This window comes from Streptomyces coffeae (genome assembly GCF_016741875.1).
In the GTDB taxonomy this organism is placed as follows: Bacteria; Actinomycetota; Actinomycetes; order Streptomycetales; family Streptomycetaceae; genus Streptomyces; species Streptomyces coffeae.
This window is the reverse complement of the sequence record NZ_JAERRF010000028.1, coordinates 1-57671: the sequence shown is the minus strand read 5'-3', so window position 1 is coordinate 57671 and position 57671 is coordinate 1. Positions and strand designations below refer to the sequence as shown.

The following is a 57671-nucleotide window of genomic DNA, read 5'->3' as shown; positions in this document are numbered from 1 at the left end:
ATCCACCCGGACCTCGGAGGGGAACCAGTGGGCCAGCTGGGCGGGCTCGGTCAGCGCCCGCCAGACCTTCTCCGGGGGATGGGCGATCCGCCGCTCCAGCCGCAGGGCGGAGCGGCCGCCGCCGTCCTGGCTGCTGAGTGTGTCCTTCATGGCTCTTCTCCCTCGGAGGCGTCTGGGGCGTCTGGTACGTCGGGGACCTGGCGGGCGTGGCGGGCGCCGGGGGCATCGGCGCCGTCGGGCAGGCTGTCGAGGTGCCGTTCGAGCGCGTCCAGACGGTCGGTCCACAGCCGCCGGTACGGCGCCAGCCAGGCGTCGATCTCGGCCAGCGGCTCGGGGCACAGCTCGTACCACCGGCGCTGGGCGTCCCGGCGGACCCGCACCAGACCGGCTTCGCGGAGCACCCGCAGATGCTTGGAGGTGCCCGGCTGGGTCAGCCCCAGCCGCTCGGTCAGCTCACCGACCAGACGGGGCCGCTCCAGCAGGAGGTCCAGAATCTGCCGTCGGCTCGGCTCCGCGAGCACGTCGAACGGTATGGCCATATCTCGAACATACCTCGGCGGCTATATAACCGCAATGGAATACAGGCGCGGCGCGTCAGACTTCCTCGGCCGCCGTACTGCGCCGGTTCCAGGCGCGCGGCGCCCGCCAGCCGAACCGCATCGCCAGCAGCCGGACGATGAACGCCGTGGTGGCGGCGAGCGCGCTGGTGGCCCCCGTCAGCGCGTCGTAGTGGATGAGCAGCGCCGCGATGGACGCGCCCACAATGGCCGGGACGGCGTACAGATCGCGGTCCCAGCGCAGCAGCGAGGGCACCTCATGGGCCAGCACATCGCGCAGCACTCCGCCGCCGACCGCCGTGACCAGACCGAGGGTGACGGACGAGGTGAGCCCCAGTCCGTGGTCATGCGCCTTCATGGTGCCCATCACACAGAACAGCCCGAGCCCGGCGGCGTCGAAGACGCCCACCGCCCCCGTGATCCGCTCGACCTCCGGGTGGAGGAAGAAGACGATCAGGGTGGCGATGAGCGGGGTGAAGAAGTAACCGAGGTCGGTGAAGGCGATGGGCGGCACCGCGCCGATCACCAGGTCCCGGAACACCCCGCCGCCCAGCGCCGTGGCCTCCGCGAGCACCGCCATGCCGAAGACATCGAAGTTCTTCCGTACACCCAGCAGGGCGCCGGATATCGCGAAGAAGAAGATTCCGACCAGCTCGAACACATGCTGGACGGAGGGGGTGAACCATTCGATGAGCACGCGACATTCTTACCTTCCGGTGCGACCGGCCGGTGTGCCCGAGGCCACCACCCCCCGCCCCGTCTCAGCTGTCGGTCTTCTTCGTCACCTTCCGTGCCGTCTCGGCCGCGGCCTTCTGCCGGGGCACCTGGTCGGACGCGTCGGGTGCGTCGGGTGCGTTCTCGGGGTGGTGGCAGGCCACCTGGTGCCCGGTCCTCAGCGCCACCAGCGGCGGCTCCTGCCGCTTGCACACCTCGGTCGCCTTCCAGCAGCGGGTGTGGAAGCGGCAGCCGGACGGCGGGGAGATCGGCGAGGGAACGTCGCCCTTGAGCAGGATCCGCTCCCGCTTGGCCCGCCGCTTGGGGTCGGGCACCGGCACCGCGGAGAGCAGCGCCTTGGTGTACGGGTGCATGGGGGTCTCGTAGAGCGCCTTGCGATCCGCCAGCTCGACGATCTTCCCCAGGTACATCACCGCGATCCGGTCCGAGACATGCCGGATCACCGACAGGTCATGGGCGATGATCACGTAGGTGAGGCCCAGTTCGTCCTGAAGGTCGTCCAGCAGGTTGACCACCTGCGCCTGGATGGAGACGTCCAGTGCGGAGACCGGCTCGTCGGCCACCACCAGCTTGGGCTTGAGGGCCAGCGCCCGGGCGATGCCGATGCGCTGCCGCTGACCGCCGGAGAACTCGTGCGGATAGCGGTTGTAGTGCTCGGGGTTGAGCCCGACCAGCTCCAGCAGCCGCTGCACCTCCGCCTTGGTGCCGCCCTCCGGTGTGACGCCCTGGAGCCGGAAGGGGGCGCCGACGATCGCGCCCACCGTGTGCCGGGGGTTCAGCGAGGAGTACGGGTCCTGGAAGATCATCTGGACGTCACGGCGCATCGGGCGCATCGCGGCGGTGCCCAGATGTGTGATGTCCCGGCCCTCGAACTCGATCTTCCCGGAGGTGGGTTCCAGCAGCCGGGTGACCAGCCGTCCCATGGTGGACTTGCCGCAGCCGGACTCGCCCACCACGCCCAGGGTCTCCCCCGGCCGTACGTCGAAGTCGAGTCCGTCGACCGCCTGCACCGCACCGGTCTGCCGTTGCAGCAGCCCCTTCTTGATGGGGAAGTGCTTGACCAGCCTCGACACCTTGAGCAGGGGCTCGGGCGTCGCGGTCGCCTGCTCCGGGTCGGTCATCTTCGGATCCTTGTCGTCCGTCACAGCTTCGGCGCAATCTCTTCGGTCCAGATCCGCGTGCGGTCCTCCTGCGCCATGTGGCAGGCGCTGAAGTGCTCCTCGCTCCCGGCCACCTGCACCAACTCCGGCCGCTCGGTGCGGGTGATCCCGTCCCGGGGCACATCGGCGTACGGGCAGCGCGGGTGGAAGGCACAGCCGGAGGGCACGTTGATCAGGCTGGGCGGGGAGCCCTTGACCGGGATCAGCCGGTCGGTCTGGTCGCGGTCGATCCGGGGCATCGAGCCCAGCAGCCCCCAGGTGTACGGATGCTGGGGCTCGTAGAAGACCTTCTCGGCCGGACCACGCTCGACACAGCGGCCGCCGTACATCACCAGCAGGTCGTCGGCGAGTTCGGCGACGACGCCCAGGTCATGGGTGATGATGATGACCGCCGAGCCGAACTCCTTCTGGAGGTCCCGGATCAGATCCAGGATCTGTGCCTGGACGGTCACGTCCAGGGCGGTGGTCGGCTCGTCCGCGATCAGCAGCTCGGGGTTGTTGACCAGCGACATCGCGATCATCGCGCGCTGGCGCATCCCGCCGGAGAACTCATGCGGATAGCTGTCCACCCGTTTGTCCGGCTGCGGGATGCCCACCCGGTCCAGCAGTTCGATCGCGCGCTTGCGGGCCACGTCCTTGGTGACCTCGTGGTGGACCCGGTACGCCTCCACGATCTGTTTGCCGATCGTGTAGTAGGGGTGCAGCGCGGATAGCGGATCCTGGAAGATCATCGACATCTCGCGGCCGCGCAGTTTGCGCACCTCGTCCGGGTCGGCGCCCAGCAGCTCCTGGCCGTTGAGCCAGATCTCCCCGGAGATGCGCGCCTTGCGGCGGCCGTACTGCCCGGCGGTGTGCAGCCCCATGATGCCGAGCGAGGTGACGGACTTGCCGGAGCCGGACTCGCCCACGATGCCGAGCGTCCGGCCCTTCTCCAGCCGGAAGCTGAGCCCGTCCACGGACTTGACCAGACCGTCGTCGGTCGGGAAGTGGACCCGCAGATCGCGTACTTCGAGGAAGGCGGTGGGGGCGGGCGAACCGGCCGCCGCCACCTCCCCGACGGCGGTCCCGGGGGCCGCCACCGCGCCGGTCTCCGGCGTCCCGGATTTGTTCAAGTCGGTCATCCGAGCCTCACTCGCGGGTCGATGACGGCGTACAGCAGGTCCACGACGAGGTTGGCGACCACGATGCACAGCGCGGCGATCAGGGTCACGCCGAGGATCACCGGGAGGTCCTTGTCGCTGATCGCGTTCACCGCGAGCCGGCCGAGGCCGGGCAGGTTGTAGGTGGTCTCGGTGAGGACCGCGCCGCCGAGCAGCGCGCCGAGGTCCAGGCCGAGCAGGGTGAGGATGGGCGTCCAGGTGGAGCGCATGGCGTGCCGCCCGATGACCACCCGTTCCCGCAGGCCCTTGGCGCGCGCGGTACGGATGTAGTCCTCGCCCATGATCTCCAGCATGGTGGCCCGGGTGAGCCGGGCGTACATCGCGGCGTAGAGGAAGGCGAGCGTGATCCAGGGCAGGATCAGGCTCTCGAACCACATGCCGGGGTTGTCGCCGAGCCCCTTGTAGTCCACGTCCACCCACTTCAGCTGGTAGCTGAAGATCGCGAGCGAGAGCAGACCGGTGAAGTAGATCGGCAGCGAGACACCGGCCAGGGCGACGGTCATCGCCGAGCGGTCCCACAGGGTGCCCCGGCGCAGCGCGGAGACCACACCGGTGGCCACACCGCCGACGACCCACAGCAGACAGGCCCCCGCGGCGAGCGAGAGGGTGACCGGCATGGCGTCGGTCAGCTGCGGCCACACCGCCTGCTCGGTGCGGAAGGAGTAGCCGAAGCAGGGGGCGGGGCAGTGGGTGACGTCCGAGCCGTTGGCGTAGTCGCGGCCGACGAACAGGCCCTCGACGAAGTGCCAGAACTGCAACAGCAGCGGATCGCCGAGTTCCAGCTTCTTCCTGATGCCCTCGATCGCTTCCGGGTCGGCCTGTTTGCCGACGAACAGCAGCGCCGGGTCGGATCCGGCCCACTTGGGGATCACGAAGAAGATGGCGAAGGTCGTCAGGGTGACGACCAGCAGCATCATGACGACGGCGAACAAGCGCCGGATGACATAAGCAAGCACGGTACGCGGCCCGGCGGCGGTCCGGGCGCCCCCTGGCGGGGGCTCCCGGACCGCCACGCGCGGCCATCACCTGCCCTTCGGGCCTATCGGGTGCGGCGACGGTGGGGTGGCGGGTGTTCGCTGGCGGACCGTCACTTGACCCCGAGCGAGACGTAGTCGTAACGGCCGTTGTACGCCGCCGCCGTGTAGGCGTTGGTCAGACGCGAGCTACGCCAGGTGATGTTCTTCTCGTAGAGGAACGGCATCTGCACGGCCAGGTCGGTGACCTTGTGGTTCATCTGCTTGTAGATCTCGCCGGCCTGGGCCGGGTCGGTCTCCTTGAGCGCCTCGTCGAAGAACTTGTTGATCTCCGGGTCGTTCGTCTCGGAGACGTTGTAGTTACCCGTCTGCTCGATGAAGCGGCCGTCGATCAGCGGCTGCGAGAAGCCCTGGCCGGTCGGGAAGTCCGGACCCCAACCGGTCATCGACAGACCGTAGTTGCGCTTCTTCATCACCGACGGCGAGCCGGTGATGCTGGCGGACGACGCGCCCTCGATCGGCTCGACCTCCAGCTTGATGCCGACCTTGCTCAGGGACTCCTGGAGCGCCTCGGCCGCCTCGACCTCATTCGGCTGGTCGTTGCGGGCGACGATGTTGGCCGAGAAGCCACCGGGCTTGCCGCACTGCTTCAGCTCGTCCTTGGCCTTGGCCGGGTCGGGCTTGCCGCCGCGCTTGAGGATGCCGTACGGGTCGTAGTTGTCCGCGCCCTTGATGCTCTTGGGGAGCATGTTGGGGGCGATCTCACCACCGGCCTGCGGGCCGCCACGGGTGGTCTGGAGCTGCTTGTAGTCGGCGCCGTAGATGACCGCCTTGCGGCAGTGGATGTTGTCGAACGGCTTGACCTTGGTGGCCATGTCGACGTAGCGGACGAAGCTGGTCTCTATGTTGTCGACGTTGCCCTTGTGCTGCTTGAGCGCGGTGGTACGCCCGGACTGGGTCATACCGGTGGCGCTCAGGAAGACGTCGTAGTCGCCCTTGATCAGGCCCTTGTCGATCACTTCGAGGTTGGAGTTGAAGGTGACCGTGACCTTGTCCGGCAGCGCGGCGCGGATCGGGTCGGACTTCCGGTCCCACTTGGGGTTGCGGACCAGGGCGGCGCTCTTGCCCGGCGAGTACGAGGTGAACTTGTACGGGCCGGAGGAGAAGGGCCGGTTGGTGTACTTGGCCCCGGTGTCCTTGGACGCCTTCACCGGCGAGCCGGTCGGCATCGCGAGCATCTGCTCGAAGTCACCGTTGGGATTGGCGAGGTTGAAGACGATGGTCTTGTCGTCCGGCGTCTCGATCGCCTTCAGACCCAGCTTGTCCTTGGACTTGTCCTTGTACGGACCGGGGTACTCACCCTTGGGGTCCAGCGCCTGGCGCAGATAGCTGGGGCCGCCGGAGACGACGTCCTTGGCCCAGATGCGCTCGATGCCGTACTTGATGTCCTTGGAGGTGATGGCCGAGCCGTCCTCCCAGGTGATGCCGTCCCGCAGGGTGTACTTGTATGTCTTGCCACCGTTGCTGATCTTGGCCGTGGAGGTGGCCAGGTCCGGCACCAGCTCATTGGACGCGTTGCCCGGCTTGGGCGCGTACGTAATCAGTTGGCGCGCGTAGAAGCGGGAGAAGTCCCAGGCGAAGCCGTAGTACTGGCGCTGCGGGTCGAGGGAGTCGAAGTCCTGCTTGTTGACGAACTTCAGGGTGCCGCCCTTCTTGGACGACTTGTTGGCAACGCCCTTCATCGCGGCGTTGAAACCGGCTCCCGAGCCACTTTCCTCATCGGATCCGCCACCGCAGGCCCCGGTGGCCAGGAGGGCGCAGACGACAGCCGCCGCGCCGACGACCCGCCTGCTTCTCGACGAACGTAGGGGTTTCATGGTTGCTGCAACCTCCGGGATAGCGGTCCTTGGCATGGCGCCGGGGAGTGATCGGATAGCCGCCTGACAGATGAGGCAGGGGGACATACGTCGGGGTGCGCCCGGACTGGAGCCGGGTGTGTCACCGTCATCGGGTGCCCTTCGGGTCGAGGGCGTCGCGGACGCCGTCGCCGAAGAGGTTGAAGGCCAGCACCGTGATGAAGATCGCCGCACCGGGGATGATCATGAACATGGGATCGTCCTCGTAGGTGCCCACGGCCTTGGACAGCATCTGCCCCCAGGACGCGGTCGGCGGCTTGACGCCCGCCCCGAGGAAGCTGAGCGCCGCCTCGGTGAGGATGTTGGTGGGGATCATCAACGTCGTGTAGACGGTGATCGGCGCCACCAGGTTGGGCAGCAGTTCACGGAAGAGGATGTAGCGCCGGCCGGCGCCCAGGCTCCGTGCGGCCTCGACGTACTCCTTCTCGCGCAGCGAGAGCGTCTGCCCGCGCACGATCCGGCCGACGTACGGCCAGCCGAAGAAGCCGATCACCGAGACCAGGATGGCGATGCGCACCCCGCTGCCGGTCAGTCCCAGCAGGTCGTTCGGCAGCACCGACACCAGGGAGATGATGAAGAGCAGCTGCGGGAAGGCCAGCAGCATGTCCATCACCCGGCTGATCACCGTGTCCACCCACCCACCGAAATATCCGGCGATGATGCCGAAAACGGTGCCAAGGACCACGGCGACAACCGCCGCGAGGAAGGCCACCAGCAGGGAGATCCGCGCACCGTAGACCACCCGGCTGAACACATCGCGGCCGTTGGAGGGCTCCACACCGAAGAGGAAGTCGGAGCTGATACCGCCCCAGCTGCCCTTGGGAGTGCCGAACAGCGGGTCGATCTCATCCTGGTGGAACTCGTTCGGCGGATGGCCGAGCAGACTCACGATCAGTGGCGCGAAGACGGCCACGAACACCAGCAGGACGACAATGGCTCCACCGGCCAGCGCCAACTTGTCCCGCTTCAGGCGCATCCAGGCGATCTGCCGCAGCGATCTGCCCTCGACCGATGCCTTGACCACATTCGCCGCTACATCGGCAGTCGCGACCGGCTCCGCCTCCGCGCTCGTGCCGTGCAATGGTGCCGTCATCGTGGCTGGGACCCCTCTCGACCGGTGGTGACCGGCCCACGACTCGCCGCTGTGGCGGCTTTGTTCACAACCTGGAGAAAGTCAGGCTCGTGGTACGGGAACCTTTTCTGAAGGGGCCCTACGCGCCGAACCGCGCCCCTTGGAGCGGGAGTCTTCATCGCGCTTGTGATCAGCCGCCAGACCCCACGGGCAATGGAAACCTAACCGTGATGTGGCGCACACAGTTCCGGTATACGGACAGTCGTGACGCAAGAGCGCAGCAGTAAACCCGAGCCCACTATGGGGCTTTCGCCGGATACGAGTGATGTGCGCATCCGGGCGGCAGGGGTTCCGCAAACGGCCCGCGGACGGCGCGACAGCAGGTGTGCCGGGGCGGAACCGCCCCGGCACAGAAGGGTCAAACCTTGGTAAACGAACGGGTCATGAGTGATTCGACGGGCGGGAGGCCCCTCAGTACGCGGGGCGCGGCGGCGGATAGCCGTAGCCGTAGGACGGCGCGGCGGGCGCGGCACCGTAGGCGTCCCGGTCGAAGAAGGGACGGGCGTTGGCCCGCATCCACAGCGCGACCGGGTCGTAGACGTCCGACAGCGCGACCGTGGAGACCGGCAGCCCGTCCGGCACCGCGCCGACCGACTGCTCCATCATCGTCCGCACCGACTGCACCGCCGGGCCGCTGGTGTCGTACAGGTCCAGGCCGATCGCCAGATACGGCGCGCCGAGCGCGGGCTGCACCCAGGCCCTGCGCAGCGACCGCACCACGGCGGTGCGATGCGCGTTCTGCCCCAACAGGGCGTAGAACTGGGGGATGTCGATGCCGGGCTCGGACACCCGCAGCGGTCCCGCGGGCAGTCGGTCCAGACCTCCGGCGATCCGGCGCAGATCGAGCCAGGGGATGCCCACACCGCCGCCGGGCGCATGCGGGTTCAGCCACAGGCCGTAGCGGTCGCGGTAGAGGGAGTCGGCGATCAGACGCCCCTCCACCACCTCATGAGCGCGGTTCCAGCCACTGGCGGCCAGCTCCTGCGCGGAGGTCACACACGGGGCGTAACTGAGGCCGGCCACGTCCATGTTGCCGTACTGGGCGTCGGACGCACCGGGCGAACCGTTCCACAGCAGCATCCAGACCTGACCCCCGGCGAGGGCGTGCAGCAGCGCCTCATAGGCGTCGTACCGGCCGGGAGCGACCTGTTGCAGCATCCGCTCCACCTGACCGGCGGCCGCCTCCCACTCCGCGCCCGCGCTCACCTGGGTCCGCCCCTCTCTCGGCTGTGCCCGTACCTCGGCGGGGCACGTGGGTGCGCCCCGCCTGGTCATCAAACCAGCTTACGGGCCACGCCTGGGGGCCCTGGGGATGAGTCAGAGGTCACGGTCGTAGAACGGACGCACCCTTTCCAGCATCCAGTCCGCGACCGGGTCCTGTGCGACGTCCAGCAGAACGAGTTGCACGGTCCAGGGCAGCGGCACCGTGCCGAGCGCCCGCCCGAGCGCGTCCACCGCGAGCGCCTGGCCCTCCGGACCGGGTGTGTCGAGCTCGATGCCGACGAAGAGGGCGGGCGGGTCGCCCTCGACGCTGGCCAGCGCGCGCCGGGCGGTCCGTATCCCCTTGTCCTTGGCGAACTCGATCCCGGCGGCGGCGAGGAAGTCGACCGGTTCGTCCTGCCAGTCGGGTTCGAAGAGCCGCACCCGGCCGCCGGAGGCCGGGCCGTCCAGCTCGCTGCGGCCGGTACGGCACAACTGGGCCACGGCGGCGGGCGGAAGCGGTACGCCCACCGCGCCACCGGGGTTCACCGCGATGCCCAGCTGGGGCGGCAGTCCGCGGGCGAACTCCACGGCCGGGGCGACGGTGAACGACATATGGCCGCCGACGATCTGGAGGAACTGCCGCTCGGAGCTGAACACCGGGACATATGCGGCGCCTTCGATCTCCATGGTCGGCAGATCGAGACCGCGGCTGTCCGGCCCCCCGCCGCTGGGCAGCGGAACCCAGACATGACTGCGGCCGAGGACCTCCACGATGCGGGGTCCGGCCCCGGGGACCTCGACCGAGGCGGCCAGCACCTCTTCGAGCTCATTGCCGGGAAACCCGGGTACAGCGCTGTCGGGGAATCCTCCGTGAGCCGGTGGGAAACCGTGCTGCTCCGGGATGCTCATCTCGTTCAACCGCCATCTCGTCCGACCTGCATCAGCACCCTAACGGCTCGGCGGCGCAAGGCCATGGGCCGCATCCTCATCTCCACACCACATCCCCACCTCGGCGCGGTGCGAAGCGCGCGGCGTGCGCTCGGGGCCCGGTCGAGCGCCGCTCACGCTCCGCTCGCGCCCCGCTCGCCGGTCGGTCGGTTTCACTCGAAGGAGATGCCGCGCAGCGCATTGATCGCCGCCCGGTCCAGCAGCACCGCCGAGGCACAGCCCGCCGGCGGCCGCCCCGCCGCCACCCCGGCGACCAGCTGCCGCACCGCGCGCCGGTGCCGTCCGAAGGCGTAACCCGACACCCCGCGGCCGCGGGCGGCCTGGCCCTCCAGGGCCAGCTCGGGGTCCACGTCCAGCAGGACCATATGGAGCCGCCGGCCCCGGCGCCGGGTGTCCCAGGCCAGCCAGCGGCGGACCCAGGGCAGCGCGCCGCAGTCGTGCACCACCACGCTGGCGCCCGAGCGCAGCGCGCGGTGCAGCCCGGCGTAGTGGGCGCACCGGACCAGCGGCCGGTAGAGGGCATAGGGCAGCCAGCCCGGCAGCCGCCGCTCCCATGCCTCACGCATGTCCTGGGAGTCGATCCGGACCACCGCGCGGCCGTCGTCGTCCAGCGGGGCGACCGTGCGGTTGATCAGAGTGGTCTTGCCGCTGCCCGGCAGCCCGGAGGCGACCAGCACATCGTGGGCCGGATAGCGCAGCTCGGGCACACCCGCGCCGCTCCGGGCGGCCGGCGGCACGCCCGCGGCCGGGTCACCGTACGTGTCGGCACCGGTGCGCAGATCGTGCACCACGGCCCTGCGGCCTGGCCGGACCGGCCCCGCGGACGGGGCGCGTCCGCGCCGCAGCGGCAGGGGCCCACGTGACGTCGCAAACGCTCCCTGCCCATGCACCGTGATCGTCCTCCCAGGTCGGTCACTGCGGCTCGTACCCGAAGAGTGTCAAGAAAAGGTAATGCCCTCAAGGCGCCCACCTCACAGACTGGGGGGTTCCCTTCTCGCCGGTACGTGCGATGATGTCCGCGCAACTCCATACCGGCCGCTTGAATCCGCGCGGGAGAGTCCTTGGTCACACCGGCAGTCGCCGGGCGACCGGGCGCCGAAGGAGCAAGTCCTCCCTTGAATCTCTCAGGCCCCGATACCGCGCGGGCGAGGCAGATCTGAAAAGCGAGCCGCTGTGCGTGGCTCCACCCAAGGTGCAAGCCGGACCCCGTGCGGGCGTCACGGCGAACCTCTCAGGTTCCGATGACAGATGGGGAGGACGTTCTGCGTCCTCGATGCCCCGCCGCGACCTTGATCTTGGAGCCTGAATCATGACCGACGCCCCGACCGCGCCACGCCGCACCGCGCTGGACGCGCTGCACCGTGCGCTCGGCGCCACCATGACCGACTTCGCCGGCTGGGACATGCCGCTGCGCTACGGAAGCGAGCGCGACGAGCACAACGCCGTACGCACCCGCGCCGGGCTCTTCGACCTCTCCCACATGGGTGAGATCACTCTCACCGGGCCGCAGGCCGGGCAGGCGCTGGACCACGCCCTGGTGGGCCATCTGTCGGCACTCGCCGTGGGCCGCGCCCGCTACACCATGATCTGCGACTCCGAGGGCGGCATCCTCGACGACCTGATCGTCTACCGCCTCGCCGACGAAGAGTTCATGGTGGTGGCCAACGCCTCGAACGCCCAGGTGGTGCTGGACGCGCTGACCGAGCGGGCCTCCGGCTTCGAGGCGGCCGTCCGGGACGACCGGGAGGCATACGCGCTGATCGCCGTCCAGGGTCCGGAGTCCCCGGGGATCCTCAAGAGCCTGACCGACGCCGACCTGGACAACCTCAAGTACTACGCCGGGCTGCCGGGCACCGTCGCGGGCGTCTCCGCGCTGATCGCCCGCACCGGCTACACCGGCGAGGACGGCTTCGAGCTGTTCGTCGCGCCGGACGACGCCGAGCGGCTGTGGCAGGCGCTGACCGAGGCGGGCGCCCCGGTCGGCCTGGTGCCCTGCGGGCTCTCCTGCCGGGACACCCTGCGGCTGGAGGCGGGGATGCCGCTGTACGGACATGAGCTGACCACCTCCACGACCCCGTTCGACGCCGGTCTCGGCCGGGTGGTGAAGTTCGAGAAGGCCGGTGACTTCGTGGGGCGCGAGGCCCTTCAGGCCGCGGCGCGCCAGGCGGAGAGCGAGCCGCCGCGCACCCTGGTCGGCCTGATCGCTTCAGGCCGCCGGGTGCCGCGCGCCGGATACCCCGTGGTGGGCCCGGACGGCACGGTGATCGGTGAGGTCACCTCGGGTGCCCCCTCCCCCACGCTCGGCAAGCCGATCGCCATCGCGTACGTCGACGCGGAGCACGCCGTGCCCGGCACCGAGGGCGTGGGCGTGGAGATCCGCGGTACCCGGGAGCCGTACGAGGTCGTCGCCCTCCCCTTCTACCGGCGCGAGCGCTGACCGCACGGGCGCGCCGTCGCCCGGTCCCCGGGGCCTTCGGGACCCTCTGCCGTGCCCACCCCGTCCCATCAGCCAAGACCCGTTCCTCAGCATTCCCTCGTATCCAGGAGAATCGGACCATGAGCAACCCCCAGCAGCTGCGCTACAGCAAGGAGCACGAGTGGCTGTCGACCGCCGACGACGGTGTGTCGACGATCGGTATCACCGAGTTCGCGGCCAATCAGCTCGGCGATGTCGTCTATGTCCAGCTTCCGGAGGTGGGCTCCACGGTCACCGCCGGTGAGAGCTGTGGTGAGCTGGAGTCCACGAAGTCGGTGAGCGACCTGTACGCGCCGGTCACCGGAGAGGTCACCGAGATCAACGAGGATGTGGTGAACGACCCGGCGCTGGTGAACTCCGCCCCCTTCGAGGGCGGCTGGCTGTTCAAGGTGAGGGTGACGGACGAGCCGGACGACCTGCTCTCCGCCGATGACTACACCTCCTTCTGCGAAAACTGACCCTCCTCTCGATCGGGACCCCGATGTCGCTTCTCAACAGCTCCCTTCATGAGCTCGACCCGGATGTCGCCGCCGCCGTCGACGCCGAGCTCCACCGCCAGCAGTCCACCCTGGAGATGATCGCCTCGGAGAACTTCGCTCCGGTCGCGGTCATGGAGGCCCAGGGCTCGGTCCTGACCAACAAGTACGCCGAGGGCTACCCCGGCCGCCGCTACTACGGCGGCTGTGAGCACGTCGATGTCGTCGAGCAGATCGCCATCGACCGGGTGAAGGCGCTCTTCGGCGCCGAGGCGGCCAATGTGCAGCCGCACTCGGGCGCCCAGGCCAACGCGGCCGCCATGTTCGCGCTGCTCTCCCCCGGCGACACCATCCTGGGTCTGAACCTGGCGCACGGCGGCCACCTCACCCACGGGATGAAGATCAACTTCTCCGGCAAGCTCTACAACGTGGTGCCCTACCACGTGGACCCGCAGACCGGCCTGGTCGACATGGACGAGGTCGAGCGGCTGGCCAAGGAGCACCGCCCCAAGCTGGTGATCGCGGGCTGGTCGGCCTACCCGCGCCAGCTGGACTTCCCCGCCTTCCGGCGGATCGCCGACGAGGTCGGCGCCTACCTGATGGTGGACATGGCCCACTTCGCGGGCCTGGTGGCGGCCGGGCTGCACCCCTCGCCCGTCCCGCACGCCCATGTGGTCACCACCACGACCCACAAGACCCTCGGCGGCCCCCGCGGCGGAGTGATCCTCTCCACGCAGGAGCTGGCGAAGAAGATCAACTCGGCGGTCTTCCCCGGTCAGCAGGGCGGCCCGCTGGAGCATGTCATCGCGGCCAAGGCGGTGTCCTTCAAGGTCGCGGCGGGCTCGGCCTTCAAGGAGCGCCAGGAGCGCACCCTCGAGGGCTCCCGGATCCTGGCGGAGCGGCTCACCCAGCCCGACGTCACCGAAGTGGGTGTCTCCGTGCTGTCCGGCGGCACCGATGTCCATCTGGTCCTGGTCGACCTGCGCCACTCCGAGCTGGACGGGCAGCAGGCCGAGGACCGGCTGCACGAGGTCGGCATCACCGTCAACCGCAACGCCGTCCCCAACGACCCGCGGCCCCCGATGGTCACCTCGGGTCTGCGGATCGGCACCCCGGCGCTGGCCACCCGCGGCTTCACCGCCGACGACTTCCGTGAGGTCGCCGACGTGATCGCCGAGACCCTCAAGCCGTCGTACGACGCCGAGGCGCTCAAGGCCCGGGTCACGGCGCTGGCCGACAAGCACCCGCTCTACCCGAGCCTGGGCAAGTAACAGGACCGGCCGTGGGGGGCGCCGGCCCCGGCGCCCCCCGCATCGCACCACCGCACGCCCCCGTGCAGACAAAGGAGTTCAACGGTGGCCATCTCCGTCTTCGATCTGTTCTCGATCGGCATCGGCCCCTCCAGCTCGCATACGGTCGGCCCGATGCGAGCGGCGCGGATGTTCGTCCGCCGTCTGAAGAACGAGGGCCTGCTCGCCCACACCACCTCCGTACGCGCCGAGCTCTTCGGCTCCCTGGGCGCCACCGGCCACGGCCACGGCACCCCGAAGGCGGTGCTGCTCGGCCTCGAGGGCCAGTCCCCGCGCACCGTCGACGTCGAGACCGCCGACGACGAGGTGGAGCGCATCCGCACCACCAAGCGGCTGCGGCTGCTGGCCGCCGAGATCGGCCCCGGCCACGAGATCGACTTCGACGAGTCCTCCCAGCTGGTGCTGCACCGCCGCCGCTCGCTGCCGTACCACGCCAACGGCATGACCCTCCAGGCGTACGACGCCGAGGGCGTCCCGCTGCTGGAGAAGACCTACTACTCGGTCGGCGGCGGCTTCGTGGTCGACGAGGACGCGGTCGGCGAGGACCGCATCAAGCTCGACGACACCGTGCTGACCCACCCCTTCCGCACCGGCGACGAACTGCTGCGGCTCTCCCGTGAGTCGGGCCTGTCCATCTCCGCGCTGATGATGGAGAACGAGAAGGCCTGGCGCACCGAGGACGAGATCCGCGCGGGCCTGCTGGAGATCTGGCAGGTCATGCAGTCCTGTGTCGCCCGCGGACTGTCCCGCGAGGGCATCCTCCCCGGCGGCCTCAAGGTCCGCCGCCGCGCCGCCAACGCCGCCCGCGCGCTGCGCGCCGAGGGCGACAAGACCACCCACGCCATGGAGTGGGTCACCCTCTACGCCATGGCGGTCAATGAGGAGAACGCGGCCGGCGGCCGTGTGGTCACCGCCCCCACCAATGGCGCGGCGGGCATCATCCCGGCCGTCCTCCACTACTACACCCACTTCGTCCCCGGCGCCGACGAGGAGGGCGTCATCCGCTTCCTCCTCGCCGCGGGCGCGATCGGCATGCTCTTCAAGGAGAACGCCTCCATCTCGGGCGCCGAGGTCGGCTGCCAGGGCGAGGTCGGCTCCGCCTGCTCGATGGCCGCCGGCGGCCTCGCCGAGGTCCTCGGCGGCTCCACCGAACAGGTCGAGAACGCCGCCGAGATCGGCATGGAACACAACCTCGGCCTCACCTGCGACCCGGTCGGCGGCCTGGTCCAGATCCCCTGCATCGAGCGCAACGGCATGGCCGCCGTCAAGGCCGTCACCGCCGCCCGCATGGCCCTCCGCGGCGACGGCCGCCACCATGTCTCCCTCGACAAGGTCATCAAGACCATGAAGGAGACCGGCGCCGATATGAAGGTCAAGTACAAGGAGACGGCGCGGGGCGGGCTGGCGGTGAACGTCATCGAGTGCTGAGGGCCGGGCTGTCCGTGCCCGCCCCGGACACGGACAGCCCGCCGTCACCGCTCCCCGCCCGCTCCGCCACCGCCCGGCCTACGGCTCCCCGCCGGGCTCCGGGCCCTCGTAGCCCGCCATGGACGAGGCGTCGATGCCGACCTCGTAGCCGATGCCGGGGTCGAGTTCGTTGCCGCCGACATGGGCTCCGGTCGACCCGTGGGCGAGGCCGATGGCGTGGTGTGTCGGGGCGGCGAAGGTGTTGCCCTCGATGGTCGCGTTCCGCACATCCTCGAACATCAGGGCTTGCGATGCCGTGAGCGTCTCGCAGTAGTTGTTCCTGACGGTGATGTCGGATGTGGAGCCCTTGCCGTCCCCGTCCTCGTCGTTCGGCCCTTCGGCCATCAGGCACATGTTGTCCACCCGCCGGCACCGGTTGCCCTCGATGAGGACGTGTCGGCTGGGCGGGGAGTCGCTGGCGAAGGTCTGCATGCAGTCGGCATGGCCGTTGCGGTTGTCCGTGCGGCTGACGGTATTGCTCACGATCTTCAGGTCGTTGCCGAAGAAGCGGATGCCGTCGCCGTCCCCGCCGCGTGGACCGGTCACGGTGTTGTTCCGCACCGTGATGTGGTCACCGGTCAGTTCGATGCCCGGCGCTTCGGGCCGGTCGGTCCGATAGCCCTCCACGACGACGTTGTCGGCCTCGATCGTGATGCCGTGCACGGCGGCTCCACGACCGGAGTAGGTGACCGGTTCCCGGGGGGTGCCTCCCTTGGTGATGACCAGCCGGTCCCCGGAGATGTCGCCGTCGAAGCAGACCACATCGCCGGGCCGGGCGGAGTTCGCCTCGTGCGGGGTGGCGAGGTGGCGCGTGCAGTCCGGCGCCGACGCGGCGGCCACGACGGCGCCGCCGATGCCGCCGCCCATGCCGCCGCCGGTTCCCGAGGCGAGTGCGCAGGGTCCCGCGACGGTGACCACCGTGGTGACAGCGACGATGAGCTGCTGTGTGGCTCTCATGCGGTGGACGTCAGGCCCGGAGCCCCGCGAGGGGGCCCGAAGCGGTGGCGGCAGCGGCTTCCGGAGCACGGCGTTCCCTTCCGTCAGTAGCAGTAGTCCTTGAGCAGCATCGCGTTGATGCGCCTGCCGTCGGCCTCGGTCACCGTGTGCTTCCCGCTGCTGAAGCGCCGGGCGGCGCGCTGGTCGGGGTGGGTGGCGTTCCGGCGGAGGTCGGCGCACTGCTCTCCGGCCTTTTCGATGTCCTCGGGAGAGCCGAGGGCCGGGTGGATGGAGCGCAGCGCGCTCTGGAGTTGGACGGTGCGGAGGGTCAGCAAGTCCTCCTCCACCCGGTCGCTCGTGTCCGTCGGACGATGCGCCGGTGGCGGGGTGTCGGTGGACGGAGCCGAAGCGCTCGGCTTGCCCGGAGTGGCGTTGTCCGGGGCGGTTTTGCCCGGCGCGGCGTTGTCCGTGCCGCCATGCGCGCCGCCATCCGCGTCGTCACTCCCGCATCCGGCGAGTGACAGGGCCGTGGCCAGGGTGACGACGGCGATCGCGCCGCGGCGTCGGGTGACTGGGGTGAAGGGCTTCCCGGGCATGGGCTCCCGCTTCCGTCAACAGACCGGAGGACTCTCCTCGGCGGGATCACGCTGGCACGCCCCGCCCGGGACCGGTCCCGGGCCCGAATAACGGTTCGAGGGTGGCGGGTTGTGGCTGCTAGCGTGCGGGACGTGGCGAAACTCAATCAGATCATCGCAGTGGAGAAGGGCGTCAAGTCCAAGGCCCAGCAGGACCTGACGGCGGCCCAGCGCGGGCTGGACAAGCCGGCGCTGCTGGCGGGCATCTCCCGCACGTACCAGCCGAAGGACGAGGAGGGCGAGCAGCTGCCGCCCGAGTCGACGCGGGTCCAGGTCAAGGCGGAGGACGTGCTCCGTGAGACCGCGGCGACCCTCACCCGGCTGTTCGACGTCACCGCCACCAAGGACTGGGCCAACTGCGAGGCCCGCGCGGACATCGAGGTCGAGGGGCGGACGCTGCTGCGCGATGTGCCCGTGTCGTATCTGCTGTTCCTGGAGAAGCAGCTGGCCGACCTCGGCGGCTTCATCCGGCGGCTGCCGACGCTCGACGGGGCGGAGTTCTGGACACTGGACCCGTCCACGGACTCGTGGAAGACCGAGGCCGTGCGGACGGTGCGTACCAAGAAGGTGCCGCGCAACCATGTGAAGGCGGAGGCCACGGAGAAGCACCCGGCGCAGGTCGAGGTGTACTACGAGGACGTTCCGGTCGGCTACTGGACGACGGTGAAGTTCTCCGGCGCCCTTCCCGCCCGTCGGGTCAATGAGCTGCTGGCCCGGGTGGAAAAGCTCCAGCAGGCGGTCAAGTTCGCCCGCGAGGAGGCCAACGCCGTCGAGGTCACCGACCAGCGCGTCGGCGACGTGGTCTTCGGCTACCTCTTCGGGTAGCGTCATGAACTCCCCGGCCGCCCCAAAAGCGGTACGGGGTGCGCGAGGAGCGCAAGCTGAAACTGAAGTTCGTCGTGATACACGCGGCTGTACTGGAGAGTTGACACCTCTTCCGAGCACTCGGTCACGAGAGGGGACTGTCTGAGTTCGGGGTCGCTGGGTTTTAGCCCCCAGTCCTCGACAGGCATTCCGCCCGTGGCACGCGTTCAATCTCAGACTCTTGCTCCAGCCTCAGCATTCGCCGCCGATCGCTTGAACGACCCGGCACGGGCTTGGTCGTCGGATGCCGGTTCAAGTCCGGCCCACCCCGCTGTCATGGGGCGGTAGTTCAATGGAAGAACACGACGACATCAGACTGACCCGTGACGACACGATCGGGCGTGCGCAGAAGGCGGCACCACAGGGCCCGGGGGATGGCCAAACCCTCGGGCCCGCTCCTTTTCCCCATCCTTGTCCCGCTCGCTTCCCGCCGGTGTCCGCTTCCGATGGACCTGAGGGAAGGGCCCGTCCCCACGAGGGGCGGGCCCTTCCCGTCACGCGTCGTGCACCCGAACCACCGGCCGCTACCAGCGGTACCAGCGGCTCCGGGCGCCGCCCGCCGCGGTCGAGCGGACCACAAATCCGAGCAGCCACACGGCGAGGACAACAACGGCGATCCACCACAGTGCCTTGAGCGCGAATCCCGCGCCGAAGAGGACCAGGGCGAGCAGAAGAACCAGAAGCAGGGGAATCATGGTTATCAACCTCCGGCCCCACGAGTTCCCCCCACTCCATGGATCACGCCCCGGAATTCCGTTGGTTTCCCTCTCACCGATGAGGGAACTGGAACGGGTTTTCTGAGCACCCGTCCATGAACGTCCATGAGTTCACATGAAGAACTCTGATAACACCCGCACCGGGGACGAGCCGGGGAACGAAGACGGGCGGACCCGCCTCGTATCATGCCGCCGGAGCGCGCTCATGCTCTTCCTGGCGAAATCATTCGTTTGCGCAAACGAGATACGCTCCCCCGCGCCCCGTTGCATAAGGTCCTGGACCGGGCATGACAAGAACAGCGCACTCTCCCCACACCCTCCCCCATGAGGCAGGCACCATGCTGCACGGCATCGACGTGAGTTCGCACCAGTCCAGCTTCGACCCGGACGGGCTGGCCTTCGTCTTCATCAAGGCCACCGAGGGACGGTCGTACATCAACCCCAAACAGTCCTCGCAGGCGGCACGCGCCCGCTCGGCGGGGTGCGTCGTCGGCTTCTACCACTTCCTGTGGCCCGGGAACATCGCGGCACAGGCGCGCTACTTCGTCGAGAAGTGCGCGTCCAAGGAGCACGATCTGCTCGCCGTGGACTGGGAGACCACCGGTTCGGGCACCCGCGCCAGCAACGCCGAGAAGGACCGGTTCATCCGGGAGGTCAAGCGGCTGCGCCCCAGCCACCGGGTGATGCTCTACTGCAACCGCAGCTTCTGGCTCAACCACGACACCACGTCCTACGCCGGGGACGGGCTGTGGATCGCGGACTATGTGACGGCGGGCAAGCCGCGCATCAGGGCGAAGTGGCGGATCCACCAGTACACCGACCGGCCGCTCGACAAGGACGTGGCGGACTTCTCCAGCAAGACCGCGCTGAAGGCGTGGGCCGCGGTCAGCCGGGTGGCGCACGCGATCGAGGACCTGGGCGGCGATGACGAGGAGGAGCTGCCCGAGCGCGAGGAGAGCGGGGCGTAGCACCGCCCGAAGGGGCGCTGTCAGTGGGCGCGCCTACCCTGCCCGGTATGAGTTACGCAGATCTGCGCGAACTCCGCAGCGCGCTGACCACCGCCTCGGACATCGCGTTCGCGCTCGACGCCACGCCCTCCGGGCGGGAGACCGAACTGCTCACCGACGCCCTGCGCCGGGCGCTCGCCGCGGCCGGGGCGCTCACGGCCGAGCACGGCGCCACGGGCTGCGCCGAGCATCCGCGCGGGGCGGTCGATCCGCTGTACGGGGATCCGGACGATCCGCTGCCGCCCGGCTACGGCCGCTGTCTGCTGTGCAACGACCGCAGACGGCGGGCGAGCGCACAGCGGCGCGGCTGGCGCTGATACGCCCGCGGCGCCGCCGTGCGGCCCGGTCACTTGTTGTTCTGGGCCGCCCAGAACTCGTCGAAGGTGAGCAGTCCGTCACCGTTGGAGTCATGAGCGTTGATGACGGCCTGGGCGACGGGCTCGGTGACATAGGGGTCACCCAGCTGCGCCATCACGCTCTTGTACTCGGCCGCGGTGATCTGACCGTCGCCGTTGAGGTCGAACCGCTCGAACGCCTTGCGCGCCGCCTCGATGTCCGCCACCTGTTCCGCCCCTTCCATGGGTCTGTCTGACCCGCACAGATTAGCGGTCCGCGGCGGGCGCCCCGGCGGCCACTGCGCACCGCCGCCGGTGACGACCGTCGACGAGGGTGCGATCAGACCCCGTTGACGAGGTCGATATAGCGGTCCCAGTCCCACAGCGGACCGGGGTCGGTGTGGTCACTGCCGGGCACCTCGCTGTGGGCGATGATGTGCGCGCGGTCCTTGGGGATGGCGAAACGGTCGCAGACCGCGGCGGTGAGAGCCGCGGACGACTCGTACAACGCGTCGGTGAACCACTCGGGTTGGTCGACCCAGCCCTCGTGCTCGATACCGATACTGCGGTTGTTGTAGTCCGTGTTGCCCGCGTGCCAGGCGACGTCCTTCTCCCGTACGAACTGCCCGATATAGCCGTCGGCCGAGGCGACCATGTAGTGGGCGGAAACCTGCTTGGCCGGGTCCTGGAAGATCTTCATCGCGTCCTGGAACGTCTCCTGCGTCACATGAATGACCACGAGTTCGATCGGATACGAGGTCGGGCGGTCCGAGACGCGGTAGTTGGAGCTGCTGGCCGGGATCCAGTGGGTGGGGGGATAGTCGGCGGCGGCGCGGCGACCGCGCGTGCCGGTGGAGGTGGCGTCGGCGGCGTGGGCGCCGGCGGTGGTGACGGCCGCTCCGAGGGACGCGGTCGCGATTAACGCGCCCGAGCGGAGCAGAGTGCGGCGGTTGGGGGTGCGGCCGTGCGCTTCCATGGGGGCTCCCGAATGCGTAGCCGGGACAGGGGGGATGCGCGATGCGCGGGGGGGTGTCGCTTGGGGGGTGTGACGCGCGTAGCGCGGTTCCATGGTGAGCTCTCGGCAGGGCCATGCCAAGGACCGAAGGGCAAAGAAAGTCCGCGCGTCACGGACTGGACCAGTGGAAATTCACCATGCGGAAGTGGACAACGAAGGAAAAGTCGCGCTCTACCCGCCATTAAGAAGGCAAGTGTCACAGCTCACCGTGGATTGGCTTGGAAGTGCTCTACCACGTCTGCGATAGTCGGGGCCACGACCCCCATTGACCCGGGCCAGGTCGTTCACCCGGATGCCGCGGACACACCCCTCTCCCCGCGGCCCGGGGCCGGAGAGGCCCCCTTGCTGCTCCCTTCACGCGACGGCTCGGGGGCCTCTTCCTCGTCCACGATCCGGACCTAGGGGGTCGGCATTCAGCCACCCTCGGGCGGGCTCCACCGGTCAGCCGCCGTCGTTCACCCGCATCTCGAACCAGGTCGATTTACCGCACGGCAGCAGATCGACCCCCCACCGCTGGGAGAGCTGGTCCACCAGCATCAGTCCGCGCCCACTGGTGTCGAGATCGCCCACCGGCAACAGACACGGCAGTCCGCGCGAGGGGTCGCGGACCTCGACCCGGATCCAGCCGCGCCGCTTCAGCATCCGCAGACCGAAGGTGCGGGCACCGGTGTGCCGGACCGCGTTCCCTACGAGTTCGGAGACGAGCAGCACGGTGTATTCGGCGATCTGGGAGGCCATGCTCCAGTCGCGCACCACCACGTACTCGGCCAACCGGCGGGCGGTACCGGCGGATTCCGGGAGGGAGGGCAGCCGCACCTCCTCGACCGCGGGGTTGCCGAACAGGTCAAGCGCTCTCAGAGCCCGATCCTCGTCGACGGACGGCATCCGCCGGACCGCAGCCGTCCCTGTGCGCTGCCGCGGCTGCTCCATTCCGTCCAAGCCCGCCATGCCCCCCATCATGGCCGCCCACAAGGGCGTCCGGGGCGGAACCAGGGGATTCCGAACACCGGAGCCCCAGGCTCCACACACCGGTTCCGACATATGCCAATGGCAGTCAGGGGGGCATAATCCCCCATCTGACCAGCGATATCACCGCGCGTCCACGTGATCACCCAGCGTACCGGAACCGGCCATCCGGCCGCCGATCGATGGCGAAGAAAATTCGCTCGCACGGGGCATGCGCGGTAGGGACATCGATGATGCCCCTGAGCGGAACGGCTCGTTCCCTAGCTGAACTTGGCCTTCCCGGGACCGTCTTCGACAAAGCTGCGCATACCGATCTCCCGGTCCTCGGTGGCGAACAGCCCGGCGAACCAACCGCGTTCGATGGTGAGGCCGGTGTCGAGGTCCGTCTCCAGCCCGCGGTCCACCGACTCCTTGGCCGCGCGCAGCGCGATGGCCGGCCCCTGGGCCAGCTTCGCCGCCCAGGCGTGCGCCTGCTGGTAGACCTCCTCGGCCGGGACGACCCGGTCCACCAGCCCCATGGCCAGCGCCTCGTCGGCCTTGACCTGCCGACCGGTGAAGATCAGGTCCTTGGCCTTGGACGGGCCCACCAGCCGGGACAGCCGCTGGGTGCCGCCCGCGCCCGGGATCAGGCCCAGCAGGATCTCGGGCTGGCCCAGCTTGGCGTTCTCCGCGGCGATCCGGAAGTCGGCGCACAGCGCCAGCTCGCAGCCGCCGCCGAGGGCGTAGCCGGTCACGGCGGCGACCACGGGCTTGGGGATCCGGGCGATGGCGGTGAAGGACTCCTGGAGGTCTCCGGAGCGGGCCACCATCGCGGCGTGGTCCATCTCCCGCATCTCCTTGATGTCCGCGCCCGCCGCGAACACCTTCTCCCCGCCCCAGATGACCACGGACCGGACGTCGTCGCGGCGGGTCACCTCACCGGCGAGCTCCCGCAGCCGGTCCTGCGTGGCGACGTCCAGCGCGTTCATCGGGGGGCGGTCCAGGCGGAAGGTGGCAACGCCGTCGGCAACCTCGAGGTTCACAGTCATGAGCGCAGGTTAGCGCCGGCTAACACGGATCGGGGAGGGTGGGCCGCCGGTGGGAGGGGAGAGGCGGGCTACTTCTTCCACTTCTCCCAGGACATGTTCCAGCCGTTGAGCCCGTTGTCCGGCTGAATGGTCGTGTCGTGGGAGTTCTTCACGACGACCACATCACCGAGCAACGACTCACGGAAGAACCAGGCCGCGGGGGTCGAGCGGTCACCGCCGCCGCGCTGGTCGAAAAGACCGACACAGCCGTGGCTGACATTGGTGGAACCAAAGGTCGGGCGGCCCGCCCAGTAGTTGCCGTGGAGGAAGGTGCCGGAGGTCGACAGCCGCATGGCGTGCGGGACGTCCTTGATGTCGTACTCCCCGTCGAAGCCCACCGTGGCGCCGTCCATCCGGGTCACCTTGAGCTTCTCGCTGATCACCATCTTGCCGTTGTAGGTCTCGTTGCCGGGACCGCCGGAGGTGATCGGGATGGTCTTGATGGTCTTGCCGTCCCGCTTGACCGTCATCTTCTTGGACTTGGCGTCGACGACCGAGACCTGGCTGCGGCCGATGGTGAACTTCACGGTCTTCGTCTGCTCGCCGTAGACCCCGGGACGGCCCTCGACCCCGTCGAGGTTCAGCCGCAGCGTCACCTTGGTGCCGGGCTTCCAGTACTCCTCCGGGCGGAAGTCCAGGCGGTCGTCGCCGAACCAGTGGCCCTCGATCGGCACCGAGGGGGAGGCGCTGACCTCGACCCCCTTCTCGACCGCGGCCGGGTCGGTGATCCCGCGGTTGAAGCGGAGCGAGACCGGCATGCCGACGCCGACCTTGGAACCGTCCTCCGGGGTGTAGGTCCCGACGAAGGTCTCCTTGGGGCGCAGCGTGGTGAACTTCGCGTGGCGGCTGGTGGCACGGCCCTCGGAGTCCTTGGCGACCGCGTCCACCGTGTAGCGGGTGTCCGCCCCGAGATGGGCCTTCGGCCGCCAGCTCTTCCCGTCCTCGGCGATCTTCCCGTCGACCCGCTTGCCGTCGCCGTCCTTGACGGTGACGGAGGTGAGCTTGCCCCGCGCGGCCGTGACCTTGAGCTTGCCGCTGGTGTCGACGTCCTTCGCCCCGTCCTTGGGCGCGATCGTCACCTGGGCCCGCGATGGCTCCTTCCCAGCGCCGCCCTTGCCGTCCTTGTCCTTGTCCTTGTCCCCGTCACCGGACCCGCCACCGCATGCGGTCACCAGCACCAGCAACGTTCCGAGCACCAGCGCCAACAGGCCCCCGCGGCCCCGCGCCGCCCTCGTCCCCGATATCGGCCGCACCGTCACAACAGCTCTCCCCTCGGCAGGGCCGCGCCCCCCGGCGGCGGCCCCGAACTCCACGCGCAGGCACGTATGGCGATAGGTAATCACACGGCGGTGACAGCGGACTCCCCGTGATTGTTACGGTTCAGTCCCAGGTGGGAGCGGTCACCAGCGAGCGGCCGAGCCGTGCGCGCCCCGTGGTGCGCACCGGAAACGTGAGCGCCGCCGGTATTGCGGGCAGAACAGGTCCGAGGGCGGGGGCACTTCCGCGTGGCACGGGACGCCGCCGGGGCCGCCGGCCCGCCATGAGGCGCTGCCCGCCGTGCCCCCGCCGGGGCGGGGCGGGCGAGCCGCGAGCCGCCGGAGGCCGATGTGTCCGAAGCAGCGCAGCAGGAGACGGCGCCGGGTGGGCCTCCGGAGCCGGAGGCGGGCCCGGCACCGTATCCGGCCACCGGGTACGAGGGCGTCCCCGGCCACCGCGCGACGGCCACCGCGGCGCTCACCGGTCTCACGGGTCTCCACTCCGCGGCGCTGCCCGCCCCGCGCACCGCCCCCGCCGCGGAGCCCTGGCCCGGCGGTCCGGAGCCGCTGGGGGCGCGGGTGTGCCAGGGGCCGGGCGGGGTGCCGGGCACCAACTTCGCGCTGTGGGCGGGCGATGCGGAGGCCGTCGAACTGTGTCTGTTCGACGAGGACGGCACCGAGACCCGGTGCCCGCTCACCGAGCAGACCCATGGCATCTGGCACGGCTTCGTCCCCGGGGTACTGCCCGGCCGCCACTACGGCTACCGCGTCCACGGCCGCTGGGACCCGTGGACCGGGGCCCGCTGGAATCCGGCGAAACTGCTGCTGGATCCCTACGCACGCGCCGTGGACGGGGAGTTCGCGCTTCCGCCGGAGGTCTACGGACATGTGCGGGACTGGCCGCAGCAGCATGTGGCCGACACCGTGCGCGACGACCGCGACTCCGCCCCGTACGTCCCCAAGGGGGTGGTCGTCGGCGACGGGGGCGGGGGCGAGCGTGCGGACCGCCGCCCCGGCACCCCCTGGGACGAGACGGTCGTCTACGAGCTCCATGTGCGCGGCTTCACCATGCGCCACCCCGGGGTACCGCCCGAACTGCGCGGCACCTACGCCGGATTGGCCCACCCCGCCGCCGTCGAGCACCTCACCCGGCTCGGGGTCACGGCGGTGGAGCTGCTGCCGGTGCACCAGTTCGCCCACGAGGACCATCTGCTCCGCCGGGGGCTGCGCAACCACTGGGGCTACAACACCATCGGCTACTTCGCCCCGCACGCCGCCTACGCCGCCACCGGCACCCGCGGCCGGCAGGTGGACGAGTTCCGGGCGATGGTGCGCGCCCTGCACAGCGCCGGGATCGAGGTGATCCTCGACGTCGTCTACAACCACACCGCGGAAGCCGGTGAGCTGGGCCCCACCCTCTCGCTGCGCGGGGTGGACAACGCCGGCTACTACCGGCTCCAGCCGGATCCGCGCCGCTACGCCGATGTCACCGGCTGCGGCAACACCCTGCACGTCCTGCGGCCGCAAGTGCTGCGGCTGATCACCGATTCGCTGCGCTACTGGGTGACCGAGATGGGAGTGGACGGGTTCCGTTTCGATCTGGCCAGCGCGCTGGCGCGTACCGAAAGGGACGTCGACATGCTCGCCCCGTTCCTGTCCGCCGTCGCCCAGGACCCGGTGCTGCGCCAAGTCAAACTGATCGCCGAGCCATGGGATGTGGGGCCCGGGGGCTACCGGGTGGGCGCGTTTCCCCCGCTGTGGGCCGAGTGGAACGACCACTACCGGGACGCGGTCCGGGACTTCTGGCGCGGTGCGCTCCCCGATGTCCGCGACCTCGGCTACCGGCTGTCCGGCTCCAGCGACTTGTACGGCTGGGGTGGCCGCCGTCCGTACGCCTCGGTCAACTTCATCACCGCCCACGACGGCTTCACCCTGCGCGACCTGGTGTCCTACGAGCGCAAGCACAACGAGGCCAACGGCGAGGGCAATCGCGACGGCAGCGACGACAACCGCTCCTGGAACTGCGGCGCCGAGGGCGAGACCGACGATCCGGGGGTACGCACGCTCCGCCGCCGCCAGCTGCGCAATCTGCTGTCCACCGTGCTGCTGTCCACCGGGGTGCCGATGCTGGTGGCCGGCGATGAGCTCGGCCGCACCCAGGGCGGCAACAACAATGCGTACTGCCAGGACAACGCGACCGGATGGGTGGACTGGTCGCTGCTGGAGGACCCCGGCTGGGCGGCGCTGACCGAACTGACCGCGCGGCTGATCCGGTTGCGCCGCGCCCATCCGGTGCTGCGCCGCCCGCTGTTCTTCACCGGCCGGGCCCGGCCCTCGGACGGGGTGCGCGACCTCGCCTGGTTCACCCCGCGCGGCACCGAGATGACCGAGGCGGACTGGTACGCGCCGACCACCGCGCTGGGGGTCTATCTCTCCGGGCGCGATCTCCCGCAGCGCGATCCGCGCGGCGGCCCGGTCAGCGATGACAGCTTCCTCGTCCTGCTGCACGCGGGACCCGCGCCGCTGCCCTTCGTGCTGCCCGGTCCGCCGTGGGCCCGGGGTTATGAACTCCTCCTCGACACCGCGCGCGAGAACCAGGGCGCGCCCCCGGGCACCCACCATCCGGCGGGCGAGTCCCTGGGGCTCCCGGAGCGCTCGGTGCTGCTGCTGCGCGCCCTCCCGACCCCGGACCTACGTCAAAAAACCGAGTGAGAGCTGTCAGTGGTGAACCGTACTCTCGCTCCTGATGGCAACGACCAGTGAACGTCCCCGGGCCCAGGAGCGTGATGCCGCCCCGCCGCGGCGCTCCGCCACGCGCTCGCTGCTGCGGCTGTGGCCGTATGTGCGCCCGGTGCGGGCGCGGCTGTTCACGGCGGTCCCGGTGGCGATCGTGGCGTCCTGTCTGGGTCTTGCGATTCCGCTGGTCCTCAAGTGGATGGTGGACGGGCCGGTCGCCGACCGCGATCCGGGCGGGGTGTGGCTGGGCGGTGCCCTGCTGCTGGCGCTCGGAGTGGCCGAGGCGGGGCTGTTCGGGCTGCGGCGCTGGCTGGTGGCGCGACCGCTGGCGTCCGTCGAGGCGGAGATGCGCGCCGGTCTGTACCGCCATCTGCAACGGCTGCCGGTCTCCTTCCACGACCGCTGGGCCTCCGGTCAGCTGCTGTCGCGCGCCACCACCGATCTGATGCTGCTGCGGATGTTCCTGGCCTTCCCGCTCACCTTCCTGGTGGTCAACGGGGTCACCGTGCTGGCGGGGTTCGCGCTGCTGCTGTCCCAGGAATGGACGCTGGGGCTGGTCCTGGTGGTCCCGGCGGTGCCGCTGGTGATCCTCTGCTCGTACTTAGAGAAGCGCTACGCGACCGTCGCCCGCGCCGTCCAGGACCAGACCGGCGATCTGACGACGGTGGTCGAGGAGGGGGTGCTCGGCGTCCGGATCGTCAAGGGCTTCGGCCGCCATCGCAGCCAGGCCCGCGCCTTCCGGGCGCTGTCGGAGGGCGTCCGCTCGACGGAGCTGCGCAAGGCCGGGCTGCTGGCGAGCATCTGGGCGCTGATCATGACGCTGCCGGAGCTGGCGGTCGGCGCGGCGCTGGTGCTGGGCACGGTGCAGGTGGCCGACGGCGATCTGTCCGCGGGCACACTGGTGGCCTTTCTGTCCACGGCGCTCACGCTGCGCTGGCCGGTGGAGTCACTCGGCTTCCTGCTCGCGATGAGCCAGGACGCGGCGACCGCGACCGACCGCTACTTCGAGGTGATGGACGAGGTACCGGCCGCGGTCGCCGACCGGCCCGCGCCCGCCGCCACACCTGTGCTGCCCCGGCAGCGGGACCAGTCCGGCGGCGGACTGCGCTTCGAGGGCGTGGAGTTCACTCACGCCGACGCACCCGCGGACGCCCCGCCGGTGCTGCGCGGTGTGGATCTGCACATCCGTCCCGGCGAGACCATGGCACTGGTCGGCGCCACCGGCTCCGGCAAGACCACGCTGACCGCCCTCGTCCCCCGGCTCCAGGAGCCCAGCCGCGGCCGGATCACCCTCGACGGCCGGGACATCACCGCCCTCCCCCGCGAGGAGTTGCGCGCGCTGGTCGCCATCGCCTTCGAGGAGCCCACCCTGTTCTCCGCGACGGCCGGGGAGAACGTACTCATGGGCGCGGAGGGCGCGGAACGGGCCGATCTGCTGCGCGCCCTGGAGGTGTCCCAGGCCGACTTTGTGCACACCCTGCCGGAGGGCGACCGCACCCAGGTCGGCGAGCAGGGGCTGAGCCTGTCCGGCGGACAGCGGCAGCGGCTCGCGCTGGCCCGCGCGGTCGTCGGGCGCCCGCGCTTCCTGGTGCTCGACGATCCGCTGTCCGCGCTGGACGTCCACACCGAGGCGCTGGTGGAGGCGGCGCTGCGGCAGGTGCTGGCCACCACGACGGCGCTGGTCGTCGCCCACCGCCCCTCCACCGTGCTGCTCGCCGACCGGGTCGCGCTGCTCTCCGAGGGACGGATCGCCGCCGTCGGCACCCATCAACAACTGCTGCGCGACAGCGCCGAGTACCGGTCGCTCATGTCCGGAGACGAGGGTGAGGAGGGGGAGGAGGGCCGATGACCACGACCGCGACGGGCCCGCCGACGGCCGAGGACGACGAGGAGGGCGGTGGCGCCTCCACCGAACGCACCGCGCCCGCGGGCGGGGCGAAGGACCCGGCCGGGGGTGATCCGTTCGACCACGATGTGCTGCCCGCTCCCCAGGGCGCCTCGTTCGCGCTGCTGCGCTCGCTGCTCTCCCCGCACCGCCCCCGCGTCTGGCTGACCACCGTTCTGCTGCTGCTCCAGCAGGCCGCCGTCCAGGCCGGGCCGCTGCTCGTGGCCTACGCCATCGACCGCGCGGTGCCCGCCTTCCGCGACGGCGACCGGGGGCCGCTGATCGCCGTCGGAGCGGGCTATCTGGGCTGTGCCCTGGCCTCCGGTGCCCTCCAGTACGCGTTCATCCGCTCCTCGGCCCGGATCAGCCAGGACGTGCTGCTGGAGCTGCGCGGCCGGATCTTCCGCCATGCCCAGGTGCTCAGCGTCGACTTCCACGAGCACTACACCTCCGGGCGGCTGATCTCGCGTGCCACCACCGATGTCGAGGCGCTGCGCGAACTGCTCAACGAGGGTCTCGAGGAGCTGCTCGGCGTCGCGCTGTCGGCCGTCTACATCTCCGTCACGCTGCTGTATCTGGACTGGGGTCTGGGCGGCGCGGCCGTGCTCTCCTTCTGGCCGCTGTATCTGCTGATCCGCTCCTTCCAGCGCCGCTCCATGCGGGTGTACCGCAAGCGGTCGACCGCCATCGCCGCGGTCATCGTGGCGTTCACCGAGACCATGAACGGCATCCGCCCGGTACAGGCGTTCCGCCGTGAGCGCGCCAACGACGCCCGCTTCCGCGAGCTCAACCACCGCCATGAGCGCGCCAACGGCGACGCCATCCTGGAGATGGCGCGCTATGTGGTCGGCTCCCGGCTGGTGGCCAACACGGTGGTGGCCGCGATCGTGCTGTGGGGCGCCTACCGGGTCGCCTCCGGCGGGCTCGCGCTCGGGGTGCTGGCCGCTGCGGCGCTCTATCTGCGCAGGCTCTACGACCCGATCGACCGGCTCGGGATGTTCCTCAACTCCTACCAGTCGGCCGCCGCTTCGCTGGAGAAGATCGCGGGTCTGCTGGCCCAGCGGCCCTCCGTCCCCGAGCCCGCCGACCCCCATCCGCTGCCGCCGCGCCCGGCGGACGCCCCCGGCCGGGAGGTCGTCTTCGACACGGTGCGCTTCGCCTACCGCACCGGCGGCGAGGTGCTGCCCCGCTTCGGGCTGACGCTGCCCGCCGGGCAGACGGTGGCGGTGGTGGGCGCCACCGGTGCGGGCAAGTCCACCCTGGCCAAGCTGCTCGCCCGGTTCTACGACCCCACCGAGGGGCGGGTGTCGCTGGACGGGGTGGATCTGCGTGAGCTCGCCACCCCCGATCTGCGGCGCGGGGTGGTGATGGTGACGCAGGAGGCGTTCCTGTTCTCCGGCACGGTTGCCGACAACATCGCCATCGGCCGCCCGGACGCCACCCGCGCGGAGGTGGAGCGGGCGGCCAAGGCGATCGGCGCCCATGACTTCATCACCGCCCTGCCCGACGGCTACGACACCGACGTCCGCAAGCGCGGTGGCCGGATCTCGGCCGGTCAGCGTCAGCTGGTGGCCTTCGCCCGCGCGCTGCTCGCGGATCCGTCGGTGCTCATCCTCGACGAGGCCACCTCCTCCCTCGACATCCCCGGCGAACGGGCGGTGCAGCGCGCCATGCACACCGTGCTGCGCGGGCGTACCGCCGTGGTGATCGCGCACCGGCTGTCCACCGTCGAGATCGCCGACCGGGTGCTGGTGATGGACGGCGGCCGGATCGTGGAGGACGGCGCGCCGGACCAACTCATCTCCGGCGAAGGCCGGTTCGCCGCGCTGCACCAGGCGTGGCGGGACAGTCTCGTCTGAGCCCGGTGGACGCGTACGGCGAGCCGGGCACCCCCGACCGCCGGGCCCCGGATGCGCGCAACATCCCGTTGATGCGGGTGAGCGGGGCGCGGGCGCGCGGTTGTGTGCCGACACGGTATCGACCCCGGCGGACGACGGGGCCGATGCGTCGTGCCTGTTGGCTACCGGGCGGCGGGCATGTTGCCGTGGCGCCAGTCGTTCACGCGCTTTCGGATGCTGGGGACCATCGGGAGCGCGTCGATCTCTCCCGGCTCGAACCAGCGAACATCTGTGGATTCCTCGGAGACCGCCAGCTGCCCGGCCACGGGACGCGCCAGGAAGCAGATGGAGAACTCTTGCCGTACCTCGCCATCGTCGTAGGCAAAGACGTGACGAGGATTGGTGTAGGTGCCGACGATGCCCACGATCTCAACATCGAACCCGGTCTCTTCGCGCGTCTCCCGAACCGCGCAGTCCGGCAACGACTCGCCGATGTGCATGGCACCACCGGGAAGCGCCCACATGTTGTTGTCGCGCCGACGCTGAAGCAGGATGCGTCCGTCGTCGACGACGACGGCGGACGCGGCCGGAAGCAAGCTGTTCGCGGCCGGGGCATTCGGGTCGTCCTCGTAGTCTCGCCTACCCATGGCCTTCCCCTTCCCATACCGGGGTGCCCCGGTTCCACAGTTCCTCAACGTGTGAAGCGAAGGGGTCAAACATGCCGTCGTCCTGGTGGCGGCGCAGATGCAGTGTGGGGGCATCGTGCCCCACGCTGTGTGTCAGCAAGGGCGTGACGATCATGTCGTCATCGAAGCGGAACACGGAGAGGTACGCGTGCCCTCCGCTGTACCTTGCATCGATGCCCGGCTGACTTCTGATCTTCCCCAGTTCGGCGAGTGTCACGCGGATACGCGTGGACAGCGTGAGTGCGACGTCTTCGTCTTGTTCGCGCGACCGCGTGAGATCACTGTCAGGGTCCCCAAGGAGAAAGCGCACACGGCATCCACGGGCGGCCTTGCGTCGCAGCACGGTACCGAACCGGGACTGTTCGAGCCATAGGAAGTAGTTGGTGTAACCCGCGAACGTCAGCTCTCGCTCAGCCTTGGTGACCAGTGACCGCCACAGAGAGGCCGGGCAACCGGACCGGTACGGATAGACGGAAACGACCTCGCGGTCCGGTCCAACCTTGATCGCCTTCTTTGCGGCTGCTGGCCATAACACCGCCTCGTCCTCTCCGAGTGCTTGGCAGACGGCCCACCGATGGCGGGCACGGGGTACCCGTCCGGTCTCTGTGATCCATCGGCCGATTGTCTTGGTATCGACGCCGCAGCTCTCCGCTAACTGACGGTCTGTCATTCGGGCTTGAAGCATGGCGCGGCGTAGCGCTTCGTTCGGCCCCCCTGCTCCCGTACAGCGACTCGCCGACCCTTGAACTGCGCGCGGTCCCCTTCCCGCTGGATGGCGAGTTGCCCGCGATGGTGAGGCCCTACCTGGTGGCCGATGAGCGGCGGCGGGAACAGCGCCGGAACAGCGGCCCCCGCGTGGAGCTGGTACGTGCTCCGCACCGCGTGGCGGCGCTCCGGTGAGCGCCAACGGCCGCACCGCGACCGTCCCGGCCCGTGGCTGCGCTCTGTGCACCGCGCTCGGGGACTTCGGGCACCGCGACCCCGCCGACCCGCGTTCGGGTCTGTGCCCGACGTGTATCGCCGCGGGCAAGCCCACCCGCGACGGCCTTGAGCGGTCCGTCGTCATCGTCGCCACGCAGAGCCTGGCCGCCGCTGAAGGCCTGAGCCTGGCCACCGCCGCGCCGGAAGAACTCACCTATCACTTGGGTGCGGTAAGGCGGAGCCTGCGCAGCGTGCTGCAACTTCTCGCACCAGTCGAGGAGGGGGCCGGTGAACCCCCACAACACGGCACCCGGCGGTGAACAACCCCGGATGACGATGCGCGTCTACACCGTGGCGCGCGACGGGATCGTGACCGCGCGGCGCGCGGTGGTGGCCGTCCTCGTCGGCAGGGACACGGACGCCTACGGGCTGGGGCAGGCGTGGCCACCGTGCCAGTGCCCCCGCCACCGTGAACACAACAGCCCGGACCGCTACAGGCGGTCTTGAGACGGCCGTCCGCCCCGAGCCCCCTTTGGCCCGGGGGCGGCCGGGGCGGACGGTCCCCCCGGTGGCTCCGCCTCGTCCGCTCCCCCGTGGCAGACGCCTGGGGCTGCCCCCGAACACCCGCTCACAGCGGGGATCCCCCGGCGCCGTCACTCGCCGACCGTGCCGTCGGCCAGTTCCCGTGCGACGTCGAGCTGTCCGGCGTGGCGGGCGTACTCCTGGAGCAGGTGGAAGAGGATCCAGCCCAGCGAAGGAGCGTCGGCCTCGGTGGCGAAGCGGCCCCCGGTGCGCGCCCGCCGCTCCAGCGGTACGCCCTCGACAGCCGCCCGCGACCAGGCGCACTGTTCCTCGAACCGGGCGCGGACCGTATCGGGCGACACCTCCTCGGGGACGTGCCAGCGGTCGTCGGGACCGCGGTCGCCCCACGGGTCGTCCACCGGCTCGCCGAGGAACCCCCAGCGCAGCCAGCGCCGTTCGACATGGGCCAGATGGCACAGCAGCTCCAGCGGGGTCCAGCCGGAGGGCAGCCGACTGGTGCGCAGTTCGCGCTCGGAGAGCCCGTCGAGCTTGTGCAGGACCACCTCCCTGAAGTAGTCGAGGTAGGCGTGCAGCATCTGCCGGAGGTCGGTGAACGCGTGCGGGGGTTCGTCGATCGGGTTCACGGAAGCGGCCATGCCGGTGATGCTACGAGCTCCCACTGTCATCGGGTCGTCTCCCCAGACGTCCGGAATCACACCACGTCATTCGAAATACGGACACAGCACATGTGTCAACGGACGCTTTCCGGTCAATCTTTGTCACGACCCTGACAGGTTGAATCGAACGGTGGGACTCTTCCCTCGGCTGAGACAGCGGTCCCATCGTCTGTCGCCGCACCGATGACAGCCACCCCCCACATCGCACCTGAAAGATCTGCTTGTTCTGCCTCGCCCTGCCCGGACGGCGACCCAGCCGCCCGGTCGTCCCGGCCGCGCCATCGCGCGGCCAGCGCAGAAGGAGTCAGCGTGAGATCACTCCCCCAACGGCAGCTCAGATCTGGTTTCCACAGACCCGGACGGCGCGCCGTCGCGACCGGCGCGCTCGTCGCCGCCGCGGCGATGATCGCCGTCGGTGTGCAGACCGGCACCGCGTCCGCCCGGCCGGACGGCTCGGGCTCGGCGCCCGCCACCGGGACGATGTCCGCCACGGCGGACCCCGGCGCCCTGCCGGTCGAGCTCTCCCCCGCCCAGCGCGCCGCGCTGCTGCGCGAGGCCGAGTCCGCCACCGGCGCCACCGGCCGGACCCTGGGCCTCGGCGCCAAGGAGAAGCTGGTCGTCAGGGACGTCATCAAGGACGCCGACGGCACCACCCACACCCGCTACGAGCGCACCTACGCCGGACTGCCGGTGCTCGGTGGCGACTTGGTCATCGACCGGGCGAAGAGCGGCGCGGTGCAGTCGGTCGCCAAGTCCACCAAGGCCCGGGTCAAGGTTCCCACCACAACCGCTGCCGTCAAGGCCGCCACCGCGGAGAAGGCCGCCGTCAAGGCCGCGCACGCGCAGGGTTCGCGGAAGACCGAGGCCGACCGCGCCCCGCGCAAGGTGATCTGGGCGGCGAAGGGCACGCCCGTCCTGGCGTACGAGACCGTGGTCGGGGGCCTCCAGGAGGACGGCACCCCCAACGAGCTCCACGTCATCACCGACGCCACCACCGGCAAAAAGCTCTACCAGTACCAGGCCGTCCAGAACGGCACCGGCAACAGTCAGTACAGCGGTCAGGTCACCATCGGCACCTCGGGCAGCTCCGGCTCGTACAGCCTGACCGACGGCGGCCGCGGCGGCCACAAGACGTACAACCTCAACGGCGGCAGCTCGGGCACCGGCACGCTCTTCACCGACGCCGACGACGTCTGGGGCAACGGCACCACCTCCGACGCCGCGACCGCCGGTGTGGACGCGCACTACGGCGCGGCCGAGACCTGGGACTACTACAAGAACGTCCACGGACGTTCGGGCATCCGGGGCGACGGGGTCGGGGCGTACTCCCGGGTCCACTACGGCAGCAACTACGTCAACGCCTTCTGGCAGGACAGCTGCTTCTGCATGACCTACGGCGACGGCTCGGGCAACGCCAAGCCGCTCACCTCCATCGACGTGGCGGCCCACGAGATGACGCACGGCGTCACCGCGGCCACCGCCAAGCTGGTCTACAGCGGTGAGTCCGGCGGCCTCAACGAGGCCACGTCCGACATCTTCGCCGCCGCCGTCGAGTTCTACGCCAACAACACCAAGGACGTGGGCGACTACCTGGTGGGCGAGAAGATCGACATCAACGGCAACGGCACCCCGCTGCGCTACATGGACAAGCCCAGCAAGGACGGGGCTTCCAAGGACAACTGGTACTCCGGGATCGGCAATGTGGACGTGCACTACTCGTCCGGTGTCGCCAACCACTGGTTCTACCTGCTGTCCGAGGGCAGCGGCGCCAAGGAGATCAACGGCGTCAAGTACGACAGCCCGACCTACGACAACGTCCCGGTGACCGGAATCGGCCGGGCCAACGCCGAGAAGGTGTGGTTCAAGGCGCTGAGCCAGCGCATGACCTCCAACACCAACTACGCGGGCGCGCGTGACGCCACCCTGTGGGCGGCGGGCGAGCTGTTCGGCCAGGGCAGCGCGCAGTACAACGCGGTGGCGGCTGCCTGGGCCGGGGTCAACGTCGGCACCCGGATCGCCGACGGCGTCTCCGTCACCGGCCCCGGTGACCAGACCAGCATCGTGGGCCGGCCGGTCAGCCTCCAGATCAAGGCCACCAGCTCCAACGCGGGCGCGCTGAGCTACTCCGCCACCGGGCTGCCCGCCGGTCTGTCGATCAACTCCTCGTCCGGTCTGATCTCCGGCACCCCGACCGCCACCGGATCCAGCGCGGTGAAGGTCACGGTGACCGACTCCCAGGGCAAGACCGGTACCGCCTCCTTCACCTGGACCGTGAACACCTCCGGTGGCGGCAGCGTCTTCGAGAACACCACCGACGTCGCCGTCCCCGACGCGGGCGCGGCCGTCACCTCGCCCATCACGGTGAGCCGGGCCGGGAACGCCCCCGCCGGCCTGAAGGTGGCCGTGGACATCGTGCACAGCTACCGCGGTGACCTGGTGATCGACCTGGTCGCCCCGGACGGCACCGCGTACCGGCTGAAGAACTCCAGCATCTGGGACTCGGCGGCCGATGTGAAGACCACCTACACGGTCGACGCCTCGTCCAAGGCCGCGTCCGGGACCTGGAAGCTCAAGGTGCAGGACGTGTACGCGCAGGACACCGGCTACATCAACAGCTGGAAGCTCACCTTCTGACGGTGGTTCGGCATGAGCCGCGACCGATGAGGGTGTGACCCTGCCCACACAGCAGGCGCCGCCAGGGGTGACCCGACTCCCCCTGGCGGCGCCTCCATGCCCGCGCACGCCCCGCGCACCCGACTCCCCCCCGCACCAGTGCTACTTGGCCGTAACAAGTCCTTGCACGCCCCTTCGAGCCCCCGCCGTGGCCCACGGACGGGGGCCGCTGCCTGCCGGGTTGAATCCGGTATCCGGAGACTGATCAACATTCAACGAACATTTTCCGGCCGTCCTGTCGCCAAACACGTGACATGTCCTCGACTTGTATGACAGTCTGCCGGGGCATTACGCACCTGCACCTCTTGTTCAGCACCGGGCCGCACTTCCCCGCTGCCCGGCGCTGACCCCCCCACAGCAATGAGGAGTTCGCAGTGAGCAAGAAGTTCACCATGCCCATATCCCAGCGCGGCAAGCGCCGTTCGGCCATCGTCGGCGGTGCCGCGATCGCCGCGGTGGCCCTGCTGGCCACCGGAATGACCACCGGCTCGGCCGGTGCCGCACCGGCCGGGGACGATGTCCGCGCCGGCGCGCTGCCCGCCAAGATGACCGCGTCGGTCCGTGCGGAGCTGATGCGCGACGCCAACGCCACCAAGGCGGACACCGCGAAGTCCATTGGCCTGGGCGCCAAGGAGAAGCTGGTCGTCAAGGACGTCATGAAGGACGCGGACGGCACCGTCCACACCCGGTACGACCGCACCTACGCCGGTCTGCCCGTCCTCGGCGGCGACCTGATCGTCCACGAGGCCAAGGGCAAGAAGGGCGGCGACGCCAGAAGCGTCACCAAGGCCACCAAGGCCACCATCAAGGTCGCCACCACCTCCGCCGAGGTCGCCCCGACCACCGCCGCCAAGGCCGCGGCCAAGCTGGCCAAGGCCGACGGCAGCAAGAAGGCCACCGCCGAAACCCCGCGCAAGGTCGTCTGGGCCGCCAACGGCAAGCCGGTGCTGGCCTACGAGACCGTCGTCGGCGGTGTCCAGAAGGACGGCACGCCCAACCAGCTGCACGTCATCACCGACGCCGCCACCGGCAAGAAGCTCTTCGAGTTCCAGGGCATCAAGACCGGCAGCGGAGAGAGCATGTACTCCGGTTCGGTGGAGCTGGGCACCTCCAAGGAGGGCAGCGGCTTCACGCTGACCGACGCCGACCGCGGTGGCCACAAGACCACCAACCTCGAGAACAAGGAGGACGGCGAGGGCAAGGCGTTCACCGACGACGACGACAAGTGGGGCAACGGCAAGCCCGACGAGCCGCAGACCGCGGGTGTCGACGCCCAGTACGGTGCCGCCGTCACTTGGGACTACTACAAGAACGTGCACGGCCGCAACGGCATCGCCGACGACGGCAAGGGCGCGTACTCCCGGGTCCACTACGGCGAGAACTACGTCAACGCCTTCTGGGACGACAGCTGCTTCTGCATGACGTACGGCGACGGTGAGGGCAACAAGGCCCCGCTGACCGCCCTCGACGTCGCGGCGCACGAGATGTCCCACGGTGTCACCTCCAAGACCGCCGGTCTGGAGTACACCGGTGAGTCCGGCGGCCTCAACGAGGCCACCTCCGACATCTTCGGCACCTCGGCGGAGTTCTCCGCCAAGAACAAGGAAGACGTCGGCGACTACCTCATCGGCGAAGAGATCAACATCAACGGCGACGGCACCCCGCTGCGCTACATGGACAAGCCGAGCAAGGACGGCAATTCCGCGGACAACTGGTCCGACGATGTCGGCAACCAGGACGTGCACTACTCGTCCGGTGTCGCCAACCACTTCTTCTACCTGCTCTCCGAGGGCAGCGGCGCCAAGGAGATCAACGGCGTCAAGTACGACAGCCCGACCGCGGACGGCTCCAAGGTCGAGGGCATCGGCCGCGACAAGGCCGAGAAGATCTGGTACAAGGCGCTCACCACGTACATGACGTCCACCACGGACTACAAGGCCGCCCGTGAGGCGACCGTGAAGGCCGCCAACGACCTCTACGGCGCCGACGGTGCCGAGTCCAAGGCCGTGGCCGCCGCCTGGGCCGGGGTCAACGTCAAGTAAAACCCAGCACGTTACGCACAAACACAGCCGGTGTCCGGGGCATCCGCCCCGGACACCGGTATGTTTTGTACATGGCAAAGCCCACTCTTTGCCACGTTGGGCGGTATGACGCCCAACTCCCCATGACAACTGGAGATACGCGTGGATTCACGCTCGTCGTCTGTCATATCCGGCATATCCCGTCGCAGACGCTCGCGCACCACCCTCGCCGCCGGAGCGGCGGCCGTGGCCGTCTCCCTCCTCGCCGCCGGTTTCAGCACCGGCTCCGCGGACGCGGCCACCCCGAAGTCCACCGCCGCCGGCGGCCAGACCCTGACGCTCTCCGCCTCGGCCCGCGCCGAGCTGCTCCGCGAGGCGGGCACCACCACGGTGTCCACCGCGAAGTCGCTGGGGCTGGGCGGCAAGGAGAAGCTGGTCGTCCGGGACGTCGTCAAGGACGCCGACGGCACCGTCCACACCCGCTACGAGCGCACCTACGACGGCCTCCCCGTCCTCGGCGGCGACCTGGTCGTGCACACGTCCGCCGGCGGCGCCTCCGAAGGGGTCACCAAGGCCACCGACGCGAAGATCGCGGTGTCCGACACCCGCGCCGCCATCGCCCCCTCCGGCGCCCAGCGGTCCGCGCTGAACGCGGCGAAGTCCCAGGCCGGTCCGGAGGCCGAGACCGAGCGCGCGCCCCGCAAGGTGATCTGGGCCGCCACCGGCAAGCCCGTGCTCGCCTACGAGACCGTGGTGCGCGGTGTGCAGAAGGACGGCACCCCGAGCCGGACGCACATCATCACCGACGCCGACACCGGCGCCCGGCTCTACTCCTACGAGGCCATCGAGACCGGCACCGGTACCGGCCAGCACAACGGCAAGGTCACCGTCGGCACCGTCAAGAGCGGCAGCCAGTGGCTGATGAAGGACACCGCCCGCGGTGGCCACATGACCTACAACCTCAAGCACAAGGAAGAGGGCAAGGGGTCGAAGTTCCTGGACGCCAACAACGTCTGGGGCAACGGCAAGCCCACCATCGCGCAGACCGCCGCCGTGGATGTCCACTACGGCGCCGCCATGACGTGGGACTACTACAAGAAGGTCCTGCACCGCAACGGCATCCGGAACAACGGCAAGGCCGCCTACTCCCGCGTCCACTTCAGCAACGCGTACGAGAACGCGTTCTGGGACGACGAGTGCTTCTGCATGACCTACGGCGACGGCACGGACAACAAGAAGCCGCTCACCTCGCTCGATGTCGCGGGCCACGAGATGAGCCACGGTCTGACCTCCGCCACCGCCAATCTGGAGTACAGCGGTGAGTCCGGCGGGCTGAACGAGGCCACCTCCGACATCTTCGGCACGGCGGTCGAGTTCTACGCCAAGAACGCCAAGGACCCCGGTGACTACCTCATCGGCGAGAAGATCGACATCAACGGCGACGGCACCCCGCTGCGCTACATGGACAAGCCGAGCAAGGACGGCTACTCCTACGACTACTGGAAGCGCGGCGTCGGCGAGGACGACCCGCACTTCACCTCCGGTATCGCCAACCACTTCTTCTACCTGCTGGCCGAGGGCAGCGGGCGGAAGGTCATCGGCGGGGTGACCTACGACAGCCCGACCAAGGACGGCCGCACCGTCAAGGGCATCGGGCGCTCCAAGGCCGAGCAGATCTGGTACAAGGCGCTCACCACGTACATGACCTCGACCACCAACTACGCCAAGGCCCGTACCGCCACCCTCAAGGCGGCCAAGGCCCTGTACGGCGCGAACAGCGCCGAGTACAAGGCGGTCGACAACGCCTGGGGCGGCGTGAACGTCACCTAGGCCCCGGCCGGGCGGGCTTCCCCGGCCCGCCCGGCTCCCGCCCGCCGGACGGCACCGGCGTCCCGGCACGCCGTGAGGTTCTCCGGGACCGAGCACGGCAGATGGCCATGGCTCTCGACGATGTTCCGCCCGGTGTCCCCGGCCAGATAATCCAGGAACTTGGAGGTCAGGGAGTTGGCGGGCGGCGCGGCGTACGTATAGGCGTACTCGGGCTCCCAGAACGGATAGCTCCGGTCCCGCACGGCACCGGTCGAGGCCCGCCGTCCGTCCAGGCTCAGCAGTCGCACCTGGCCGCGGGCCGCGCTCACCTCGGCGCTGTGCAGTTCGGCGTAGCCGATGGCGCCCGGGGTGCGGGCCACGGTGGTGAGCACCTCGCGGGTGCTGTCGAGTTCACAGCGGACCACCCGGTCGTGGGCGAACTTCGGCGTACGGCAGTCGTCCGAGGTGCGCGAGATCTCGTTGCCGCCGAGCACCCGGTCCTCGAACACCCCGCGGGTCCCGGACTTCGCGTCCCGGCTCACCAGCCGGACCGGCAGATCGGTTCCGCTCCAGCGGGTCACCTTTCCGGTGTGGATGCGGCGCAGCTCCGCGAGCGAGAGGCCCTTGACCGGTACGTCCTTGTGGACCACCAGGGTGAAGACGGACAGGGCGACCAGATGCTCCTTCAGCCGCCGGTCCGTGTTGCCCTGCGGTCCGTCGGAGAAGGAAAGATACGGCGGGAATCCGCCCCCGGCCGCTTCCCCGGCCCGACGGAGAGTGCCCGCGCCCCTGCCGCTGCCCTGCGCCTCCACCCTCACCGCGGCGCCCGCGCAGTCGGCGTGGTACGCCCGGCCCAGGCTCTTGGCCACCGGCTCGAACGCGGTGGATCCGACGACGGTCAGGGTGCCCGTGGCACAGCCGCGCGGCAGCGGCTCCTCCCGCGCCAGCTGATAGCCGAAGGGCTGGAGGATCAGCAGCGCGAGCAGGCTGCCGATGAGCCCGAGCACCCGGTTGCTGGGCCGCCGGAACTTCTCGTTGTTGCGGACCCGGCCTTCCTTGATCCGCCCGCCGACATGGGGTGGCTGATCGGTCCCGGCCCCGGTCAGCAGCACGAGCAGTTTGAAGTGATCGCCCTTGTTCAGCGGAACGCTCGGCAGCGCGATCTCATTGTCACGGCAGATGAGTCCCGGACGCTCCGCCGTACCGTTCTGCGGCAGATACCGGAGCAGATCCGGATGGCTGGGCTCGGTGACCGCGACATCCCGGACGACGCGGTTGGGGAAGGTGGCGGTCAGCCCGCGGTGCTCGGTCGAGGGCGCGGTGATGTAGTCGTCGACGTCGATGCCACGGAACCCGTCGTTCTCGATCCTCAGCAGCACCAGGGAGGCCCCGGCCAGATCCGGGGTGTTCTCCAGCATCCGCAGCCGCTGATGGATGGGCCCGTCATGGGTACTGTCGTCTATCAGCGTGTCCATCTGCACGCGATACCCGATGCGTTTCCGCCCCGGGATCAGCCGCTCGTACGAGAGCCCGCCCACCGTGACGACAACGCCCAGCAGCGCCAGCAGATTCTCCGGACCCAGCAGTTGTTCCAGCCACTTCATGGTGTCCCCCCGTGCATGGAATGGCTTCAGGGAGCGAATGTATGTGCCGGTGGCGGGGCCGGCGCCGATGTCGCCCACCTCTCACGCGGTGTTCGCCGAACGTTCAATCCCGCTCGCCGGGGTCGTTGGTCGGGCCCGGCCGCCGGACGGTTGTCCTCAGGAGCCGTCGTCTCCTTCGCGCCATGCGGTACGGACCCGCCGCCATGCCTCGATCACCGCGGGAATCTTGGACAGGATCTCCGCTGCCAGCGTCAGCACGAGCCCGGCCAGACCGAAGGCCGCGAGCACGAGCAGGGTGATGGTGTCCCAGTCCACCAGTTCTCAACCCCTCCATCGGGTGGTCGAACTGGGGGCCCGGCAGGCTCAGCCCGACCACCTCATACACCGTGGTCAGCTGAGGTCCTGCCGACATCCAAGATCTCAATGCGCTACACAGGGCCTCGCCCTGCGGGACCGAGCCTTCCGGCCTGCCGGCCGGCTATTTTTGTGCACCACATGACGTCGGACATGGGGTGCAACTCCCCCGTTGCTCCGTGGTCCACCACCAGACTAGCCGCAACGCGCCCGGCGGGTAAGCGCGTTGACCGCGTCAGCGCAGCAGCACCCGGACCGTGTGGCCGAAGGGCCCGGTGCGGTCCGGGCGCGTGGTGCCTGCCACTGACAGGGTCAGGCACGGAGCGCGGCGCCGGTGGACACTGGTCCGTATGGACACACCTGCCGAACTGGGCGGCTTTCTGCGGACCCGCCGCGCCGCGCTGCGCCCCGAGGACGTCGGACTCGTCTCGTACGGCACCCGGCGCCGGGTCCCCGGGCTGCGCCGGGAGGAGCTGGCCCAGCTGGCGGGGGTGAGCGTCGCGTACTACACCCGGCTGGAACAGGGGCAGTCCGCGGGCGCCTCGGACGGGGTGCTGAACGCCATCGCGCGGGCGCTGCGGCTGACCCCGGACGAACAGGCGCATCTGCGCAATCTGGCCCGCCCCGCGCGGAGCGGCCGCCCCCGCGCGCCGCGCGCGGAGTGCGCCCGCCCGGCCACCCGGCAGCTGCTGACGGCGATGGACCAGGTGCCCGCGCTGGTGCTGGACCGCCGCTTCGAGGTGCTGGCCTGGAACCGGCTGGGACACGCCCTGACCGCCGGGCATCTGTCCGCGGACGCGCCCGGCCACCCGCGGGAGCGGCCCAACGCGCAGCGGATGCTCTTCCTCGATCCGCACACCCGGGAGCTGTACCCGCGGTGGGAGACCGAGGCGCGGCGCGCGGTGTCCTCGCTGCGGGTGGCGGCGGGCGAGCACCCCGACGACCGGCGTCTGGCGGAGCTGATCGGTGAGCTGACCATGAAGAACGAGGTGTTCGCGGCGCTGTGGTCGCGCCATCCGGTGCGCCGCTGCTCCTTCGGTACGAAGGCGTTCCACCATCCGCTGGTGGGGCCGCTGGAGCTGGACTTCGAGAGGGCACGGCTGCCGGACTCCGGCGGCCAGGCGCTGCTGATGTACAGCGCGGAGCCGGGGTCCCCGTCCGAGGCGGGCCTGCGGCTGCTGGCGACGGGGCTCAACGACGCGGCCGGGCCCGGCGGAACGACGGGGCTCGGCGAGCCGTCCGACGCGCCGGAGCGCACGTCCCTCGACCGGCTCGGGACGCGCTGACCACCGCGCGTGAGCGGACCGCACGCGGGAGAAAGGCCGGTACCCACCCGCGACCCTCCCCGCTGCACGCGCGGTCGATATGGCCGATTCCGCCCCCGGGTGCGCCCTTGTCCGGATCTTTGCCGTCACGAGACGCTGACGCACGTCGACTCGGGGAGGGGGATCGATCCATGGCACATCCGCATGGGCGCCGCCGCCGGACGGCCGGGGCGCCGGCCGCCGCGGCGGCGGTGGTCCTGGCACTGGCGTCGCCCGCCCAGGCCGTCCCCGCCCGGGGCCCGGTCCAGGGCGCGGCGGTGGACGGCGGCTACATCGTCGCGCTCAGACACGGGTCGGGGGCGCCGTCGGCCTCCTCGGTCCGCGGTCGGGAGACCGTGGAGCGCTATGGCGTGCGCATCCGCCGCACCTATCGCACCGCGCTCAACGGCTTTGCGATACGGGCGGACCGCGCACAGGCGAGACGGCTCGCGGCGGATCCGGCGGTGGCCTCGGTGACCCCGGACGCCGAGGTGTCGCTGCGCGCGGTCTCCGCGCCGCGGACGGCCCCGCGGACCCAGCCCTATCCCCCGTCCTGGGGTCTGGACCGGATCGACCAGCCGGACCCGGCACCCGACGGAGCGCCGGAACCGACGCTGGACGGGGCGTACACCGCGCCCGCGGACGGCGGGCGCGGTGTCACGATCTACGTCATCGACTCCGGGGTGCGCACCTCCCACCAGGACTTCGGCGGCCGGGCCCGCTCCGGCTGGGACTTCGTCGACAACGATCCGGTGGCCGAGGACGGCAACGGCCACGGCACCCATGTGGCCGCCACCGCGGCGGGCACCCGCTACGGAGTGGCCAAGCGCGCCGATGTGGTGGCCGTCCGGGTGCTGGACGACCGCGGCCGGGGCACCAGCGCGCAGGTACTCGCCGGGCTCGACTGGGTGCTGCGGCACGCCGTGCGGCCCGCGGTCGTCAATCTGAGCCTGGGGACGACGGATCCGGCACCGGTACCCGCGTGGGACGCGGCGGTCCGGACCGGGATCGCCTCCGGACTCACCTTCACGGTCGCGGCGGGCAACGAGGGCCTGGGCGCGGGTTCCTCCTCCCCCGGCCGGGTGCGGGAGGCCATCACGGTGGGGGCGAGTGACCGCTTCGACCGGCGCCCGGAGTTCTCCAACTGGGGCCCCGCCCTTGACCTGTTCGCGCCCGGTGAGCGGATCGTCTCGGCGTCGCATACGAGCGACACGGCGGCGGCCACCCGCTCCGGCACCTCGATGGCCGCGCCCCACGCGGCGGGTGCCGCCGCGCTGTATCTGGCCGCCCACCGGTCCGCCTCCCCGGACCGGGTGAGGGCGGCGCTGACCGCCGCATCGGCCGCGGGCGCGGTACGGAACGCGGGCGCCGGTTCCCCGAACCGTCTGCTGCGGGTGGCCAACTGACGTACCGGCATGCTCATCCCACTGGACGGCCCCGCCACGCGCGGGGCCGGTCCGTGTACCCGGCGTTACGAACCGGTAGTTCACGGGAACGCGGATTGTCGCCCGGTGGCGTAGGGGAAGGCTGTCCCAGCGCGCCCCCATGGCCGACCCCATCCGCCCACCAGAGTGAACGCGGACAGGAGCTGTCATGCCCGCAACCCGTCGCCCGGCGGCAGAACCGATACAAAGGACAAAAGCCGCCGAAGTACACACACCCGCAACGCCGTCAGGTGATCCTATGATCGGTCGCATTCCCGTCCTGGATATCCGCCCGCTGATCGACTGCGGCCGCCGCCCCGCCAAGGCGGTGGTGGACGAGACCTTCGAGGTCAGTGCCACTGTGTTCCGGGAGGGCCACGACGCGGTCAGCGCCAATGTCATCCTCCGCGATCCCGCCGGACGCATCGGCCCCTGGACCCCGATGCGCGAACTCGCCCCCGGTACCGACCGCTGGGGCGCCGAGATCACCCCCGGCGCCCCCGGCCGCTGGTCGTACACGGTCGAGGCGTGGAGCGATCCGATCGCCACCTGGCGGCAGCACGCCCGGATCAAGATTCCGGCCGGGATCGACACCGATCTCGTCCTGGAGGAAGGCGCCGTGCTGCACGAGAGAGCGGCGGCCGGAGTGCCCAAGAACGACGGCCGGGAGGCGGTGCTGGGCGCGGTCGACGGACTCCGCGACGAGCGGCGCCCGGTGGCCGACCGGCTCGCCGCCGCCCTCGCCCCCGAGGTCACCGACGCCCTGGACCGCCATCCGCTGCGCGAGTTGGTCACCTCCTCACGTCCGATGCCGCTCCAGGTCGAGCGGGAGCGCGCGCTGTTCGGTTCGTGGTACGAGCTGTTCCCGCGTTCGGAGGGCGCCAAGGTCGCCGAGGGGCGCAGACCGGTCGGCGGCACCCTGCGCACCGCCGCCGAGCGGCTGCCCGCCGTCGCCGCCGCCGGTTTCGACGTGGTCTATCTGCCACCGGTCCACCCCATCGGCACCGCCTTCCGCAAGGGGCCCAACAACGCGCTCTCCGCGGGCGCGTTCGACGTGGGCTCCCCCTGGGCGATCGGCTCGGCCGACGGCGGACACGACGCGATCCACCCCGACCTCGGCACCCTGGAGGACTTCGACCTCTTCGTGGCACGGGCGCGCGAGCTGCGGATGGAAGTGGCACTGGACTTCGCGCTCCAGTGCTCACCGGACCACCCCTGGGTGGACAAGCATCCGGAGTGGTTCCACCGGCGCTCCGACGGCACCATCGCCTACGCGGAGAACCCGCCCAAGAAGTACCAGGACATCTATCCGATCGCCTTCGACCGGGACTTCCCCGGCATCGTCCGGGAGACCGAGCGGGTGCTGCGGTTCTGGATGTCCCACGGGGTGCGGATCTTCCGGGTGGACAATCCGCACACCAAGCCGGTGGTGTTCTGGGAGAAGGTGATCGGGGACATCAACCGCACCGACCCCGATGTGCTCTTCCTCGCCGAGGCGTTCACCCGCCCCGCGATGATGAACACCCTCGGCGCGATCGGCTTCCAGCAGTCGTACACCTACTTCACCTGGCGCAACACCAAGCAGGAGCTCACCGATTACCTCACCGAGCTGTCCGGGGACGCGGCCGCCTGGATGCGGCCCAACTTCTTTGTGAACACCCCCGACATCCTGCACGCCTACCTCCAGGAGGGCGGCCGTCCGGCCTTCGCCGCGCGGGCGGTGCTGGCCGCCACCCTCTCCCCCACCTGGGGTGTCTACGCGGGCTACGAGCTGTGCGAGAACACCCCGCTGCGCGCCGGGAGCGAGGAGTACCTGGATGCGGAGAAGTACCAGCTGCGGCCGCGCGACTGGGCCGCGGCCGAGCGCGAGGGCCGTACGCTCACCCCGCTGATCACCCGGCTGAACCGGGTGCGCCGCCGTCATCCGGCCCTGCGCCGGCTGCGCAACCTCAGATTCCACCACGCCGACAACGACTCCGTCATCGTCTACTCCAAGCGCGCGGGCGACTCGTGCGTCCTGACCGTCGTCAACCTGGACCCCCACCACACCCAGGAGGCGACGGTGTCGTTGGACATGCCGGAACTCGGCCTGGAGTGGCACGAGTCCGTCCCGGTGCGCGACGAGCTCACCGGCGAGACCTATCACTGGGGCAGGGACAACTATGTGTGCCTGGAGCCGGGGCGTGAGATGGCTCCCGCGCACATCTTCTCCCTGCGACCGTCCTCACCGATCGGAGGGTCACCCACACCATGATCGTCAACGAGCCCGTACCGGACACCTTCGAGGACACGCCCGCCAAGGACCGCGACCCCGACTGGTTCAAGCGCGCCGTCTTCTACGAGGTCCTGGTCCGCTCCTTCCAGGACAGCAACGGCGACGGCATCGGCGACCTCAAGGGACTCACGGCCAAACTGGACTATCTCCAGTGGCTGGGCGTGGACTGCCTCTGGCTGCCGCCGTTCTTCGCCTCACCGCTGCGGGACGGCGGCTACGACGTGTCGGACTACACCGCGGTGCTGCCGGACTTCGGTGACCTCGCCGACTTCGTCGAGTTCGTCGACGCCGCGCATCAGCGCGGGATGCGCGTGATCATCGATTTTGTCATGAACCACACCAGCGATCAGCATCCGTGGTTCCAGGAGTCCCGCAGCGATCCGGACGGACCCTACGGCGACTACTACGTCTGGGCCGACGACGACAAGCAGTACCAGGACGCCCGCATCATCTTCGTCGACACCGAGACCTCCAACTGGACCTTTGATCCGGTACGCAAGCAGTACTACTGGCACCGCTTCTTCTCGCACCAACCGGACCTCAACTTCGAGAACCCCGCCGTCCAGGAAGAAGTACTGGCCGCCCTGCGCTTCTGGCTGGACCTCGGTATCGACGGATTCCGACTCGACGCCGTCCCGTATCTGTATGCCGAGGAAGGCACCGACTGCGAAAACCTGCCCCGGACGCATGAGATGCTCCGGCGCGTCCGGGCGGAGATCGACGCCCACTACCCCGACACCGTGCTGCTGGCCGAGGCCAATCAGTGGCCGGAGGACGTCGTCGACTACTTCGGCGACTACGCGGTGGGCGGCGACGAATGCCATATGGCGTTCCACTTCCCGGTCATGCCGCGCATCTTCATGGCGGTGCGGCGCGAATCGCGCTATCCGGTCTCGGAGATCCTCTCCAAGACCCCGGCCATTCCGTCCGGCTGCCAGTGGGGCATCTTCCTGCGCAACCACGACGAGCTGACGCTCGAGATGGTCACCGACGAAGAGCGCGACTACATGTACGCGGAGTACGCCAAGGATCCGCGGATGCGCGCCAACATCGGCATCCGCAGACGGCTCGCGCCCCTGCTGGACAACGACCGCAACCAGATCGAGCTGTTCACCGCGCTGCTGCTGTCCCTGCCCGGCTCGCCGATCCTCTACTACGGCGACGAGATCGGCATGGGCGACAACATCTGGCTCGGTGACCGCGACGCCGTTCGCACCCCCATGCAGTGGACCCCCGACCGCAACGCGGGCTTCTCCTCCTGCGACCCGGGGCGGCTGTTCCTGCCGACCATCATGGACCCGGTCTACGGCTACCAGGTCACCAATGTGGAAGCGTCCATGAGCAGCCCCTCCTCACTGCTGCACTGGACCCGGCGGATGATCGAGATCCGTAAGCAGAACCCGGCCTTCGGTCTGGGCACCTTCACCGAACTGCCCTCCTCCAACCCGGCCGTGCTCGCCTTCCTGCGCGAGGCGCCCACCGCCCGGGACGGCGAGGACGACCTGGTGCTGTGCGTGAACAACTTCTCGCGCTTCGCCCAACCCACCGAGCTGGACCTCCAGTCCTTCGCCGGACGCCACCCGGTCGAGCTGATCGGCGGGGTCCGCTTCCCGGCCATCGGCGAGCTGCCGTATCTGCTGACCCTGGCCGGGCACGGCTTCTACTGGTTCCGGCTGCGGCGCAACGAGACCGCCGCACACCGGGCCGATTGAGCCACCGGGCCCGGCCCCATCGGCTTTCGGCCACCGAGCACGGCGGCACCGCCCGTACGCGTCCCCCGAGGGCGCGTACGGGCGTTTTCGACACCCCGTCATGGGCACTCTGTCCTAGGACCGCCACTGGCGGAGCCGATCGCGCACCCCGTACGTACCGTACGGACGATCCTCGCCCGACACGTCCCGCACCGTCGCACAGTCAATGCCGCAATCCGGGACACTTTGCCCTGATCTGTCGTGTGCCCGGGGAAAGGACGCGACGCCATGCCGGAAGCTCCATTCTCCCGGGGGGTCCATCACCCGCCGACCGCCGTACCGCGGGCCCAGCCCCCGTCCGCCACCGCCGCGCCGGGTGACGGGGGCGGGCTGCTCGCCTCGCTCGCGCCGCTGCTCGCCGAGTGGCTGCCCCGGCAGCGCTGGTTCGCGGGCAAGGGGCGCCCGGTCACCGGCTTCGCGCTCGTGTCCGCCACCGAGCTGCTGCCCTGTGCGGCGGGCGGCGCCACCCCCGGACTGCTCCATCTGCTGATCCGCGCCCAGCAGCCGGAGCCACCCGGCCACCGGCACGGATTCGGCTGCGGCCACCGGCGCGGCGCGGCGGCCAGCGACTGCTACCAGATCCTGCTGGGGGTGCGCTCCGTCCTGCCACCGCCGCTGGCCCCGGCACTGGTCGGACGCCCGGAGGGCGGACCACTGGACGGGCGCACCCTGTACGAGGCGCTGTCCGATCCCCGGCTCGCCGCACTGCTGCTGGAGCGGCTGCGGGTGCCGGGCCGGCTGGGGCCGCTGCGTTTCGTCCGTGAACCGGCCACCGCCATCCCCTCCGTCCTCGCCCCGCGGCTGATGACCGCCGAGCAGTCCAATTCCTCGGTGGTCTATGGCGATACGTTTATTCTCAAGCTCTTCCGGCGGGTCAGCCCCGGCACCAATCCCGATCTGGAGCTTCCGCTGGCCCTCGCCCGCACCGACTGCGCCCGGGTGCCGGCGCCCGCCGCCTGGTTCGAGGCCGCCCCGCCCGCCGAGGGCGCCGGGCCCCGCCCGGAGCCGTTCACCCTCGGGGTGCTCCAGCCGTATCTGGCGGGCTCCGCCGACGGCTGGCGGCTGGCACTGGACGCCCTGGCCGTACGGGCCGACTTCACCGACGCCGCCCGTGCGCTCGGCCACGCCACCGCCGAGGTGCATCTCGCGATGGCCCGCGCGCTGCCCACCTCGGTGCTGCGCCGACGTCAGATCGAGCATCTCGCCGCCGCCATGAGCGAACGTCTCGACTCCGCCGCGGCCGCCGTGCCCGCGCTCCAGCCCTACCGCGCCGCGCTGCACAACGCCTACGAGGACCTCGCCGCGCTCGGCCGCGCGGGCCGCACCTGGTGCGCCCAGCGCATCCACGGCGATCTGCACCTCGGCCAGGCGCTGCTGACGGCGGCGGCCCCGGGCGGGGGCGGCGGCCGGTGGTCGCTGATCGACTTCGAAGGCGAGCCGTCCCGTCCGCTGACCGAGCGCCGCCGTCCGCAGCCGCCGGTGCGCGACATCGCGGGCATGCTCCGCTCGTTCGACTACGCGGCGGCCGTGGGCCGCCACGAGAACCCCCAGGAGTGGGCCGGGCGCACCCGCGCCGCCTACTGCGCGGGCTACGCGGAGGCGTCCGGCAGCGATCCGCGCGACGAGCCGGAGCTGCTGCGCGCCCACGAGACCGACAAGGCCGTCTACGAAGTCCTCTACGAGGCCCGGCACCGCCCCGACTGGCTGTCCGTCCCCATGTCCGCGATCCGGCGCCTCGCCGCCGACACCTCCGGGAGGACCTCCCCGTGACCGCACGTCCGCCGTCCCGTCCGCATCCGCCGTCCGGCGAGGGGCCGGGCCAGGACCCCGCCGCCACCGGCGGCACCCCTGTGCCGGCGGTCCCGCCGACCTTCCGCAGCCCGCATCGCTCCGGGTCCCGTGTCTCCTACGGCTCCCCTCCCGTACCGCGCGCCGTGCGACGCGACGCCGCGGCGGAAGCGGCCGGAGCGGACGCGGCGGACGCGGCTGACGCGGCTGACGCGGCTGACGCGGCGGAACGGGCCGCGGATCCGGCCGGGGACCGGCGGCCCGTCACCGGACGCCCGGCCACCGGCCCCGCCCCCGGTCCGGATCCCGAGCCCGCCGCCGACGACCACGGAGTGCGGCCCGCGCCCGCCCTCGGCGACGACGACCGGCGGCGGCTGCTCAGCGGGGCACACCACGACCCGCACGCCCTGCTCGGCGCCCACCCCGTGCGCGGCGGCGTGCTCATCCGGGCGCTTCGGCCGTACGCCCGCTCGGTGACCGTGACCGCCACCGGGCTGCGGGTGCGGCTGCGCTCCGAGGGCGACGGGCTGTTCTCCGGTGTGCTGCCGCTGACGGAGATCCCCGACTACCGGCTGCTGGTCGCGTACGAGGGCGCCGAACTGGAGCTGGCGGACCCCTACCGCTTCCTCCCCGCCCTCGGCGAACTCGATCTGCATCTGATCGGCGAGGGCCGCCACGAGGAGCTGTGGCGGGCGCTGGGCGCGCATCCGATGACCCATCAGGGCGTGACCGGAACCCGGTTCACCGTCTGGGCGCCGGACGCACTCGGAGTGCGGATCACCGGGGACTTCACGTACTGGGACGGCACCGCCTTCCCGATGCGCTCGCTGGGCGGCAGCGGGGTGTGGGAGCTGTTCCTGCCCGGTGTCGGCGAGGGCGCGCTGTACAAGTTCCAGATCACCCGGCCCGACGGCAGCCACACCGTACGCGCCGACCCGATGGCCCGGCGCACCGAGTGCCCGCCCGCCACCGCCTCGGTGGTGCACCTCTCGCACCACCAGTGGAACGACCAGATCTGGATGGCCCGCCGCCAGGGCCGACGGGTGCACGAGTCCCCGTTCTCGGTGTACGAGGTGCATCTGCCGTCCTGGCGACCGGGATTGACGTACCGGCAGCTCGCCGAGCAACTGCCCGCCTACGTCAAGGACCTCGGCTTCACCCATGTCGAGCTGATGCCGGTGGCCGAGCATCCCTTCGGCGGCTCATGGGGCTACCAGGTCACCGGTTTCTACGCGCCCACCGCGCGGCTGGGCACCCCCGACGACTTCAAGCACCTGGTGGACGCCCTGCACCAGGCGGGCATCGGTGTCCTGGCGGACTGGGTGCCCGCGCACTTCCCGCGGGACGACTGGGCGCTGGCCGAGTTCGACGGCCGTCCCTTGTACGAGCCCGCCGACCCGCGGCGGGCCGCGCATCCGGACTGGGGCACGCTGGAGTTCGACTACGGCCGCGCCGAGGTGCGCAATTTCCTGGTGGCCAACGCGGTCTACTGGTGCGAGGAGTTCCATATCGACGGACTGCGGGTGGACGCCGTGGCCTCGATGCTGTACCTCGACTACTCCCGTGAGCCGGGCCAGTGGACGCCCAACGCGCACGGCGGCCGCGAGAACCTGGACGCCGTGGCGTTCCTCCAGGAGATGAACGCCACCGTCTACCGCCGCTGTCCCGGGGTGCTCACCATCGCCGAGGAGTCCACCGCCTGGGACGGGGTCACCCGCGCCACCCACCATATGGGCGCGGGCGGTTTCGGCGGCCTCGGCTTCGGGCTGAAGTGGAACATGGGCTGGATGCACGACTCGCTGGGGTACGTGGCGCACGAGCCGGTGCACCGCAAGTACCACCACCACGAGATGACGTTCTCGATGGTGTACGCCTACAGCGAGAACTACGTCCTGCCCATCTCGCACGACGAGGTGGTGCACGGCAAGGGCGCCCTGGTGTCCAAGATGCCGGGCGACTGGTGGCAGCAGCGGGCCAACCACCGTGCGTACCTGGGCTTCATGTGGGCCCATCCGGGCAAGCAACTGCTCTTCATGGGGCAGGAGTTCGCGCAGGGGGCGGAGTGGTCGGAAGGCCACGGCCCGGACTGGTGGCTGCTGGACCCCTCGTACTCCGCCGAGGCCGACCACCGGGGCGTACGGGATCTGGTGCGCGAGCTGAACCGGGTCTACACGGCCACGCCCCCGCTGTGGCAGCGGGACACCGTCCCGGAGGGCTTCTCCTGGGTCGAGGGGGACGCGCGCGAGGACAATGTGTTCGCCTTCCTGCGCTTCGACGCCGAGGGCGCGCCGCTGCTGGCCATCAGCAACTTCTCCCCGGTCGTCCGTTACTCGTACCGCATCGGGGTGCCCGGTGGGACGGCGGAGTGGTACGAGGTGCTCAACACCGACCAGGAGCGCTTCGGCGGCAGCGGGGTGACCAACCGGGAGCCACTGAAGGCGGAGGCCACCGCCTGGCACGGCCGCCCCGCCAGCATCCTCACGGCACTGCCCCCGCTGGCCACGGTCTGGCTGCGGCCTGCCATGTCTGACGGAGCGTCAACTATGCCTGAGTGAAGCTGTTTCACAGCGAATCCCCAGCCGCCGCCCAGCCCCCGCCTATGCGGGAATCCTAGGTTCCACGGCATGGCGACAGACGAAGAGCAACCCCACTCAGCGGATGACCCGAACGCCACGGCCCCGACGAGCCCCAGCCGCCGCACGATCCTGACCGTCCTCGGCGGAGCGGGGCTCGGGGCTGCCGGAATCGCGGGGTACGCCACCCAGGCGTCGGCCGGATCGGAGAGCTCTGCCGCGGACGCGGCCACCGGCTCCACCGCCACCCCGCACTGCGTCCTCACCGCGGAGCAGATGACGGGCCCCTACTACCTGGCGGACGAGAAGGTCCGTCGCGACATCACGGAGAACCGGCCGGGCGTCCCGCTCGCCCTGACCTTCCAGGTGCTGGACACCAGGAACTGCGCGCCCCTGTCCGGCGCGGCGGTGGACATCTGGCACTGCGACGCGGGCGGCGTCTACGCCGGATACACCGCCATCTCCCCCGACGAGCCCTTCGACCCCGGCAAGGCCGATGAGAACGGCCATGTCCCGAACACCGACGAAACGACCTTCCTGCGGGGGATCCAGCTCACCGACCGGCACGGCACGGCGACGTTCCGGACGATCTTCCCCGGCTGGTACTACGGCCGTACCACCCATATCCACCTCAAGGTGCACTCCGCGGGTGAGGTGCGGGGCGGCACGTACGAGGGCGGCCATGTCGCCCACACCGGCCAGGTGTTCTTCTCCGACACGGTGGCCGACGCCATCGCCGAGTTGGATCCGTACGCGAAACACACGGGAGCCGAGCGGGTGAAACTCACCGACGACCGCATCGGCCAGTCGGCGGGCGCGGCCTCGGTGGTGAAGCTGAAGCAGATCGCCCGAGGCCGTTACGACAAGGGGCTGACCGGCTCGGTCGTCCTGGGCGTCGACCCGGGCGCGACACCGCCCGAGGCGGGACCCGGCGGCCGGCCGCGGCCCAGCGCCTCGTCCTGAGCCTCTGCCCGCAACGCCCACGGTGACGCCCACGGGCTGATACCCGCCGGCGGCCCTGCCCCGATTCAGAGGGGCAGGGCCGCGGTCGCGCGGGGCGTTGCGGAGCGGGAGCGGGCCTCAGGCCCTGTCCGGCGGATCTTCGCGGGCCCGAAGATCCGCCGGACAGGACCTACGCGGGCACCTGCTCCTTCGCCGTGTCGTCGCCGCGCTGCTCGGGGACACCGGCCTCGGAGCCGGTGTGCACGGTGCCGTGGCCACCGCCGTTCAGGGCGAAGGCCTCGCTGTCGAACGGCAGCCGTCCGGCGAGAACTTCCCGCATCCGATCCTTGTCGATCTCCTTGGTCCAGGTGCCGACGAGGACGGTGGCGACCGCGTTGCCCGCGAAGTTGGTCAGCGCACGGGCCTCGCTCATGAAGCGGTCGATACCGACGATCAGGCCGACGCCGTCCACCAGTTCCGGCCGATGCGACTGGAGGCCGCCCGCCAGGGTCGCCATGCCCGCGCCGGTGACACCGGCCGCGCCCTTCGACGCCACGATCATGAACACCAGCAGGGAGATCTGCTGGCCGATCGAGAGCGGGTCGCCCATCGCCTCGGCGATGAACAGCGAGGCCATGGTCAGATAGATCGCCGTGCCGTCCAGGTTGAAGGAGTAGCCGGTGGGCACGGTGATGCCGACGACCGGGCGGCTGACGCCCGCGTGCTCCATCTTGGCGATCAGCAGCGGCAGCGCGGACTCCGACGACGAGGTCGACAGGATCAGCAGGAACTCCCGCGCCAGATACTTCAGCAGCAGGAACAGATTCACCCCCGCGACCAGCCGCAGCAGTGTGCCGAGGACGACCACCACGAACAGGGCGCAGGTGACATAGAAGCCGATCATGATGACGGCGAGCGCCTTGAGCGCGTCCAGACCGGTCTCGCCGACCACCGCCGCGATGGCGCCGAAGGCGCCCACCGGCGCCGCCCACATGACCATCGACAGCAGTTTGAAGACCAGTTGCTGGATGTGGCCGACACCGCGCAGCACCGGCTCGCCCGCCTTGCCCAGAGCCTGGAGCGCAAAGCCCACCAGCAGGGCCACAAAGAGGGTCTGGAGCACCTTCTCCGAGGTGAAGGCGGAGACAAGAGTGGTGGGGATGATGCCGAGCAGGAAGTCCGCCGTGGACTCGCTCCCACCCTTCGCCTGGCTCTGCCCGGCCTGAGCTGCCTCATGACTCATATGCAGCCCACTGCCGGGCTCGAGTATGTTCCCGACGACCAGCCCTATGGCCAGGGCGACGGTCGACATCAGCATGAAGTAGCCGAGCGCGAGCCCGCCGACCGCACCGACCTTCGCGGCCTTCCGAACCGAGCCGATGCCCAGCACGATCGTGCAGAAGATGATCGGCGAGATCAGCATCTTGATCAGATTCACAAAGCCGGTGCCGATGGGCTTCAGCTCCACCGCCACCCCGGGCGCCGCGAAGCCCACCACGATGCCGAGCGCCACCGCGCCGATCACGGCGAGATAGAGGTAGTGAATCCTTTCCTTCTTCGCCCCCTTGGGATTCATCCCGCTGGGATTCGCCCCCTTGGGCCCGGCGCTTCCCGGTCCGGTCGGCGAGGTCTGCGCAGCCACGGTGCTGCCTCCTTCTGTATGTGCCGTCCAACTGTCCCGGCGCTGTACCGTGTGCGGCTCGCACACCGCCTTGAACGGTCCCGGCGACTATGCCCCACCCTGTGATGGGGGTCACCCTTCCGTTCATTTCGTTCACGCGATGGCGCGTGTGCAGACTGATGGGCATGCGCGTGCCCCGCCCCCGGAGCCTGGCCGGCCAGCTCTTCGCCATGCAGGTCGTGCTGGTGGCCGCCCTGGTGGCCGGATGCGCCGTCTTCGCGTACGTGACCGACGGGCAGCAGGCGGAGGCGGCCGCCCGCCGCCAGGCCACCGCCGCCGCGGCCGCCATCGCCGCCTCCCCCGCGGTGGCCGAGGCCGTACGGTCCGAGGACCCCAGCGCCCGGCTCCAGCCGTACGCCGAGAAGGTCCGCCGGGACACCGGGGTCACCTTTGTGACGATCATGGACACCCGCGGTATCCGCTGGACCCACCCCGACCCGAAGCAGATCGGTGCCCGCTACCTCGGCCACATCCGGCCCGCGCTGCACGGCCGGATCTTCCCCGAGACCTACACCGGCACCCTCGGCCCCTCGGTGCGCGTGGTCGCTCCGGTCCGCGACGCGGCCGCCGGGGGCCGGATCACCGCGCTGGTCAGCGCGGGCATCACGGTGGACACCATCAGCGCCGAGGTGCGCCGCCAACTGCTCGCCCTGCTCGGTGTCGCGCTCGCCGCCCTCGCGGTCGGCGGGGCGGCCGCGTACGTCATCAACGCCCGGCTGCGCCGCCATACGCACGGGATGAACGCCGCCGAGCTGAGCCGGATGCACGACTACCACGAGGCCGCCCTGCACGCCGTGCGCGAGGGGCTGCTGATGCTCGACGGACGGCGGCGGATCGCCCTGATCAACGACGGCGGACGGGAGCTGCTGGGGCTGTCCGGCGACGCGGTCGGCGCCTACGTCACCGAGCTGGGCCTGCCCCCGGCGCTGACCGGCGCCCTGCTGGCCACCGAGCCGCGCGTGGACGAGCTGCATCTGACCGCGCAGCGGGTGCTGGTCGTCAACACCTCCCCGGTGAGCAGCGGTGAGCGGCGCGGCACCATGGTCACCCTGCGTGACCACACCGAGCTCCAGGCGCTCTCCGGCGAACTGGACTCCGTCCGCGGCTTCGCCGAGGCCCTGCGCTCCCAGGCCCACGAGGCGGCCAACCGGCTGCACGCCGTCGTCTCCCTGATCGAGCTGGGCCGAGCCGATGAGGCGGTGGAGTTCGCCACGGCCGAACTGGAACTGGCCCAGGCGCTGACCGACCAGGTGGTCGCCGCCGTCGCCGAGCCGGTGCTCGCCGCCCTGCTGCTGGGCAAGGCGGCCCAGGCCAGCGAACGCGGCGTCGACCTCGTCCTCGCCCCGGACAGCCGGATCGACGACGGCGTCCTGCCGCCCGGTCTGCCCGCCCGCGACCTGGTGACCATCCTCGGCAACCTCCTCGACAACGCGACGGACGCCGCGGCCGAGGGCGTGGGCAGCGGCGCGGCCCGCAGCGCCCGCGTCACGGTCACCGCCCGCGCGGCCGACGGCGAGCTGACCCTGCGCGTCGCCGACACCGGGGACGGTCTGGACCCGTCGGCGGCCGAGGAGATCTTCCGCCGCGGCTGGAGCACCAAGTCCCCGGGCCGGGGGCTGGGCCTGGCCCTCGTCCAGCAGGCGGTCCACCGCAACGCGGGCACGGTGCGGGTGTCGGCGGCGGAGGGCGGCGGCGCGGAATTCACGGTCAGCCTGCCGCTGGCGGCGTCCGCGGTCGGCTGAGGTACCGCCCCGGCCCCGTACGCACTCGGGCGGGCCCCGTCCAGCCGGTGGACTCCAGGGTCCGGACCCTGGCCCCCGTCAATTACGCTCCGTAAATTGGAGCCCCTGGCTCGAGCTCGCCATCCGCCGCCCCCCCCCCCCCCCCCCCCCCCCC

The 57671-nt window shown here is 70.3% G+C and carries 48 protein-coding genes and 2 riboswitches (1 of these 50 running past the window's edge); of the genes, 23 read left to right on the top strand and 25 right to left on the bottom strand.

Annotated features, from left to right (window positions below; translation table 11 throughout):
• The 11 genes from JK363_RS33165 to JK363_RS33115 form a co-directional block, all read right to left on the bottom strand.
• Positions 1-150 carry the beginning of an SRPBCC family protein gene (locus JK363_RS33165; RefSeq protein WP_201881008.1) on the bottom strand. 747 nt of this gene lie to the left of the window's left edge, so only the first 150 of its 897 coding nucleotides appear in the window; the start codon lies at positions 148-150; its stop codon lies beyond the left edge, outside the window.
• Positions 147-539 carry an ArsR/SmtB family transcription factor gene (locus JK363_RS33160; RefSeq protein ID WP_201881007.1) on the bottom strand — a complete coding sequence of 131 codons (393 nt, stop codon included), beginning with the start codon at positions 537-539 and terminating at the stop codon, positions 147-149. Before JK363_RS33160 ends, JK363_RS33165 begins: the two co-directional genes overlap by 4 nt.
• A 55-nt stretch (positions 540-594) precedes the next feature.
• Entirely contained in the window at positions 595-1254 is a 660-nt protein-coding gene (locus JK363_RS33155; protein WP_201881006.1) for a trimeric intracellular cation channel family protein, read from the bottom strand.
• 64 nt (positions 1255-1318) lie between these two features.
• Complete coding sequence (locus JK363_RS33150; protein ID WP_201881005.1) at positions 1319-2413, bottom strand: ABC transporter ATP-binding protein; 1095 nt, start codon at positions 2411-2413, stop codon at positions 1319-1321.
• Positions 2414-2433: 20 nt separating this feature from the next.
• Positions 2434-3573 carry an ABC transporter ATP-binding protein gene (locus JK363_RS33145; RefSeq protein WP_215911511.1) on the bottom strand — a complete coding sequence of 380 codons (1140 nt, stop codon included), beginning with the start codon at positions 3571-3573 and terminating at the stop codon, positions 2434-2436.
• Positions 3570-4544: an ABC transporter permease gene (locus tag JK363_RS33140; protein ID WP_201881004.1), complete on the bottom strand. Its 975-nt coding sequence runs from the start codon at positions 4542-4544 to the stop codon at positions 3570-3572. The genes JK363_RS33145 and JK363_RS33140 overlap by 4 nt, the downstream gene beginning before the upstream one ends.
• Positions 4545-4699: 155 nt before the next feature.
• Positions 4700-6463 carry an ABC transporter substrate-binding protein gene (locus JK363_RS33135; protein ID WP_201881002.1) on the bottom strand — a complete coding sequence of 588 codons (1764 nt, stop codon included), beginning with the start codon at positions 6461-6463 and terminating at the stop codon, positions 4700-4702.
• Positions 6464-6590: 127 nt separating this feature from the next.
• Entirely contained in the window at positions 6591-7595 is a 1005-nt protein-coding gene (locus JK363_RS33130; protein ID WP_201881001.1) for an ABC transporter permease, read from the bottom strand.
• Between the two features lie 450 nt (positions 7596-8045).
• On the bottom strand, positions 8046-8840 hold the full coding sequence (locus tag JK363_RS33125; protein WP_307821966.1) for an enhanced serine sensitivity protein SseB C-terminal domain-containing protein: 795 nt from the start codon (positions 8838-8840) through the stop codon (positions 8046-8048).
• Positions 8841-8951: 111 nt separating this feature from the next.
• Positions 8952-9746: an enhanced serine sensitivity protein SseB gene (locus JK363_RS33120; RefSeq protein WP_201881000.1), complete on the bottom strand. Its 795-nt coding sequence runs from the start codon at positions 9744-9746 to the stop codon at positions 8952-8954.
• Between the two features lie 191 nt (positions 9747-9937).
• On the bottom strand, positions 9938-10675 hold the full coding sequence (locus tag JK363_RS33115) for an AAA family ATPase (RefSeq protein WP_201880999.1): 738 nt from the start codon (positions 10673-10675) through the stop codon (positions 9938-9940).
• A 150-nt stretch (positions 10676-10825) separates the two neighbouring features.
• A riboswitch (glycine riboswitch) is annotated at positions 10826-10935 on the top strand.
• Positions 10936-11043: riboswitch (glycine riboswitch) on the top strand.
• A 51-nt stretch (positions 11044-11094) separates the two neighbouring features.
• Between JK363_RS33115 and gcvT the strand changes: the two genes are divergently transcribed.
• The 4 genes from gcvT (at position 11095) to JK363_RS33095 (ending at position 15475) form a co-directional block, all read left to right on the top strand.
• Entirely contained in the window at positions 11095-12222 is a 1128-nt protein-coding gene (gcvT, locus tag JK363_RS33110; RefSeq protein ID WP_201880998.1) for a glycine cleavage system aminomethyltransferase GcvT, read from the top strand.
• Between the two features lie 119 nt (positions 12223-12341).
• Positions 12342-12719, top strand: a complete 378-nt coding sequence (gcvH, locus tag JK363_RS33105) for a glycine cleavage system protein GcvH (RefSeq protein WP_201880997.1) — start codon at positions 12342-12344, stop codon at positions 12717-12719.
• 23 nt (positions 12720-12742) lie between these two features.
• Entirely contained in the window at positions 12743-14008 is a 1266-nt protein-coding gene (glyA, locus tag JK363_RS33100) for a serine hydroxymethyltransferase (RefSeq protein WP_201880996.1), read from the top strand.
• Positions 14009-14092: 84 nt separating this feature from the next.
• Entirely contained in the window at positions 14093-15475 is a 1383-nt protein-coding gene (locus JK363_RS33095) for an L-serine ammonia-lyase (RefSeq protein ID WP_201880995.1), read from the top strand.
• Between the two features lie 78 nt (positions 15476-15553).
• Here the strand turns inward: JK363_RS33095 and JK363_RS33090 are convergent, their stop codons facing one another.
• Positions 15554-16471, bottom strand: a complete 918-nt coding sequence (locus JK363_RS33090) for a right-handed parallel beta-helix repeat-containing protein (RefSeq protein WP_236076289.1) — start codon at positions 16469-16471, stop codon at positions 15554-15556.
• A gap of 83 nt (positions 16472-16554) precedes the next feature.
• Positions 16555-17046 (bottom strand): hypothetical protein, encoded by a 492-nt coding sequence (locus JK363_RS33085; protein ID WP_201880987.1) that lies wholly within the window; start codon positions 17044-17046, stop codon positions 16555-16557.
• Between the two features lie 132 nt (positions 17047-17178).
• Here JK363_RS33085 and JK363_RS33080 point away from each other — a divergent pair, with 132 nt between their 5' ends.
• A complete protein-coding gene (locus JK363_RS33080) occupies positions 17179-17910 on the top strand; it encodes a DUF7873 family protein (RefSeq protein WP_201880986.1) in 732 nt (243 codons plus the stop codon).
• A gap of 563 nt (positions 17911-18473) precedes the next feature.
• On the opposite strand, the gene JK363_RS33075 is transcribed toward JK363_RS33080, so the two are convergent.
• A complete protein-coding gene (locus JK363_RS33075) occupies positions 18474-18644 on the bottom strand; it encodes a hydrophobic protein (RefSeq protein WP_201880985.1) in 171 nt (56 codons plus the stop codon).
• Positions 18645-19003: 359 nt separating this feature from the next.
• Between JK363_RS33075 and JK363_RS33070 the strand changes: the two genes are divergently transcribed.
• Both JK363_RS33070 and JK363_RS33065 read left to right on the top strand, forming a co-directional pair.
• Positions 19004-19633 (top strand): glycoside hydrolase family 25 protein, encoded by a 630-nt coding sequence (locus tag JK363_RS33070; RefSeq protein ID WP_201881077.1) that lies wholly within the window; start codon positions 19004-19006, stop codon positions 19631-19633.
• A 47-nt stretch (positions 19634-19680) separates the two neighbouring features.
• Positions 19681-19989, top strand: coding sequence for a hypothetical protein (locus tag JK363_RS33065; protein ID WP_201880984.1), 309 nt, complete (start codon positions 19681-19683; stop codon positions 19987-19989).
• Positions 19990-20018: 29 nt separating this feature from the next.
• On the opposite strand, the gene JK363_RS33060 is transcribed toward JK363_RS33065, so the two are convergent.
• From JK363_RS33060 to JK363_RS33040, 5 genes are all read right to left on the bottom strand, one after another.
• Complete coding sequence (locus JK363_RS33060) at positions 20019-20234, bottom strand: EF-hand domain-containing protein (protein ID WP_201880983.1); 216 nt, start codon at positions 20232-20234, stop codon at positions 20019-20021.
• Between the two features lie 113 nt (positions 20235-20347).
• Positions 20348-20983, bottom strand: coding sequence for an N-acetylmuramoyl-L-alanine amidase (locus tag JK363_RS33055; RefSeq protein ID WP_201880982.1), 636 nt, complete (start codon positions 20981-20983; stop codon positions 20348-20350).
• 480 nt (positions 20984-21463) lie between these two features.
• The gene (locus tag JK363_RS33050; RefSeq protein ID WP_201880981.1) at positions 21464-21970 is read right to left on the bottom strand and encodes an ATP-binding protein; all 507 of its coding nucleotides are present in this window, start codon (positions 21968-21970) and stop codon (positions 21464-21466) included.
• Between the two features lie 278 nt (positions 21971-22248).
• Positions 22249-23016, bottom strand: coding sequence for an enoyl-CoA hydratase/isomerase family protein (locus tag JK363_RS33045; protein ID WP_201880979.1), 768 nt, complete (start codon positions 23014-23016; stop codon positions 22249-22251).
• 68 nt (positions 23017-23084) lie between these two features.
• Complete coding sequence (locus JK363_RS33040) at positions 23085-24314, bottom strand: L,D-transpeptidase (RefSeq protein ID WP_201880977.1); 1230 nt, start codon at positions 24312-24314, stop codon at positions 23085-23087.
• 348 nt (positions 24315-24662) lie between these two features.
• Here JK363_RS33040 and glgX point away from each other — a divergent pair, with 348 nt between their 5' ends.
• Genes glgX through JK363_RS33025 form a run of 3 tightly spaced genes read left to right on the top strand, consistent with a single transcriptional unit; the run spans position 24663 to position 30791 of the window.
• On the top strand, positions 24663-27023 hold the full coding sequence (glgX, locus tag JK363_RS33035; protein WP_372444904.1) for a glycogen debranching protein GlgX: 2361 nt from the start codon (positions 24663-24665) through the stop codon (positions 27021-27023).
• A 34-nt stretch (positions 27024-27057) separates the two neighbouring features.
• A complete protein-coding gene (locus JK363_RS33030; RefSeq protein ID WP_201880976.1) occupies positions 27058-28896 on the top strand; it encodes an ABC transporter ATP-binding protein in 1839 nt (612 codons plus the stop codon).
• Positions 28893-30791, top strand: coding sequence for an ABC transporter ATP-binding protein (locus tag JK363_RS33025; RefSeq protein WP_201880975.1), 1899 nt, complete (start codon positions 28893-28895; stop codon positions 30789-30791). The genes JK363_RS33030 and JK363_RS33025 overlap by 4 nt, the downstream gene beginning before the upstream one ends.
• Positions 30792-30952: 161 nt before the next feature.
• Here JK363_RS33025 and JK363_RS33020 read toward each other — a convergent pair whose 3' ends face one another.
• Both JK363_RS33020 and JK363_RS33015 read right to left on the bottom strand, forming a co-directional pair.
• On the bottom strand, positions 30953-31417 hold the full coding sequence (locus JK363_RS33020) for an NUDIX hydrolase (protein ID WP_201880974.1): 465 nt from the start codon (positions 31415-31417) through the stop codon (positions 30953-30955).
• Positions 31410-32126, bottom strand: a complete 717-nt coding sequence (locus tag JK363_RS33015; RefSeq protein ID WP_236076288.1) for a DUF5919 domain-containing protein — start codon at positions 32124-32126, stop codon at positions 31410-31412. The genes JK363_RS33020 and JK363_RS33015 overlap by 8 nt, the downstream gene beginning before the upstream one ends.
• 226 nt (positions 32127-32352) lie before the next feature.
• On the opposite strand from JK363_RS33015, the gene JK363_RS33010 reads away from it, so the two are divergent.
• A complete protein-coding gene (locus tag JK363_RS33010) occupies positions 32353-32697 on the top strand; it encodes a hypothetical protein (RefSeq protein ID WP_201880972.1) in 345 nt (114 codons plus the stop codon).
• A complete protein-coding gene (locus tag JK363_RS33005; protein WP_201881084.1) occupies positions 32666-32884 on the top strand; it encodes a hypothetical protein in 219 nt (72 codons plus the stop codon). The genes JK363_RS33010 and JK363_RS33005 overlap by 32 nt, the downstream gene beginning before the upstream one ends.
• A gap of 146 nt (positions 32885-33030) precedes the next feature.
• Here the strand turns inward: JK363_RS33005 and JK363_RS33000 are convergent, their stop codons facing one another.
• Complete coding sequence (locus JK363_RS33000) at positions 33031-33555, bottom strand: DinB family protein (protein ID WP_236076287.1); 525 nt, start codon at positions 33553-33555, stop codon at positions 33031-33033.
• Between the two features lie 423 nt (positions 33556-33978).
• On the opposite strand from JK363_RS33000, the gene JK363_RS32995 reads away from it, so the two are divergent.
• From JK363_RS32995 to JK363_RS32985, 3 genes are all read left to right on the top strand, one after another.
• Positions 33979-36210 carry a M4 family metallopeptidase gene (locus tag JK363_RS32995; protein ID WP_201881074.1) on the top strand — a complete coding sequence of 744 codons (2232 nt, stop codon included), beginning with the start codon at positions 33979-33981 and terminating at the stop codon, positions 36208-36210.
• Positions 36211-36641: 431 nt separating this feature from the next.
• Positions 36642-38291 carry a M4 family metallopeptidase gene (locus JK363_RS32990; RefSeq protein WP_201881073.1) on the top strand — a complete coding sequence of 550 codons (1650 nt, stop codon included), beginning with the start codon at positions 36642-36644 and terminating at the stop codon, positions 38289-38291.
• A gap of 141 nt (positions 38292-38432) precedes the next feature.
• Positions 38433-40100 carry a M4 family metallopeptidase gene (locus JK363_RS32985; RefSeq protein WP_201880969.1) on the top strand — a complete coding sequence of 556 codons (1668 nt, stop codon included), beginning with the start codon at positions 38433-38435 and terminating at the stop codon, positions 40098-40100.
• Here JK363_RS32985 and JK363_RS32980 read toward each other — a convergent pair.
• Positions 40097-41683, bottom strand: a complete 1587-nt coding sequence (locus JK363_RS32980; protein ID WP_201880967.1) for a substrate-binding domain-containing protein — start codon at positions 41681-41683, stop codon at positions 40097-40099. The genes JK363_RS32985 and JK363_RS32980 overlap by 4 nt on opposite strands.
• Before the next feature lie 156 nt (positions 41684-41839).
• Positions 41840-41998, bottom strand: coding sequence for a hypothetical protein (locus JK363_RS32975; RefSeq protein ID WP_201880966.1), 159 nt, complete (start codon positions 41996-41998; stop codon positions 41840-41842).
• Between the two features lie 389 nt (positions 41999-42387).
• Between JK363_RS32975 and JK363_RS32970 the strand changes: the two genes are divergently transcribed.
• The 7 genes from JK363_RS32970 to JK363_RS32940 all read left to right on the top strand — a co-directional run bounded on the left by JK363_RS32970 (position 42388) and on the right by JK363_RS32940 (position 54115).
• Positions 42388-43323: a helix-turn-helix domain-containing protein gene (locus JK363_RS32970; protein ID WP_201880965.1), complete on the top strand. Its 936-nt coding sequence runs from the start codon at positions 42388-42390 to the stop codon at positions 43321-43323.
• A gap of 170 nt (positions 43324-43493) precedes the next feature.
• Positions 43494-44747 carry a S8 family peptidase gene (locus tag JK363_RS32965; RefSeq protein WP_201880964.1) on the top strand — a complete coding sequence of 418 codons (1254 nt, stop codon included), beginning with the start codon at positions 43494-43496 and terminating at the stop codon, positions 44745-44747.
• Positions 44748-45024: 277 nt separating this feature from the next.
• The gene (locus JK363_RS32960) at positions 45025-47019 is read left to right on the top strand and encodes an alpha-1,4-glucan--maltose-1-phosphate maltosyltransferase (protein WP_201880963.1); all 1995 of its coding nucleotides are present in this window, start codon (positions 45025-45027) and stop codon (positions 47017-47019) included.
• A complete protein-coding gene (treS, locus tag JK363_RS32955; RefSeq protein WP_201880962.1) occupies positions 47016-48752 on the top strand; it encodes a maltose alpha-D-glucosyltransferase in 1737 nt (578 codons plus the stop codon). Before JK363_RS32960 ends, treS begins: the two co-directional genes overlap by 4 nt.
• 267 nt (positions 48753-49019) lie before the next feature.
• Positions 49020-50561 carry a maltokinase N-terminal cap-like domain-containing protein gene (locus JK363_RS32950; RefSeq protein WP_201880960.1) on the top strand — a complete coding sequence of 514 codons (1542 nt, stop codon included), beginning with the start codon at positions 49020-49022 and terminating at the stop codon, positions 50559-50561.
• Positions 50558-53134: a 1,4-alpha-glucan branching enzyme gene (glgB, locus tag JK363_RS32945; RefSeq protein ID WP_372444903.1), complete on the top strand. Its 2577-nt coding sequence runs from the start codon at positions 50558-50560 to the stop codon at positions 53132-53134. Before JK363_RS32950 ends, glgB begins: the two co-directional genes overlap by 4 nt.
• A 69-nt stretch (positions 53135-53203) precedes the next feature.
• The gene (locus JK363_RS32940; RefSeq protein WP_201880958.1) at positions 53204-54115 is read left to right on the top strand and encodes an intradiol ring-cleavage dioxygenase; all 912 of its coding nucleotides are present in this window, start codon (positions 53204-53206) and stop codon (positions 54113-54115) included.
• A 169-nt stretch (positions 54116-54284) separates the two neighbouring features.
• On the opposite strand, the gene JK363_RS32935 is transcribed toward JK363_RS32940, so the two are convergent.
• A complete protein-coding gene (locus tag JK363_RS32935) occupies positions 54285-55736 on the bottom strand; it encodes a cation:dicarboxylate symporter family transporter (protein ID WP_372444902.1) in 1452 nt (483 codons plus the stop codon).
• 164 nt (positions 55737-55900) lie between these two features.
• Here JK363_RS32935 and JK363_RS32930 point away from each other — a divergent pair, with 164 nt between their 5' ends.
• A complete protein-coding gene (locus JK363_RS32930) occupies positions 55901-57517 on the top strand; it encodes a sensor histidine kinase (RefSeq protein ID WP_201880956.1) in 1617 nt (538 codons plus the stop codon).
• The last annotated feature ends 154 nt before the right edge of the window (positions 57518-57671 follow it).

Bases quoted from the DNA above. Each gene is read 5' to 3' on its own strand.
- JK363_RS33160 (WP_201881007.1), bottom strand. From the start codon at position 539: ATGGCCATACCGTTCGACGTGCTCGCGGAGCCGAGCCGACGGCAGATT.
- JK363_RS33150 (WP_201881005.1), bottom strand. From the start codon at position 2,413: ATGACCGACCCGGAGCAGGCGACCGCGACGCCCGAGCCCCTGCTCAAG.
- JK363_RS33145 (WP_215911511.1), bottom strand. From the start codon at position 3,573: ATGACCGACTTGAACAAATCCGGGACGCCGGAGACCGGCGCGGTGGCG.
- JK363_RS33135 (WP_201881002.1), bottom strand. From the start codon at position 6,463: ATGAAACCCCTACGTTCGTCGAGAAGCAGGCGGGTCGTCGGCGCGGCG.
- JK363_RS33130 (WP_201881001.1), bottom strand. From the start codon at position 7,595: ATGACGGCACCATTGCACGGCACGAGCGCGGAGGCGGAGCCGGTCGCG.
- JK363_RS33120 (WP_201881000.1), bottom strand. From the start codon at position 9,746: ATGAGCATCCCGGAGCAGCACGGTTTCCCACCGGCTCACGGAGGATTC.
- gcvT (WP_201880998.1), top strand. From the start codon at position 11,095: ATGACCGACGCCCCGACCGCGCCACGCCGCACCGCGCTGGACGCGCTG.
- gcvH (WP_201880997.1), top strand. From the start codon at position 12,342: ATGAGCAACCCCCAGCAGCTGCGCTACAGCAAGGAGCACGAGTGGCTG.
- glyA (WP_201880996.1), top strand. From the start codon at position 12,743: ATGTCGCTTCTCAACAGCTCCCTTCATGAGCTCGACCCGGATGTCGCC.
- JK363_RS33090 (WP_236076289.1), bottom strand. From the start codon at position 16,471: ATGAGAGCCACACAGCAGCTCATCGTCGCTGTCACCACGGTGGTCACC.
- JK363_RS33085 (WP_201880987.1), bottom strand. From the start codon at position 17,046: ATGCCCGGGAAGCCCTTCACCCCAGTCACCCGACGCCGCGGCGCGATC.
- JK363_RS33075 (WP_201880985.1), bottom strand. From the start codon at position 18,644: ATGATTCCCCTGCTTCTGGTTCTTCTGCTCGCCCTGGTCCTCTTCGGC.
- JK363_RS33070 (WP_201881077.1), top strand. From the start codon at position 19,004: ATGCTGCACGGCATCGACGTGAGTTCGCACCAGTCCAGCTTCGACCCG.
- JK363_RS33065 (WP_201880984.1), top strand. From the start codon at position 19,681: ATGAGTTACGCAGATCTGCGCGAACTCCGCAGCGCGCTGACCACCGCC.
- JK363_RS33055 (WP_201880982.1), bottom strand. From the start codon at position 20,983: ATGGAAGCGCACGGCCGCACCCCCAACCGCCGCACTCTGCTCCGCTCG.
- JK363_RS33050 (WP_201880981.1), bottom strand. From the start codon at position 21,970: ATGGCGGGCTTGGACGGAATGGAGCAGCCGCGGCAGCGCACAGGGACG.
- JK363_RS33045 (WP_201880979.1), bottom strand. From the start codon at position 23,016: ATGACTGTGAACCTCGAGGTTGCCGACGGCGTTGCCACCTTCCGCCTG.
- JK363_RS33030 (WP_201880976.1), top strand. From the start codon at position 27,058: ATGGCAACGACCAGTGAACGTCCCCGGGCCCAGGAGCGTGATGCCGCC.
- JK363_RS33025 (WP_201880975.1), top strand. From the start codon at position 28,893: ATGACCACGACCGCGACGGGCCCGCCGACGGCCGAGGACGACGAGGAG.
- JK363_RS33020 (WP_201880974.1), bottom strand. From the start codon at position 31,417: ATGGGTAGGCGAGACTACGAGGACGACCCGAATGCCCCGGCCGCGAAC.
- JK363_RS33015 (WP_236076288.1), bottom strand. From the start codon at position 32,126: ATGACAGACCGTCAGTTAGCGGAGAGCTGCGGCGTCGATACCAAGACA.
- JK363_RS33000 (WP_236076287.1), bottom strand. From the start codon at position 33,555: ATGGCCGCTTCCGTGAACCCGATCGACGAACCCCCGCACGCGTTCACC.
- JK363_RS32995 (WP_201881074.1), top strand. From the start codon at position 33,979: ATGATCGCCGTCGGTGTGCAGACCGGCACCGCGTCCGCCCGGCCGGAC.
- JK363_RS32990 (WP_201881073.1), top strand. From the start codon at position 36,642: ATGCCCATATCCCAGCGCGGCAAGCGCCGTTCGGCCATCGTCGGCGGT.
- JK363_RS32980 (WP_201880967.1), bottom strand. From the start codon at position 41,683: ATGAAGTGGCTGGAACAACTGCTGGGTCCGGAGAATCTGCTGGCGCTG.
- JK363_RS32970 (WP_201880965.1), top strand. From the start codon at position 42,388: ATGGACACACCTGCCGAACTGGGCGGCTTTCTGCGGACCCGCCGCGCC.
- JK363_RS32965 (WP_201880964.1), top strand. From the start codon at position 43,494: ATGGCACATCCGCATGGGCGCCGCCGCCGGACGGCCGGGGCGCCGGCC.
- JK363_RS32960 (WP_201880963.1), top strand. From the start codon at position 45,025: ATGATCGGTCGCATTCCCGTCCTGGATATCCGCCCGCTGATCGACTGC.
- treS (WP_201880962.1), top strand. From the start codon at position 47,016: ATGATCGTCAACGAGCCCGTACCGGACACCTTCGAGGACACGCCCGCC.
- JK363_RS32950 (WP_201880960.1), top strand. From the start codon at position 49,020: ATGCCGGAAGCTCCATTCTCCCGGGGGGTCCATCACCCGCCGACCGCC.
- JK363_RS32940 (WP_201880958.1), top strand. From the start codon at position 53,204: ATGGCGACAGACGAAGAGCAACCCCACTCAGCGGATGACCCGAACGCC.
- JK363_RS32930 (WP_201880956.1), top strand. From the start codon at position 55,901: ATGCGCGTGCCCCGCCCCCGGAGCCTGGCCGGCCAGCTCTTCGCCATG.